Genomic DNA, 56702 nt, shown 5'->3' with positions numbered 1-56702 from the left:
TTCCTGACCAAGCCCGTGCGCCGCCAGGAACTGACCGAAACCATCCGGGCGTGGACCTCCGGGCGGGCACGAGGCGCGGAGAGCGTAGGGATATTGGAAACCGCGGGCCCGGCGCCCCCTTAGGCGGACGCCAGGCGCCGAACGGCTCACCCTTAACATGCAAATGCAAGTAAAAATCCTTCAACCATAAAACTTCAGACTTGAAGCAAAATCCAACCCCCTCTAGGCTTTTCCTTACCCGCGCGGGAAAACAACGGGTGCTGCAACCCCGGGTCCATGCGCTTTCATCTACCCAGGGAGACTGAAATGACGTTCCGCTCACTCGCCGCCGCCGCCATGATCGGCGCCGCCACTCTCACCGGTGCTGCCGCCCAGGCCGAAGAAGTCACGCTGAAGGCGGTAACCGCCTTTGCCACCGGCACCACCTTTTCCCGCGATTTCGAGGCCTTTGTCGACTGGGTGAACGAAAACGGCACGGGCCAGGTGCAAATCGACCTGCTGGGCGGCCCCGAGGCCGTGCCGCCTTTCGAGCTCGGCAATGCGGTGCAAGCTGGGATCGTCGATATCGCCAACAACACCACCGCCTATTATCCGAACCTTCTGCCCGCGGGCGAGGCGCTGCATCTGGCTCAGAACACCATCCAGGATCAGCGTGCCAACGGCTGCTATGACATCATCGATCAGATGCACCAGGAGCAGATGAACGTCAAATACCTGGCCCGGGTCGGCGACAATATGAACTACCATCTCTACCTGACCAAGCCGCTGGAGGGGCCGGACCTGTCCGGTCTGACCATCCGCACCACGCCGGTCTACCGCGCGATGTTCGAAAAGCTCGGCGCCACCCTGGTGCGCACCGCCCCGGGTGAGGTCTACACCGCGCTGGAGCGCGGCGCGATCGACGGGTATGGCTGGCCGAGCCAGGGGGTGCTTGACCTCGGCTGGCACGAGCAGACCGCCTACCGGGTCGATCCCGGCTTCTACCAGGTGGACGTGAATTTCCTCGTGAACCTCGATACCTGGTCCTCGCTCAGTGACGAGCAGCGCGCGGTGCTGGAGGAAGGCGCCGCCTGGATCGAGGCCCAGAACGCCGAAAACATCGCCCGCAACGAGGCCGAAGCCAAGGCGCAGGCCGAAGCGGGCATCGAGACCATCAAGTTCGAGGGCAAGGATGCCACCTATTGGAGCGCCGTGGCGCAGTCCGAAGGCTGGGGCGAGGTTATGAAAACCGATCCGGAGATGGCCCAGAAACTGCAGATCTGCCTGCTGATGTAAACCGGACACGGGCGGGCCGGGGCAGCCAGGCGCCGCCCCGTTCCGCCTGACCCGGGCGATTCCCATGACAATGCTATGACGACACTTTCCCGCCGCTTCAGCGCGCTGCTCACCGGTCTTGCCGTGTTCAGCGCCGCCATCCTCGCCGCAATCACCCTCGTGATCCCGCTCAACGTTGCCCTGCGCAACCTCGGCCTGCCGGTGATTTATGGCGCGCTTGACGCCATCGAATACGGATTGATGGCTGCGGCCTTTCTCGGCGCGCCCTGGGTGCTGATGCGCAACGCCCATGTGCAGGTCGACCTTGTGACCCGCGGGCTGCCGCCCGGCGCACGGCGGCTGGCCACTGCAATGGCCTGCCTTCTGGGGGCTGCCGCCTGCGCAGTGCTGTGCTGGGCCGGGCTCAAGGCGCTGGGGCAATCTTATGCGCGCGGCTCGATGGTGCGCACCGCCTTCACCATCCCCGAGTGGTGGACGCTCACCGTGCTGCCCCTGTCGATGGCGCTTTGCGCCTTGGAATTCCTGCGCAAGCTCTTCCGGCCCGAGCCGGACGACGTGCCGCTCTCTGGTCTCTGAAAGGACTGCTCATGGACTGGATCCTCACCCTGTCGCTGATGCTGGGAGGGCTGGCGGCGCTGCTGCTGGCCGGCCTGCCGGTGGCCTTTGCCTTTATCACCGTCACCATGATCGGCGCCTATGAGGTGCTGGGCGGCGAACGCGGCCTCTTGCAGCTTGCCCGCAATGCCACCCAATCGGTGGCGAATTTCCAGATGGCGCCGATCCCGCTGTTCATCCTGATGGGCGAGATCCTGTTCCAGACCGGCATCGCCCACCGCGCCATCTCGGCAATCGAGCGGGTGGTGACCCGCCTGCCCGGCCGCCTGTCGGTGGTCACGGTCTTTGGCGGCACGATCTTTGCAGCCCTTTCGGGCTCCACCATTGCCAATACCGCGATGCTGGGCTCCACCATGCTGCCGGGGATGCTGCAGCGGGGCTATCACCCGACGATGGCGATGGGGCCGATTATGGCCTCGGGCGCGATTGCCATGCTGATCCCGCCCTCGGCGCTGGCGGTGCTGGTGGGCAGCCTTGCAGGCATCTCGATCTCCGGCCTGCTGGTGGCCGGCGTGATGCCCGCGATGCTGCTGGCGGGGCTCTTCGTGCTCTATATCATCGTCCGCAGCAAGCTCGACCCGAGCACCGCGCCGCCGGATGACCTGCCGGAGATGACCCTGGCCGAGCGCTGGCGCCCGTTCCTGATCTACGTGGCGCCCCTGTCGGTGCTGTTTGCGGTGGTGATCGGCAGCCTGCTGCTGGGACTTGCCACCCCCACCGAGTCCGCAGCACTTGGATGTCTTGCCGCGCTGGGGGCCGGAGCCGCCTACCGTGCCTTGAGCTGGTCCAAGGTGGCCAAGGCGCTGATGGAGACGGTGAAGCTTTCGGTGATGATCCTGTTCATCATGGCCGCGAGCCAGACATTCGCGCAGATCCTCTCCTTCAGCGGGGCGACCAACGGGCTGATCACGGCAATCAACGCGGTCGACCCGACGCCGACGATGGTGCTGATCGGGATGATCGTGATCCTGCTGTTCCTCGGCTGTTTCGTCGATCAGGTCTCGATGCTGATGGTGACGGTGCCGGTCTTCGTGCCGCTGGCCTCGCAGCTTGGCATAAACGAGCTGATCCTCGGCGTGGTCTACCTGCTGACGATGGAAATCGGCCTGCTGACGCCGCCCTTCGGGCTCTTGCTGTTCGTGATGCGGGGTGTGGCGCCTGAGGGCGTGGGCATGAAGCAGATCTACGCCGCGGTCACGCCTTTCCTGATCCTGAAACTGGCGGTGCTGGCGCTGATCGTCTGGCAGCCTGCGGTGGGCACCCTCCTGCCCAGCCTGATCGCGGACTAACGGCCGGAATACCCCCGCGCGGGACAAGGCCGCAGGCCGCCGCATCGCCGCGCCCCCACGCGGCGGCGATGCGGCCTCGGCTGGGCGGTCCCTCGAGAAGGTCGTACGGACATTGCGGACATAAACTGCCAGACATACCCGTGCGGATCGCCCCCGCGCGCGCCGCCAATGCGCGGCTCTGTGCCAGCAGCGGCACGGTCGCCAACATTTCATAGCCAAACAAAAAACCCGCCCGGCATCCCCACCGGGCGGGCCTTCCCTTGCGCGGACCTTCGAACCTCAGGCCCAGGCCTGTTCCGGGTCCGGCAGGGGGATCGCTGACATCAGCTCGCGGGTGTAGGCGGCTTGCGGAGCGGCAAACAGTGCGGCCGTCTCCGCGTTCTCCACGATTTCACCGCGGTAAAGCACCAAAACCCGGCTGCACAGCCGGCGGATCACCGAGAGGTCGTGGCTGATAAAGGCCAGCGTCAGGCCAAGCTCGCGCACCAGCTCCTCCAGCAGGTTCAGCACCTGCGCCTGGCTCGACACGTCGAGGCCGGAAACGATCTCATCGGCAAGGATGAACTCCGGCCGCAAAGCAATGGCGCGGGCGATGCCGACGCGCTGGCGCTGGCCGCCCGAGAGCTCATGCGGGTAACGTCTGGCAAAGCTTTGCAGCAGGCCCACCATGTCCAGCGCCTCGCGCACGCGGGCGGGGATGTTGTCCCTGCCCTGCACCCGCAAAGGCCCGGCGATGATGCCGCCCACCTGACGCCGCGGGTTGAGCGAGGACATCGGGTCCTGGAAGATCATCTGGAACCGCGCGCGCAGCGGCCGCAGCGCGTCTTCGCTGGCGTGGGTGATGTCGCGGCCTTCAAAGGTGATGCTGCCGCTGTCGGGTTCGATCAGCCGCACCAGCGCACGGCCGAGCGTGGACTTGCCGGAGCCGGAGCCGCCGACGATGCCTAGCACCTCGCCCCTGGGGATCTGGAAGCTGAGGCCCTTCAGCACCTCCACCCGCGGCGCGGGGCCCAGGAGGGGCTTCTTGGACATATCCGGGAAGCTCAGGCGCAGATCGCGCATATCGTAGATCACCTCGCTCATTCGGCCGCCTCCCTTGTGCGGTCGCTGAGGGCGACCTCGGCCTCCACCGCAGCGATCACCTCCAGCGGCACCGGGGTGAGGCTGCCGTCCAGGTCGGTGTATTTCGGGGTCGCCGCCAGCAGGGCCGCGGAATAGGGGTGGCCCGGCTGGCGGAAGAATTCGCGCACGTCCGTGTCCTCCACCACCTTGCCCGCATAAAGCACGCTCATCGTCTGGCAGACCTTGGAGACCACGCCGAGGTCGTGCGTTACGAACAGAAGCGCCGTGCCGTGGCGCTCCTGCATCTGGCGGATCAGCCGCAGTATCTGCTTCTGCACGGTAACGTCCAGCGCGGTGGTCGGCTCGTCCGCGATGATGAGCTTCGGCTCCGCGGCAAAGGCGGCGGCGATCAGGATGCGCTGGCGCATGCCGCCCGAAAGCTCATGCGGATAGGCGCGCATCACCCGGGCGGGCTCGTGGATCTGCACCTCCTCCAGCAGTTCCAGCGCGCGGGCCGTGGCCGCCTTGCGGGACCAGCCGAGAGTGTCGACCAGACGGCTGGTGATCTGCGGTCCGATCCGGCGCGAGGGGTTCAGCGCGGTGAGCGGGTCCTGCGGGATCAGTGCCACCTTGGCGCCGATGCGCTGGCGCCGGACGCGGGGCGGCAGCGCCTGCAGGTCCTCCCCGTCCAGCACGATGCGCCCGCCCGTCAATTGAAGCGCGCGCGGCAGGATACCCAGCACCGACTTGCCGATCATCGACTTGCCCGCGCCGCTTTCGCCCACCAGCGCCCGGGATTCCCCTGCGGCCACGTTCAGCGACACGCCGCGCAGCACCGGTACGCCGGTGCGCAGCCGCACGTCGAGGTTTTCAATGCTCAGGTAACTCATCGCAGCACCGGGTCGAAATGGTCCTTCAGCCCCTCGCCAAGCTGGGAGAAGCTGAGAACGGTGAGAAACAGGGTGGCAAGCGGGAAGACCAGCACCCACCAGGCCTGATGCACGGAGGCGCGGCCCTCGGCGATCATGCCGCCCCAGGTCGGCGCATCGGTGGAGACCGAGAGGTTCACGAAGCTCAGGATCGCCTCGACGATCACCGCGATGCCCATCTCCAGCGTCAGGAGTGCCACGATGGCCGGCAGCACATTGGGCAGGATCTCGGCCAGCACAGTTCCGAAACGGCTGCGGCCCGCGACTTGGGCAGAGGCGACGTAGTCCATCTGCGCCTGGCCCATCGCCTCGGCCCGGACCACGCGGGCAAAGCGGGTCCAGTCGATCACCACGATGGCGATGATGATGGAGGTCATGCCGGTGCCAAGCACGGCGATCAGCAGGATTGCAAACAGCACCGGCGGGAAGGCCATCCAGATATCGACCAGCCGCGAGACGGAAAGGTCCACCCAGCCGCCGTAGTAGCCCGCGATGAGCCCCAGCGTGGCGCCGATCAGGCAGGTGAGCGTGCCCGCGATGAGCGCGATGCCCAGCGCAAGGCGCGCGCCGTGCAGGATGCGGCTCAGTACATCGCGGCCGAGGCTGTCGGTGCCGAGGAGGTAGTTCGGATCGGCGCCCGCCTCCCACACCGGCGGCAGGCGGCCCGCGAACAGGTCCTGCGCCAGCGGATCGTGCGGGCTGATCCAGGGCGCGAGCAGCGCCGCCAGGACCAGCAGGGCCAGCCAGCCGCCAGCCAGCCACAGCCGCGGCCCCGGCAGGCGGCGGATCTCTCCCCTCGCGTCACGCATGGCGCAGCCTCGGATTCAGGGCGGCATAAGTCATGTCGACCAGCAGGTTCACCGCGGTGAACAGCAGCGCAAACAGGATCACGATGCCCTGGATCAGCGGCAGGTCGCGGTTGATCACCGCGTCGATCGCCATGTTGCCCAAGCCCTCGTAGGAGAACAGCCGCTCGATGATGACCGTGCCGCCGATCAGGAAGGTGAACTGCACTCCGATCAGCGTCAGCGTCGGCAGGATCGCATTGGGCAGCGCCTCGCGAAGGATGATGCTGGTCTCGGAATAGCCCTTGGTGCGGGCAAGCGTCACGTAGTCGAGGTGCATGGTTTCCTTCAGCGATTGTTTCAGAAGCTGGGAGATGATCGCCGCCAGCGGAATGGCCAGCGCCAGCGCGGGCATGAACATATGCGCCACGATGTCTGCCCAGACGTCGAAGCGCAGGCGCAGGAGGCTTTCCCAGAGGTAGAAATTGGTGTGGAACTCGAAGCCTTGCGCGGGTGAAATCCGGCCCGAGATGTGGAACAGCGGCCAGAGCACGCCGAACAGCAGGATCAGCACCAGCCCCCAGAGGAAATCCGGCACCGACAGCGCCATGCCGCCCGCAACGTCGATGGCGCCCTCGGTCCTTGTGCCGCGCCACAGCGTTGCGGTCAGTGCCATCGCGCCGCCCAAAATCACCGCGATCACCAGTGCCATCACCGACAGCTCCAGCGTGGCGGGCAGCCGGCCGAGCACCAGCTCCGCCACCGGCTGGCGCAGCGAGATCGAGGTGCCGAAATCGCCTTGCAGCACGCCGCCGAGCCAGATCAGGAACTGCTGGAAGATGGATTTGTCGAGCCCGTAGAGCTCTTGCAGCCGCTGGATGTCCTCGGCCGTGGCGCCCGGCGGCAGCATCATGGCAACCGGGTTGCCCGGCACCACGCGGATCACCACAAAGACGATCACGGCAGCGCCGGCCAGGGTCACCAGGGAGGCGGCCAGCCGGATGAGTATTCGGCGCAGGATCTGCATTTCCGTGCCCTTGATAGTGTCGGTTCTTAAAAAAGGGCCGCGGGGGCTGGCATCGCTGCCGCCGCCCCCGCGGCCAGGACAGGCCAGGGGTCTGGCCCTATCCCGGTGTGCGCGCCCCGCGTCAGGCCCGCGTCATCAGATGCGGCAGCAGAGCGCCGGAGGCATGCGGCGTTACCTTCACCGCGTCGCTGTGCAGGATCGGCTGGACATATTGCAGCAGCGGGATCACCAGCGCGTTCTCGGCGATGTGGCGGTCGACGTCCTTCCAGCCTGCGATGCGCTTATCCTCGTCCGGCTCTCCCCAGAGCGGAATGATCTTCTGGATCAGCTCCTCCCCGTCCCAGACCGCATGCGGCGAGGGGCCGAACATGGCAAAGCCGGTGGAGGTTGCCGGATCGCCAATCGCGTTGCCCCAGTTGTAGAAGGCCGCGGGCGCCAGAGTGTCGGCCGCGCGCAGCTCGTAATGCTTGGCGATCTCGTAGACCTCGATCTCCGCCTCGATCCCGACCTTGCGCCACAGGCCGACGATGGCCTGGATGATCTCGTAATCCTTGGGCTTGAAGCCGCGGGTGGTCTGGATGGTGAACTTCACCGGGTTGTCCGGCCCGTAGCCCGAGGCGGCGAGCAGCTCCTTGGCCTTTTCGGGATCGTAAGCGACCTTGATCGAACCGTCGAAGGCCGAGTAATCCGGCGTCTGCAGCGTGTCGATGGCCACCCCATATCCCGACAGTAGCCGGTCGATGATCAGTTGCTTGTCGATTGCATGGGCCATCGCCTTGCGCACGTTGGGATCGGTCATCGCATCGACATCGTTGATGAAGATCATGCCGATGTCGGAGACCGGCGCGGCGGTGCCCTCGATGCCTGCCTTGCCCTTCAGGCGGTCAAACTCCTCGTAGGGCATCTCCAGCGTCACATGGGCGTTGCCGGATTCCACCTCGGCGACGCGGCTGGCGGCGTCGGTTACGAACTTGATGGTCACCGATTTGAACTCGGGAGCGCCGCCCCAGTAGTTGTCATTCGCCTTCAGCCGCACGAAGGCGTTGCGCTCGAACTTCTCCACCATGTAGGGGCCGGTGCCGATGGGCTTGGCCTCGAACCCCGCGGCGCCCATTTCCTCGTAGTAGTTCTTCGGCAGCACATAGCCGGTGAGGAAGCTCATCCACTTGAAGATCGTCGGCTCGTATTCCTTCACATCCGCCGTCACCCGGTTGCCGTCGATGGTGTAATTGCCGACCTTGCCCCAGATGAACTGGATCGGGTTACCGGTCTCGGGCGCGCCTGCGCGTTCCAGCGACCAGACCACATCCTCGGGCGTGAGCGGATCGCCGTTATGCCAGGTGACGCCCTCGCGCACCTCCATCCAGATTTGCGACTTGTCCTCGTTCCAGCCGTAGTCCGTGATGATGCCCTTATCGAAGGACAGGTCCGGGTTCTGGTGGATGAACATGTCGAAGACCGACTGGTAGATGCCCTGGATCGTCGGGTTCACCGCCGAGGGACCCACCGTCGGGTCCCAGCTCGGCAGGTTGACGTTGTAGGCAATCACCAGCTCCTCGATCCCGTTGGCGAGCGCAGGCAGGCCGCTGGCCGCGAGGGCGGCGCCGGCGGCGGTGGACTGCAATACCTTGCGTCTTGTCAGTTTCATCTCGTTCTCCCTGATGGTGGCGGCCGGCGCTTTTTTTTGCGGGGTCTTTTGCCCCTATGCGCCGGCCAGTTTCTGCCCGAGCAGGTATCCCGCCCCGGCTCCGGTTCCCGCCCCGGGCCAGACCGCGGCCCCGGTGTGGTAGAGATCGCGCACCGGGGTGGTGCCATCGGCAAACCCGCGCAGGGGCCGGAACATGAAATGCTGCGAGAGGTGGTGGCTGCCGCAGACCTGGTCGCCGCCGACGAGGTTGGGGTTGTCGGCTTCCAGCATCGCAGGCGTCACCACGTGGCGGCCGAGGATTTTCGCCCGCACCCCCGGCGCGTAGCGATCGAGGATATCGAGCGCGCGCTCCGCCATCGGCTTTGCCGCGCTCTCCCAGTCCTTCGCCGCGATCTGCCCGGCCGCGTCGCCCGCGATCTCCCCCGGCACCATGCGGACCTGCAGCCACAGCACATGCTTGCCCTCCGGCGCGCGGGAGGGGTCAATGGCGGTAGGCTGGCCGCAGACGATCACCGGCTCGCTGGGCAAAAGCCCCGCCTTGGCCTGCGCGTATGTCGCCGCCATCTGGTCGAGGCTGGGCGCCATGTGGACATAGGCGAAGCGCTTGAGATCCTCTCCAGCGGCCCAGTCCGGCAGGCTGTCCATCGCAAGGTGGAGCATCATGGTGCCCGGGGCGTGGGCAAAGCGGGCGAGCCCCTTGTCATAGCGCGCATCGGGCGTGCCGCCGGTCAGCCGCAGCAGCGCGGCAGGCGCGACATTGGCGATCACCGCCCTGTTCGCCCGCACCACCTCGCCGCTGGCCAGCTCCACTCCCGTGGCGCGGCCGCCCTCATGCAGGATGCGGGCCACTTCGGCGTTGCAGGTAACCGAGCCGCCGCGCGCCTCGATCATCGCCACCATGGCGCGGATCATGCCATCGGCCCCGCCCCGCCCCAGCACCATGCCAAAGGCCTGGTTCACCTGACCTTCGAGGTAGGGAAACAGCGCACCGCCCGCTACATCGGGGGCAAAATCCAGATGCATCCCCCAGGCCGCCAGCAGCGCGCGCACCTTGGGCGAGCGGAAGGTCTCCTCCAGCCAGCCGCGCGGCGAGGCGGCGAGGAAGCGGCCCAGGTCCAGCATGCCCGCCCCGCCCATGCCGCGGAAGGATTTCCAGCCCAAGGATGCAAATGCACGTTTACTGATGGGGGAGCCGAGCAGGCCAAAGAGCGTCTCCGCCTGTCTCGGGAACGCCTCGGTCAGCTCCGCCCAGGCGGCGCCGTCGGCGGCATCCTCGGCCGCGATGCGCCGGGTGGTGACGGCGGCATCATTGCTCACCCCCAGCCAAGTGCCATCGGAAAAGACCGAGGCGAAACAGTCGGACGCGGGGGCAAAGGACAGGCCGTGGCGGGCGAGTTCCTCGCCGTATGCCTTGTGAAAAGCCGAGCCCGCAAAGAGCGACAGGTTCATCGCGCCCCAGTCGTGGCGGAAGCCGGGCAAGGTGTACTCCCCGGTTTTCACCGCACCGCCAGGCACGTCCGCGCGTTCGTGGACCGCGACGCTCCAGCCCTTAACGGCCAGATGCGCCGCGCAGGCCAGGGAATTGTGGCCGCTGCCGATAATCACTGCGTCCGCGCTTGCGGGCATCGCTTCTATCCTTCAACTCAATACGGATTGATATTTGCAAATGCATATAAACCTGTCTAGTGTTTCTTTAGTGAGATCCGCAAAGCGGCGCCAGACCGCGGGCAACAGGAGAGATAAAATGACTTCAAACAACGCGTTGGCGGAATTTGGCGCCAAGATTCTTTCGGGTGAAATCGAGGTGGTGGACTGTTCGGGCACCCTGGGGCCGGACACACCGATCCTGCAGCTGCCGGAGGATTTCGCCAGGAACACCCCCAAGGTCGAGATCCACAAGATCAGCGAATACGACGAGGATGGCCCCTTCTTTGCCTGGAACTGGCTGAAGCTGGGTGAGCACTCCGGAACGCATTTCGACGCGCCGCACCATTGGATCACCGGGAAGGACTATGAAGACGGCTACACCGACACGCTGGACGTGCAGCGTCTGGTGGCGCCGGTCAACGTGATCGACTGCTCGAAGGAAAGCGCCGAGAACCCGGATTTCCTGCTCACCGCCGATCTGATAAAGGCCTGGGAGGCCGAGCACGGCGAAATCGGCAAGGGCGAATGGGTGGTGATGCGCACCGACTGGGACCAGCGCGCGGGCGACGAAGCGCTGTTCCTCAACGCCGACGCCGAAGGCCCGCACAGCCCGGGTCCGACCCCGGATGCGGTGGAATACCTCTTGTCAAAGGGCATCGTCGGCTGGGGCAGCCAGTGCATCGGCACCGATGCGGGCCAGGCCGGCCTGATGGATCCGCCCTACCCGGCGCACAACCTCCTGCACCGCGACAACTGTTTCGGGCTGGCTTCGCTGGCCAATCTGGACAAGCTGCCCGCCAAGGGCGCGATCCTGATTGCCGCACCGCTGAAGATCGCGCGCGGCACCGGCAGCCCGATCCGCGCTCTTGCCCTGGTGCCGCGGGGCTGACACGGGATGGCGGACGCCCCCCATATCATTATCGGCTCCGGCATCAACGCGCTGGTGGCCGCGGCGCTGCTGTCCCGCAAGGGGCAGCGGGTGCTGGTGCTGGAACGCTCGGAGCGGATCGGCGGCTGCATGCGCACCGACGAGATCACGGTGCCGGGCTTCCAGCATGATGTGATGGCGGCGACCTTTGTGCTGTTCCTCACTTCGCCTGCCTATGCGGAGCTGGCGGAGGATCTGGCCAGGCACGGGCTGGAGTTCTGCCACACGCCCCGCCCCACCGCCGTGCTGCGCCCGAACGGGCGCGTCACTGTGCTGGAGATGAACCGCGCGGCGAATGAGGCGCGCTTTGATGCGCTTTCCCCCGGCGATGGCGCCAGCCACGCCCGCGACGTGGGCGGGATCGAGGCGGATGCGGAATTTCTCTTCGGCCTCCTGGGCGGGCCGCTGTGGTCGCGGCAAACCGCGAAGCTGCTGGCAAAACAGGCGTGGAAACGGGGGCTGAACGGGCTGAAGGCCTGGGGCGGCCAGGCTCTGCAACCTGCGCGCGGCTGGCTGGAGGCGTCCTACAGCAGCGCCGATGTCCAGGCGCTCTGGGCACCCTGGGTGCTGCATTGCGGGCTGACGCCCGAAAGCACCTATTCCGGCCAGATGGGCCGGGTCATCGCCTTTGCCCTGGAAGCGGCCGGCGCGCCAGTGGTGAAGGGCGGCGCGGGCGCCGCGGCGGCGGCGTTCCAGCGGCTGATCCTTGCCAATGGCGGAGAGATCCGCACCGGCACCGACGTGACCCGCATCCTCACCGAAGGCGGCCGCGCCTGCGGGGTGGAGACCGCGGAGGGCGAGATGATCCGCGGTGCCTCGGTCATTGCCTCGGTCACGCCGGGGCAGCTTTATGGCCGCCTGCTGCCGGATTCCTCCGCACCGGAATCTTTACGGAATTTCCGCCACGGGCGCGGCAACTTCCAGCTTCACTACGCGCTCGACGCGGAGCCTGAGTGGCGCGCCGAGGGGCTGGAGGACGTGGCACTCATCCACCTCGCCGACGGCATCGACAGCGTGTCGAAATCCGCCAACGAGGCCGAGCGCGGCATGCTGCCGGAAACCCCGACCATCTGCGTGGGCCAGCCGCACCGGCTTGACCCGTCGCGCTGCCCGAAGGGCAAGGCCATCCTTTGGCTCCAGATCCCCGATGCACCGCGCGTGATCAAGGGCGATGCCGCGGGCGAAATCGCCACCACGCCCAAGTGGACCGAGGCCACCCGCGAGGCCTTTGCCGACCGCATCGAGGCGATCCTCGCCCGCCACATCGCCAATTTCGACCAGATAAGGCTGGCCCGGCGCGCCTATTCGCCCGCCGACCTGCAATCGCTCAACATGAACCTCGCAGGCGGCGACCCCTATGGCGGTGCCTGCACGCTCGACCAGTTCTTTGTCTGGCGCCCCTTCCCGCAATCGGTCAATAACGCCACGGGAGTGAAGGACCTGGCGCTGATCGGGGCCTCGACCCACCCCGGGCCGGGTCTTGGCGGCGGCTCCGGGTACAACCTGGCAAAGAGGATGGGCGCATGAGCAACGACACCACGGACCACGCTGCGGAGGCGCACCCGCAGGCCCCGCTGCCGCGGCTGGGCGAAATCGGGCTGGAGAACTTCCCGCCCTATCTGATGAACCGCATCATGGGCCGCTACAACGCCTCCTTGCGCACCGAGATGGCGGCGCTGGGTCTGACCACCGCGCAGATGCGGACGCTGGCGGTGCTGTCGGTGCTGGACGGGCTGCTGATCCGCGAACTGGCGGTCTATGCGGTCGTGGAGCAGTCGACGCTCAGCCGCTCGCTCGACCAGCTGGCGCGCGAGGAGCTGATCGAGCGCCGCCCGGACCCGGACGACAGCCGCGCCACCCGCGTCTTCATCACGCCGAGCGGCCGCGCCACCCATGACAAGCTGTGGCCGCATGTGGCCGCCGCCTACCAGCAGATGTTCGAAGGCATCCCGCTGGAGGAACGGCGCCAGTTCACCGCCACGCTGCAAACCATCCTGCGCAACGTGCGGGTCCACCAGATCTAAGAGAACATAAAACTACCCAAGGAGGAGCCGATGGCCGAAAGGTCGTTCAAGGCAGAAGTCGAACATCTGCGTAAGGGTGAGGGGCATACCTTTACCGGTGAGGGCATCCTGGCCATCACCAAGGCTCTTCTGGAGAATGGTGTGGGCTATGTCGGCGGCTACCAGGGCGCGCCGATCTCGCATTTGATGGATGTGCTGGCCGATGCCGAAGCGCTGCTGGGCGAGCTCGGCGTGCGCTACGAGGCCAATGCGTCCGAGGCCGCTGCCGCGGCGATGCTCGCGGCCTCCGTCCACTACCCGATCCGCGGCGCGGTAACCTTCAAGGGTTCGGTCGGCGTCAACGTGGCGTCCGACGCGCTGGCGAACCTCGCCTCCTCCGGCGTGACCGGCGGCGCGCTGGTGATCGTGGGGGAGGATTACGGCGAAGGCTCCTCGATCATGCAGGAGCGCTCTTATGCCTTTGCGATGAAGTCGCAGTTCTGGCTGCTGGACCCGCGCCCTAACCTGCCGTCGATCGTGAAGTCGGTGGGCGACGGCTTTGCCCTGTCGGAAGCGTCCAACACGCCGGTGATGCTGATGGTGCGGATCCGTTCCTGCCATGTGACCGGCACATTCGAATGCCGTGATAACCAGCGCCCGCCGCTCACCGTGCGCGACGCGCTGGCCAATCCGCAGCGCGACTTCGCCCGCGTGGTGCTGCCGCCGATGTCCTACCAGCACGAGCACGACAAGATCGAGAACCGCTGGCCCGCGGCGGAGAAATACATCCTCGACAACGGGCTGAACGAGCGTTTCGGGCCGAAGCAGGGCAAGGTCGGGCTGATCTGCCTCGGCGGCATGTACAACAGCGTGATCCGCGCCCTGCAGCGGCTGGGGCTGGCCGATCTCAGCGGCAATACCGAGGTGCCGCTTTATGTGATGAACGTGGCCTACCCGCTGGTTCACAGCGATCTCCTCGACTTCTGCGACGGCAAGGACGCGGTCTTGATGGTGGAGGAAGGCCAGCCCGAATTCATCGAGCAGCAGCTTGGCGCGATGTTGTTCAAGGCGGGCAGCTCCACCAAGCTCGAAGGCAAGGGCATCTTCCCCAAGGCGGGCGAATACACCGGCCAGGTGATGATGGACGGGCTGGACGACTTCATCCGCAAATACGCCGCCCACCTGCTGCCCGGCCAGGTGCGCGCCCCCAACGCGCCCGCGCCCGAGATCCCCGACCTGAGCCAGACCGTGCCGATCCGCCCGCCGGGGTTCTGCACCGGGTGTCCGGAGCGGCCGATCTTTGCCTCGATGAAGCTGGTCGAACAGGAACTGGGCAAGCACCAGATCTCGGCCGATATCGGCTGCCACCTGTTTGCCGCGCTGCCGCCGTTCGAGATCGGCGGCCAGACCATGGGCTACGGGCTGGGCCCGGCCTCCAACGCGGCCTTTGACGGCGGCGGAGAAAAGCGCGCGATCTCGATCCTCGGCGACGGCGGCTTCTGGCACAACGGGCTCAGCACGTCGATCGGCAACATGGTGTTCAACAAGTCGGACAGCGTGGCGATCATCGTCGACAACTACTATTCCGCCGCGACCGGCGGGCAGGACATCCCGTCAAGCCGCGCGAAAAACGCCAGCAAGTCCACCAACAACCCGATCACCAAGGCGCTTGAGGGTGCGGGCGTCAAATGGATCAGGCAGATCGACCGGTCCTATGATGTCACCAAGATGCGCGCCACCATCCGCGAGGCACTGACCACCGATTACGACGGGCCCAAGGTGATCGTCGCCTCCTCGGAATGCATGCTGAACCGGCAGCGCCGCGAGAAGCCCCAGCGCAACAAGGCGATCAAGGACGGCGCGCGGGTGGAGATCCCCCGCTTCGGCGTCGATGAGGACGTCTGCACTGGCGACCACGCCTGCATCCGGCTTTCGGGCTGCCCGTCGCTGTCGCTGAAGAAGCTGGACGACCCGCTGCGCGACGACCCGGTGGCGCATATCGACCAGACCTGTGTCGGCTGCGGCAACTGCGGTGAGGTGGCCGATGCGGCGATCCTCTGCCCTTCCTTCTACGAGGCGCGGGTTGTGCATAACCCGTCGGAGCGGGAGCGCCGCCGGGCGGGCCTGCGCAGCCGGGTGATCGCCTGGCTGCAGGCGCGCCGCAGAGCGCGGCAGCTCACCTTCGCCGGCAATGACGCGGGGGAGGCCGCCTGATGACTTTGGAACTGCCCATCAACCCGCAAGGCAGCCAGCCCGCGGCCGCCGAGGTGATCAAGCTCGCGATCCTCGCCGTTGGCGGCCAGGGCGGCGGGGTGCTGACAAGCTGGATCGAGGCGCTCGCCCGCGCTGAAGGTTACCACGCGCAGGCCACCAGCGTCGCGGGCGTGGCCCAGCGCACGGGCGCCACGATCTACTACATCGAGATGGCGCCGGGCACGGTGGAAAACCCGGTATTCTCGCTCGCCCCTGCGCCCGGCGACGTCGACATCATGATCGCGGCGGAGATGATGGAGGCCGGCCGCTCGATCCTGCGTGGTTTCGTGACCCCGGACCGCACCACGCTCATCGCCTCCACCCACCGCGCTTTGGCGGTCTCCGAGAAAATGGTGCCCGGCGACGGCATGGCCGATGCTTCTGAGGTACGCGCGGCGGCAGAAACCGCGGCCCGCAAGCTGGTGATGGCTGACATGGAGCGCGCGGCCGCCGGGGCCGGATCGGTGATTTCAGCCTCGCTTTTCGGCGCGCTTGCGGGCTCCGGCGCCCTGCCCTTTCCGCGCTCAGCCTTTGAGGATGCGATCCGCGCCGCGGGCAAGGGCGTGGAGCCGAGCCTGCGCGCCTTTGCCGCCGGGTTCGATCTCGCCCAGCAAGGCGAGGCGCGTCAGGAGGCCGCAGCCGCACCCACCGGCCCTGCGAAGCCGCATGGCCCCGCAGGAAAGCTGCGCAAATGGCGGGCGCTCGCCTCGCGTGTGGCGGAGATGCCGGAAGCGGTGCAGGAGATGGCTCTGCCCGGCCTGCAGAAGGTGGTGGAGTTTCAGGACCTGGCCTATGGCCGGGAATACCTCTCCCGCCTGGACGGGGTGTTAGCACAGGACAGCGCGGACCATGAATATGAGCTGAGCCGCGAGGCCGCCAAGTATATTGCCAACGCCATGGCCTACGATGACGTGATCCGGGTGGCCGACCTCAAAACCCGGCGCAGCCGCTTTGGCCGGATCGAGGGCGAGGTGAGCGCACAAGGCAAGCTGATGACGCTCACCGACTACCTGCATCCGCGGGCCGAGGAGATCGCAAGCCTGCTGCCCGCCGGGCTGGGCGCCAGAGTCGAGGCCAGCCCGCGGCAGATGGCACGGCTGGAGAGACTGTTCAGCAAGGGCCGCCGCATCCGCACCGACAGCCTGCGCGGCTTCCTGATGCTCTACGTCCTTGGCGGCCTCAAGTTCTGGCGCCGACGCACCCGCCGCCACGCGGTAGAGCAGGACCATTTGGACGGGTGGCTCGAGATGGCAATGGGGTATCTCCCCGCGCGCTACGGTATGGCGGTGGAGGTGATCCGCTGCCGCCGCCTGATCAAGGGCTACTCCGACACCCACGCCCGGGGCCTGAGCAAGTTTGCCCGGGTGCTGGAGGGCGCCCGCATGGTGGAGGCGCGCGCAGACGGCCCCGAATGGGTCGCCCGGCTGCGCGAAGCCGCCTTGCAGGACGAAAAAGGCGAGGCGCTGGACGGCGCGCTGAAGACCATCGCCAGCTTCACCTGACCCGGCCGCCCCTGCCGCGCACCATGGCGGGCCGCGGGGGCGGAACCGGCGCCGCGCCCGGCGCCCGCCGAGCAAACGGCTGGCCTTGTATCATATGACGGATGAAACAAAATACCCTGCTCCGTGACGGTCGCGGAACAGGCCGTCTTTTTGCTGCGCCCCCATTGATGCCGCTGCGCGAAAAGGACATGTGTGCCTTTCGAAATGACAAGGAGTTGCCAAGATGCTGAAACAGGTTGTTCTTGCGGCCGCTGCCGCTGCGGGCTTTGCCGGCATGGGTTTTGCCCAGGAGGCTGGAAGCCTGCGCGTGGGCATGTCCGGCGGTTATTTCCCCTTCACCTTCGTGCGCCAGGACCAGCTCCAGGGCTTCGAGGTCGACGTGATGGAAGCGGTCGGCGAAGAGACCGGGCTCGACATTACCTTCGAAACCATGTCCTTCTCCGGCCTGATCGGCGCGCTTGAGGCGGGCCGCATCGACACCATCGCCAACCAGATCACCATCACACCCGAACGCGAGGCGAAGTTCGCCTTCACCCAGCCCTACGTTATTGACGGTGCCCAGGTGGTGACCAAGAAGGGCAACGGCGAGATCGAAAGCGTCGATGACCTCCGCGGCAAGACCGTGGCGGTGAACCTCGGCTCCAACTTCGAGCAGCTGCTGCGCGAGCTGCCCTATGCCGATGAAATCGACATCCGCACCTACGAGTCCAATATCGAGCAGGACACCGCACTTGGCCGCGTCGATGCTTTTGTGATGGACCGCGTCTCCTCGGCGCAGGTGATCAAGGAAAGCCCGCTGCCGCTGCAGCTGGCCGGTGCGCCCTTCTCGGAGATCCGCAACGCGCTGCCGTTCCGCGACGACGAGGAAGGCCGTGCGCTGCGCGACAAGGTGGATGCGGCGCTGACCACCCTGAAGGAGAACGGCACCCTGACCGAGATCTCCCAAAAGTGGTTTGGCAGCGACATCACCAAAGCGGAGTGATCTGATAGATGCGGGCGCTCGACCTCGACTACATGCTGGGGCTTGTGCCCGTGATCCTGGGCTACCTGCCACTAACCATGTTTATGGCGGTGGCGGGGATGCTGCTTGCACTGGTGCTCGCGTCGCTTTTGGCGGTCGAGCGCGTCTTCAAGGTGCCGGGGCTGGACCCGCTGGTGGTGCTGTTCATCAGCTTCTTCCGCGGCACGCCGCTGCTGGTGCAGCTGTTCCTTTTCTACTACGGGCTGCCGCAAATGCTGTCGTTCCTGACCCAGATCAACGGCATCACTGCCGCGGTCATGGGGCTGACACTGCATTTCTCGGCCTATATGGCGGTAAGCATCCGCGCCGCCATCGTCGGCGTCGACCGCAGCCAGTGGGAGGCGGCGCAGTCGATCGGCATGACCCAGGGCCAGATGATGCGCCGCATCGTCCTGCCGCAGGCGGGCCGCATCGCCGCACCGACGCTGGTCAATTACTTCATCGACATGATCAAGGGCACCTCGCTCGCCTTTACCCTCGGCGTGACCGAGATGATGGGCGCGGCGCAGAAGGAGGCTGCGGGCAGCTTCCTCTACTTCGAGGCCTTCCTGGTTGTGGCACTGATCTACTGGGGGCTGGTGGAGCTGCTCAGCCAGGGCCAGAAGCGGCTCGAAACCCATCTGAACAGGGCATACGCACGATGATTTCCATTCGCGGACTGACCAAGCGGTTCAAGGACAATGTGGTGCTCGACAGCCTGGACCTGGAGATCGGCAAGGGCGAGCGGGTGGCGGTGATCGGGCCTTCGGGCACCGGCAAGTCGACGCTGCTGCGCTGCCTCAACTTCCTCGACCAGCCGGATGCGGGGCAGATCACCATCGGCGACGCCTCGGTCGATGCCGCCAAGGCAACCAAGGCTGAGATCCTGGCCCTGCGCCGAAGCACCGCCTTCGTGTTCCAGAACTATGCGCTTTTTGCCAACAAGACGGCGAAGGAGAACATCATGGAGGCGCTGATCACCGTGCAAAAGCGTCCCCGCGCCGAAGCGGAGGCACGGGCCCTGCAGGTGCTCGCGGAGACCGGGCTCGCGGACAAGGCAGATAGCTACCCTGCGGCATTGTCCGGCGGCCAGCAGCAGCGCGTCGGTATCGGCCGGGCCATGGCGCTGGGGGCAGAGCTTATGCTGTTCGACGAGCCGACCTCGGCGCTGGACCCGGAATGGGTGGGCGAGGTGCTGGACCTGATGCGCAGCGTCGCCGAGCAGAAGCAGACCATGCTGATCGTCACTCACGAGATGCAGTTCGCCCGCGAGATTGCCGACCGCGTGATCTTCATGGAGGGCGGCCGAATCGTCGAAAGCGGCCCGCCGCAGCAGATCTTCGACGCGCCGCAGGATCCGCGCACCCAGAAATTCCTGCGCCGGGTCATGCAGTAGCCGCGGCAGGCACCGAGCCTCGCGAAGACTCTGGCCCCTGCCACATACTGCCGGCGCGGAACAAGGCCGAAGGCCGCCGCGCATCGCCGCCGCGCCCCCACGCGGCGGCGATTTGACTGAGGCCTGGGGTGCCCTCGACAACTCGTACGGACTCGGCCGGGATAAACTGCCAATTACTGCCGTTTGGATCGCCCCCGCGCGCGCCGCCGACGCGCGGCTACTCTCTTTGGAGCGTGCGCTTGCTGCATCCTCTCCCGCCAGGCTAGACCTGTGGCATGACCGTGCCTTTCCGCCCCGCCGCTTCCCGAGGTCCGCATGCTCGACGTTCTCTCCGACCGCACCTACCGGCACCTGTTCCTGGCGCAGGTGACAGCGCTTCTGGGCACCGGGCTTGCGACCGTTGCGCTGGGGCTGCTGGCCTTTGAGCTGGCGGGCGGCAACGCGGGGCTGGTGCTGGGCACGGTCTTCACCATCAAGATGGTTGCCTATGTCTTCATCGCGCCGGTCGCCGGAGCGCTCGCCGCGCAGGTCGACCGCCGCCGCCTGCTGATCACGCTGGACGTGGTGCGCGCGGCGGCGGCGCTGGCGCTGCCTTTTGTCACCGAGGTCTGGCAGGTCTACGTGCTGATTTTCCTCTTGCAGGCGGCCTCGGCCGGGTTCACGCCGGCGTTCCAGGCCACGATTCCCGACGTGCTGCCCGAGGAAGCCCGCTACACACGCGCGCTGTCCCTGTCGCGCCTCGCCTACGATCTGGAAAATATCCTGAGCCCGGCGCTGGCGGCGCTGCTGCTCGCCCTGATGTCCTATGACAGCCTGTTCCTGGGCACCGTCGCGGGGTTCCTGGCCTCGGCGCTCTTGGTGGTGTCGGTAGCGCTGCCGAGCCCCACGCCCGCAGAGCGGCGCAGCATCTGGGGGCGGACCACGCGGGGCATCCGCATCTACCTGGCGACGCCCCGTTTGCGCGGACTTCTGGCGCTGAACCTGACGGTTTCGGCCGCCGGGGCGATGGTGCTGGTGAATTCGGTGGTGCTGGTGCGCGGCTATCTGGGGCTGGAGGAGACCGCGCTGGCCTGGGCGATGTTTGCCTTTGGCGCCGGATCGATGGCGGCAGCGCTAGCCCTGCCACGGCTGCTTGACCGCGTTGCGGACCGCCCAGTGATGCTGGCGGGTGCAGGCGCTCTGATTGCTTCCCTGCTTGGGCTCGCCGCCATGACCGCCGTGGCAGGGTTGAGCTTCCCAGCCCTGCTCGCCGCCTGGGTGCTCGCCGGGCTGGGCTTTTCTGCAGTGCTGACGCCCTCAGGCCGGCTGCTGCGGCGCTCGGCCCATGCCGGCGACCGGCCTGCGTTGTTTGCCGCGCAATTCGCGCTGTCACATGCCTGCTGGCTGATCTGCTACCCGCTGGCGGGCTGGCTGATGACCAAGGCAGGCACCCTGCCGGCGCTTTTGGGGCTGGCGGTGCTGGCGGCGGTTGGTGTCATCGCCTGCCTGAACCTCTGGCCGCAGGACGATCCGGAGGAGGTCGAGCACACCCATGCCAACCTGCCGCTTGACCATCCGCATCTGCAGGGCCGCCGCACCCACCGCCATGCGCTGATCATCGACGAGCACCACCCCCGCTGGACCACGAACTTCTGAAGCTGAGGGCTCAGGTGGTGGGCACGATCCAGTGCGGCCGGATCCCCGAGCGCGCAATAAACGGCGCCACGTCTCGGCCGCGGAACAGCCCGTGGCCGGTGATGAGAACGGTGCCGATGCCTGCTGCCGCGCCACCCAGAACATCCGTGTGCAGCGTATCCCCCACCATCGCGATCCGGTGCCGCGGCAGGTCCCCCATCAGGGCCAGTGCGGCCGAGAAAGCGTTGCCGAAGGGCTTGCCGTAGAACTGCGCCCCGGCACCGGTCTGCGCCGCGACCTCCTGCGCGGCGTATCCGGGCTCCGGTGACAACCCCGCCTCGCGCGGCGCAGCCAAATCGGGGTTGGCGACGATCAGCGGGCGCGGATTTGCCCTGAGCGCCGCCGCCAGCCGCGCGGTGTCTGCCTCCCGCCAGCGCGCGGTGGAGAGCAGCAGGAAGCCGCCGGCCTGGTTCCAAAGCGACGGGTCGTCCGCCAGCTGCGCGATGGCGCCGGGATCCGGCGCATCGGAGAAATCATCCCCTTCTGCCGCCGCTGCTGCCCAGACCAGCCCCGCGGGCAGCCGGGGCAGCGCGGCAAAGGCTATGTCCCGGCTGGAGACCACCTCAGACGCGGTGAAATCGAAGCCCAGCCGGTGATACTTGGCGAGGATCTCGGGCTTGGTGTAGCTGGCGGCATTAGTCAGGACCACCAGCCGCTTGCCCTGCCCGCGAAGCCACGCCATGCGCGCGACAGCGCCTTCGATGGCGGTCTCGCCGCGGTTCAGCACACCGAACGCGTCGAGGATATAGCCGTCGAAGTGATCGGCGGTGCCGGAGAGGTCATCCGCTGCGCGCGACGACGCCGGATACTCCGCCCTGGGGAGTTGCGGGCGCAGCGCCTCGTAACGCTCGAAGGCCCAGTCCGCGTCCAGCGGGGCGCCGCTTGATGTATTGATCATGGTTCAGCCCGCGTGCGCCGCGTCGCCTTCGGCGCTGCGCCAGTTCAGGCCCCGCTCCAGCAGGATGCGCTGGACCCGGCCCGGGTAGTCTGTGACGATGCCATCGGCGCCCGCCTCGATCATCGCCTCGATATCCGCGCGCTCGTTCACCGTCCACACCGTGACCGGCAAGCCGAGAGCGTGCGCTTCGGCAACCAGTTCCGCTGTCACGTCCGCATAGTAAGGACACCACATCTGCCCGCCCGCCTGCGCCACCGCAGCGGGAAGGGTGAGGCCGCTGGCGTGTAATTCCGCACCCGTGGGCGCGCCCTCCTCGCCGGTGTCCCCGGCGCCGGCAACCTGGCTCAGGTAAGACGTAGGCATCTCCGGCGCCTGGCGGCGGCATTCATCCAGCAGCAGCCAGTCGAAGCTGTGCAGCACCGTGCGCCCGGAAAGATCGCGGGCGCGCACCTCCGCCACTACCGCGGCAACCTGACGGATGCGGGCCGCGGGGATGTCCGCGTCCTGCGGGTTGGTCTTTAACTCCAGCAGCAGGGAGACACCTTGGTATGCGGGCTCACAGACCAGATCCAGCAGATCCGCCAGCCGCGGGATGCGCACCCCGCTGAGGAAGGCTTGATCCGGGTAGCGGCGCCCATACTCGGAGCGGCTGTCGAGGCCGCCCGCGTCATAGGTTTGCAGAATCTCCAGCGGGAGCTTGCCCACTTCCGGCTCCTCCCCTGAGATCCAGCCGCCGCCCGGCTCCCGCACCGCCGCCCGGGACAGCGCGTGGTTGTGGGTGATCACCGGGATGCCATCGGCAGAGAGGACCACGTCGAACTCCAGCGCCTCCACCCCGATGTCCATGGTGAAGCGGAAGCCTTCGAGCGTGTTTTCCGGCATCACCCCGCGGGCGCCTCGGTGGCCAACTACCCGTACCACGCCCGCGCCGCCGCGGTAGGCGGCAAGCTGGGGAAAGCCGCTCACGATGCCACCCGGCGGCCGGACTGCGGATCGAAGAGGTGAAGGTGCTCGGGCGCAGCGGAAAAGCGCAGCACGGTGCCCGCCCCCGCCCGCACGTGGCCGGGCATGCTGGCGACACATTCGCTGGTGGTGCCCGCCAGATGGCCATGCACCAGAGTGACTGAGCCAAGCTGCTCGCAGAGCTGCACGGTGATCTCCACCGCGCCAGCCTCATCCGGGACCAGATGTTCGGGGCGCAGACCGAGCGTCACATTGCCCTGTCCGGCAAACCCGCCCGCCAGGCGGCTGCCGTTTTCCAGCGTGACCATGCCGCCCTCCACCTGCGCGGGCAGGAAGTTCATCGCCGGGCTGCCGATGAAGCCTGCGACAAAGATCGTCTCAGGCCGGTCGTAAAGCTCGATCGGGGTGCCGAACTGCTCCACGTAGCCGCCATTGAGGACCATCAGCCGGTCGCCCAGCGTCATCGCCTCCACCTGGTCGTGGGTCACGTAGATCGAGGTCACGCCGAGCCGCTGCTGCAGCTTGCGGATCTCCAACCGCATCTGCACGCGCAGCTTGGCATCAAGGTTCGACAGCGGCTCGTCGAACAGGAACACCTGCGGGTCGCGCACGATGGCGCGGCCCATGGCGACGCGCTGGCGCTGGCCGCCCGACAACTGGCGCGGCTTGCGGTCGAGGTACTGGCCGATCTCCAGGATCTGCGCGGCCTCCTCGACGCGGCGGTCGACCTCGCTGCGCGGCAGCTTGCGGATCTTGAGGCCATAGGCCATGTTCTCGCGCACCGTCATGTGCGGGTAGAGCGCGTAGTTCTGGAACACCATCGCGATGTCGCGGTTGGCGGGTTCAAGACCGTTCACGACCCGGTCACCGATGTGGATCTCGCCCGAGGTCACGCTTTCCAGCCCCGCGATCATGCGCAACAGCGTGGACTTGCCGCAGCCGGAGGGGCCGACGATGACGACGAACTCGCCATCCTCGATGGCGCCGCCAACGTGGTGCAGGACTTCGGTGTCGCCGTAGGACTTCACCAGATCCTTGAGAGTAATGGTTGCCATTTCTGTTTGCCTATTTGTCTGTCTCGGTGAGGCCCTGCACGAAGAGCCGCTGCATGGCGATGACCACGAAGACCGGCGGAATCATCGCCAGGAGCGCGGTCATCATGATGATGTTCCACTGCGGCGACTGCTCGGCCGCCTCCAGCATCTGCTTGATGCTCATCACGATGGTGGTCATGTCGGTGTCGGTGGTGATCAGGAGCGGCCAAAGGTACTGGTTCCAGCCATAGATGAACAGGATCACGAACAAGGCCGCGATATTGGTGCGGCTGAGCGGGATCACGATGTCCCAGAAGAACCGCATCGGCCCGGCCCCGTCGATGCGCGCACTTTCCAGCATTTCGTCGGGGATGGTCAGGAACACCTGGCGGAACATGAAGGTCGCCGTGGCCGAGGCAATCAGCGGGATTGACAGGCCCCAGTAGCTGTTCAGCATGCCCAGATCCGCAACCACCTCGAAGGTCGGCAGGATGCGTACCTCGACCGGCAGCATCAGGGTGATGAAGATCATCCAGAAGAAACCCATGCGGAACGGAAATTTGAAGTACACGATGGCAAAGGCCGAGATCAGCGAAATCGCGATCTTGCCGATCGAGATCATCATCGCCATCGCCAGCGAGTTCAGAAGCATCCGCCACACCGGCGCTACCTCAGTGCCGGAGAGGCCCGCGCCGAACAGGGTCTGCTTGAAGTTCTCCCAGAAGTGGCTGCCGGGCAGCAGCGGGATCGGCGCCTGGGTCATGCGCACCGCGTCATGGGTGGCGGCAACGAAGGTGATCCAGATCGGCAGGGCGACGATCACGATGCCGAGGATCAGCACCAGGTGGCTGATCAGGGCGAGGATGGGGCGGTTTTCAACCATCAGTACTCGACCCTTCTTTCAACATAGCGGAATTGGACGACGGTCATTGCGATCACCATCACCATCAGGATCACCGACTGCGCGGCCGAGCCGCCGAGGTCGAGCCCGACAAAGCCGTCGTTGAAGACCTTGTAGACCAGGATCGTGGTAGAGTTGGCGGGGCCGCCCTGGGTCACCGCGTGGATGATGCCGAAGGTGTCGAAGAAGGCGTAGACCGCGTTGATGACCAGAAGGAAGAAGGTCGTGGGCGACACCAGCGGGAAAATGAAATCCTTGAACCGGCGCACCGGGCCCGCGCCGTCGATGGCGGCAGCCTCGATCACGCTGCGCGGGATCGACTGCATGGCGGCAAGGTAGAACAGGAAGTTGTAGGCGATCTGCTTCCAGGCCGAGGCAAAGATCACCAGCGCCATCGCCTGCGAGCCGTTCAGGTAGTGGTTCCAGTCCACCCCCACGAAATCCAGGATATAGGGAAAGATCCCCAGCGTCGGGTTGAACATGAACACCCACAGCGCGCCAGCCAGAACCGGTGCCACAGCATAGGGCCAGATCAGGAGGGTGCGGTAGGTGGTGACGCCGCGCACGACGCGGTCGGCAAAACCCGCCAGCACCAGGGCGGCGGACATCGACAGGAGCGCCACCGCGGCGGAGAAGAAGATCGTGCGGCCGAAGGTGGCAAGATAGAGGTCATCCTCGAACAGCAGCTCGAAGTTCTCGAACCAGACGAATTCGGTCGAGAGGCCAAACGCATCCTCGATCAGGAAGGACTGGTAGACGGCCTGGCTGGCAGGCCAGATGAAGAAGACAAGGGTGATCGCGATCTGCGGTGCCACCAGGAGGAAGGGCAGCAGCGACGCTGGAAAATGGACGCGTTTGAGCATGGGCGGTTCGGGGGGTCTCTTGAGCGCAAAACACCCCGGAGGCGGTGAGCCCCCGGGGTGCGCGGTGTGCAAGGGTTACTTGGCGGAGCGTTCGAACTTGCGCAGCAGCGCGTTGCCGCGCTCTGCCGCAGTGTTCAGCGCCTCATCCGCGGATTTGTCACCCGCCCAGAGCGCTTCAAGCTCCTCGTTGATCACGTCGCGGATCTGCACGAAGTTGCCGAAGCGGATGCCGCGCGAGTTCGGCGTCGGCTCGTTCAGGCTCAGCTGCTTGATTGCGGTGTCAGTGCCGGGGTTCGTCTCGTAGAAGCCCTGCTCCTTGCTCAGCTCGTAAGCGGCGGTGGTGATCGGAACATAGCCGGTCTCCTGGTGCCACCAGGCCTGCACCTCAGGGGAGGACAGGTAGGTCATGAACTTCGCCAGGCCCTTGTAGTCCTCAGCCTCGTGACCGGACAGCGCCCAGAGCGTCGCGCCGCCGATGATCGAGTTCTGCGGAGCGTCGGCGATCTTGGTGTCGAGCGGCAGCATGGTCTGGCCGAACTCGAAGTTTGCCTGCTCCTTGATCGAGCCGTAATAGGCCGAGGAGTTCATCCACATGCCGCATTCGCCGTTGGTGAACAGCGGCAGGCTGTCGCCGCGGCGGCCGCCGTATTTGAACAGGTTGCCCTCGCTCATCGAGGCGATGTCATCCAGCCGCGCCGCGACCTTTTCGTTGTTGAACTGCAGCTCGGTGTCGAAACCGGCAAAGCCGTTCTCTTTGCTGCCCAGCGGCAGGTCGTGCCAGGCGGAGAAGTTCTCCAGCATCACCCAGGACTGCCAGCCGAAGGACAGGCCGCAGTCCATGCCGTTATCGACCAGCGCCTGTGCCGCGGCCTTCACCTCGTCCCAGGTCTTGGGCGGCTCGACTCCCGCGGCTTCCAGCGCGTCGGCGTTGTACCACAGCACCGGGGTTGAGCTGTTGAACGGCATCGACAGAAGCTCGCCTTCGGGGGTCTGGTAGTAGGAGATCACGGCCGGCAGGTAGTCGGACTTGTCGAAGTCCTCGCCCGCGTCCTTCATCATCTGCTCGATCGGGACAATTGCGCCCTTGGCGGCCATCATGGTGGCGGTGCCGACCTCGAAGACCTGCACCAGGTGGGGCTGCTCGCCCGCGCGGAAGGCGGCGACAGCTGCGGTCATGGTTTCGGTGTAGTTGCCCTTGTAGGTGGGCACGATCTTGTATTCGTCCTGGCTGGCGTTGAAATCCGCCGCGATCTTGTCGATCCGCTCGCCGTTGGTGCCGCCCATGGCGTGCCACCACTGCAGCTCGGTCTCCGCGGCCGCCATGCCGGCGGTCACGCTCAGCGCCAGCACGCTGGCAATTGCATTCTTCGAAATAGTCACAGCTTCTCTCCCTCGGGTTTATGCCGGGGAGCATTTGGCAGACGGAGATATAATTCAAGTGAAAATTTCATGACAGCTTCATAACAAAATGCTATGCGCAATCCAAACCCAGCATATAAATTGGTCAGGCAAAGCGGGAGAACGCCTTGAAATTCACCTTGCGGCAGCTGGAAGCCTTCCGCACCGTCGCGGAATCCGGCAGCGTTACCAAAGCAGCGGAGAAACTGGGGGTGTCGCAGCCGGCGGTCAGCCGGCTGATCTCGGACTTTGCGGCCTCGATGGACCTGGAGTTGTTCCAGCGCCGCCGCGGCATACTGGAGCCAACCAGCGATTCCCGGCATTTGCTGGCGGAGGTGCGGCGCATCCTCAGCGGTCTCGACCACCTCGAAGATCTGCGCCGCGACCTGAAGGAGCGCACCGGCGGCCATATCCGGGTGGCCTGCCTCCCTGGCTTTGCCACCAGCCACCTGCCCAAGGTGCTGGCCGGTTTCCTGAAGGACCGCCCCGGGGTCACGGTGACGCTGGAGCCAGACCGGCCGGAGCGTATCCTGGAGTGGATCATCGGAGAACAATACGACTGCGGCATTACCGACGGCTTCTCCGGCCATCCAGCCACGGAGAGCCGGGACATCTTTATCCGCTCGGTCTGCATCCTTCCTGAGGGCCACGCGCTGTCGGAGAAAGCCGTTATCACGCCGGTGGACCTTGCGGGCGAGAAGATCATCCACACCCGGCGCGACAGCCGCTTCTACCACCGCCTCTCGCGGGCTTTTGCCGCCGAAAGCGCGGAGATCAACAGTCTGGTCGAGGTGCGCCAGTTCACCGCCGCCTGCACGCTGGTGCAGGAGGGGCTGGGCGCCTCAGTTGTGAGTGCGCTTGATGCCGAAGGCTTCCGCGGCAAGGGCATCGTCATCCGCCCTTTCGAGCCGCAGATCCACCACCGGCTGTCCATCCTGCACCCAAGCTCGGTCAGCGTGCCGCCGGTGGTGCGGGATTTCATGGACGTTTTTGTGGACAGCCTTGCGCCCTTCGTGGCGGAGGCGCCGGACCCGGGGTAATTCCGTGCCTCAGCCCGCCTCCCGCTCCTGCTTGCGCGCCAGCTTGGCGGCGAGGTTGAGGCCGACGCCAGGCCGCGACCAGGGGCAGACCGCAATACAGATACCGCAGCCATGGGTCTGGTTGAAGAACGGCAGGCAGCGGTCGAAATCCACGTACCACTTCTCCTCGCCGCGCACCGTCTGTTTCGCGGGGGCGATGGCTTCCGGCGGGCAGGCGTCCTCGCAAATCCGGCAGCTGGCGCAGAAACTGTCGATGCCGTGGTCCTGCTGCTGCGTCGGGGCCATGGGCGCATCGGTCAGCACCGCGGAGAGGCGGAAGCTGGCACCCAGTTCCGGGTTGATGATCGAGCCATGTTTCCCAAGCTCGCCAAAACCGCACGCAAGGGCCGCAGGGATCAGGGTGATCGCGCCAGACATCGGGCCCGTCACCGGCTCCGCTGCCCAGCCCTGCTGCCGCAGCCAGCCCGCTACCTGCTTGGCCGCCCCCGCGGCGCGGCCGTACTGACGGATGACCTCGGCTCCGGCCTCTGGTTCCGGCGCCTTGGCGATCTCGGCGTAGTCATGCTGCACCCCCAGCACAATGATCCGCGACTGCGTGACCTGCTGCCCCTCGAACACCCAATCCGCCCGCATCTCCGCCACGCCTGCCATTTCGCAGACACCGGTGGCGGTGAAGTCTTGCAGGGCCGCGGTCCACTCTTCCGGCCCGCGCTCAACCGGCTCGCAGGCGACGGGCGGGATCTTCCGCTCCAGGATTCTCTGCCGCGCCTGCCGGGCCGCGGTGAGCGCGGGATGGTCGGGCGCCACGGTATAGAACCACCGCTGCATGCGCCCGTGCGGGATCTGGTCCGGGTCGGGCGCCCAGTAGACATGCCGGGGCCGCCGCCGAGCCGCCTCCCCCAGCCCGTTAATCGCATTGCCGGACACGTCAGGCGCCAGCCGCATCTGTTCCGGATCGGGATGGAAAGGCCGGTATGGGGAAGATCTGGGCATGGTCCGCCTTGCAACTGCTGGGGGTGACAGGCGCCAGCCTAACAGCTGGCGCAGAGTGCGCAACGGGGGGCCGGACACGGCAAAGCGGGACGCAAGCCGCCCCGCCTGCTCCCTTTTCCGGTTTCCGGTATCAGCCGGCGAGCCGGTCCTGAGTGAAATCCTGCCCCCCCCAATGGTCCCCTGCTCCATCCGGCACTGCCGCGATTGCGGCCGCCTTCTGCGAGGGTTTGAAGGCAGCAACCAGCTCCGCCAGTTCGGCCGCCGCCTGCTTCAGGGTCTGGCCCTGCTCGCTGGAGCGTTCCACCATGCTGGCATTCTGCTGAGTAACGCGGTCCAGCTCGGTCACGCCCGAGTTGATCTCGCTGATCGTTGAAGCCTGCTCGCGCGAGGATGCCGCAATCTGCACCGCCAGCTCCGCCACCTGCTGAATCTTTTCGATGATGGTGCCGATCGCCTGGCCCGCTTCGTCCACGAGGCCGACACCGACTTTCACCTTGTCGGAGCTTGCATCAATCAATCCCTTGATTTCATTCGCAGACTTCGAGGACGCCAGCGCCAGATTGCGCACTTCCGATGCGACGACCGCAAAGCCGCGGCCGAACTCACCCGCCCGCGCAGCCTCCACGCCAGCGTTTAGTGCCAGCAAGTTGGTCTGGAACGAGATCCCCTCGATCACGTCGTTGATTTCAGAGATTTTCGCGGCCGATTCGTCGATCTCCCGCATTGCCTCCACAGCACGCTGCACAATTTCACCGCACCGCAAGACTTCCGAGCGGGTGTCGGAGACGGTGTGCTCCACATCCGATGTCTGTTGGGTTGCAGCCTTCACATTGGTGGTGATCTGATCCAGCGCCGCTGCGGTCTGCTCCAGCGTCGCCGCTTGGGTTTCGGTGCGGCGCGACAGGTCGTCGGTACCTTGCGCCATTTGCGCGGTCTGGTCCTCGATCCGGCCTATGGTCACCAGCACCCGGCCGATCAGGTCATCGAGCGACTCCGCGGTTTTGTTGAAGTCCGAGCGCAGGGTCACATATTCCTCGCTCATGTCGCGGTTGATCCGGTGCGACAGCAAGCCCTGGGCCAGGTTATTGAGGCCCGTGGCAAGCTCCTGCACCACCGCGGCCTGCTCCTTCGCGGCCTCACGTGTTTGTGCTTCCAGCGCGGCATTGGCGCGCATCGCCTGGATGAATTCACCTACGGCACCAGCCAGGCGGCCCAGCTCGTCGCGGCGGCGCTCCTCCGGAACCGGGCTGTCCATATCGCCGTCGCGCAGGGCGCCAATTCGGGCGATGATCTTGTCCAGCGGCCGGGTGACCGAGGCGGCGGAGAAGAAAACGATGAGGGCCACCACAAGGATGACCGCCAGGCTGATCGCGGCCGATTGCAGGTAGAGCGATTGGATCGTCGCCTGCACCCGGCCGTTGTGGAAGCCCATGACAATCTGCGCCACCTCGCCGCCCTCTTCGTGGGTGACGGGGAATTTCACATAAGCCAGCTGGTCAGTCTCAAGGCTGAACTCGGCCTCTTCCGCCGCCAGCAGGTCCGCAACCGGTGCCACCCATTCCGCACGCCGGCTGTCATCGACAAAGACCTCGGCAAAGGTGTCGCCCTCCACCAGCACTTGCGCAAAAAGCGCATCCTGCATTTCGGTCACGCCCATGAGCGCGCCTTCAGCGCCTTCGCTGTCGAAGTCCCAGACCGCGGCCGCCACCGGCGGCGCAACAAAGGTCTGCGCCAAGTTCACTTCGCTTTCAAAGGCTTCGAGCAGCGCCTTGCTGTGTTTTGACGCCCAGAAGACAGTATAGGCCGCATTCGAAAGCACGATACAGGCGATGATCGGCAGCAGCAGCCGCTTCTTGATCGTCATCGCGAACAACTGTTTGGTCAGGCGTCTCATGATCCGCTCCAGATTTCGTATGGCCATGCCCGGACCGGGCAGGCAGGGACCGCGCGGCTGCCCGGGCCGCCAGCAGGAAGCCGAGGCCCGGGTGACTTTGCGGTCAGGTCAGGCGCCCGGAACGCCGGGCGCGAGGTCAGTAAGACATGTAGTTGTCGCCCAGCGCGCCGCGGTATTTGTCGGTCCAGCGGGTGTTGATCTCGGCAATTGTGCCGTTGGCCTCCAGTTCCGAGAAGCAGCGGTCGAAATCCGCTGCCATGGCCGGATCGCGGAAGCTCATTCCATAGGGAGTCGGCGCGAAGATGGCGCGGAACTCGATCGGCTGGCTGGCGTCGACACCGGCGGAGCTGCCGGCTTCCTGCAGCTGGCGGGCAAACTCGGCAAACAGCATGCCGTCGCCCAGGATGCCGTCCACGCGTTTGCCGTAAAGCAGCTTGCTCTGGGTCTCCTGGTCAGCCATCTCACGGTAGGACTTGAAGGCGCCGGTCTGGCCCGACAGGCCCGGGATGATGTTGGAGGCGCCCTCGAAGGCCACGATCTTCATGCCCTTCAGGTCCTCCAGCGAGCCCACCTCGGCGCCTGTGTCGCGCAGGAAGGACACGCCGTTCTGGTAGGAGACATAGGGCGAGGTCTGCGCGCCTGCCATTGGCATGCCCACCGGCACCGTGGCCACGGCGTCGCCCGCACCGCCCTCGAAGGACTGCCAGTGGCGGGTGAAGGGCTGGATGGTGAATTTCGCGCTGTGGCCGCATTGCTCCAGCGTGGCGGAGATGATCTCGGCCTCGCGGCCTGATCCGTCCTTGTTCACCATGGGCGGCAGGTCGCCGACCAGAACCTCGACCTCGGCGGCGAAGGCCGGGGCAGAGTACGCCGCAACCGTGGCGCAGAGAAGCGCTGCGAAGGAAATCTTCATTCTGTATTGCTCCTGAAGTTGTTTTCCGGAGCAGGCTATTTGCGGTGTGTTAATTGTCCGTCACCAGCCCATTACGAACGTGTCCTAGAGATGCCCCTGCCCTTCCGGAGGCTGAAAATCGAGCCTCCTCGCAAGCCGGGAATACCGGTTCCAGGACACGCATCGGGGTTTGTCAATTCAACCTGAAGGAAGAATTATTGCGTTTACATGCAACAACTTAACCCGCACCTCCTGGACGCGGCATCGACGCCCAGATCTGCTCCCCACGTGGCAGTAATCAGCTGCTGCCCGGGCACCTTCCCCAATGTCCGGCATGTGCCCGGATCGGCGCATCCCCTGCTGTTTTCTTGCGCGAAACCCGACCTTAAGTGATTCTTTTTTTCCAGAATCGCAAAACTGCACCGTTTCCGTTGCACCCCGCGGTTGCGCTGAAGGACAGGCCCGGAAAGCCGCCACCCGCAGCGGCTGCGAACGCGCCGCAGCCACGCGATCAGCTCCAGCCCCTCCCGCTCGCTTAACGCGAGTGCGGCGGCGGTGACTGCGAGCGAGTGCCGCGGGCAACGACAATAACAGTGACCGGCCTGCATCGCGGCCGCCGCCGCCGCGGCTTGCAGCAGACCGGATGGCCCGCCATACTGTGGCCCTGGCCGCAGATTTCCGCGGCAGTTGCCGCAGGAGACGCCGCCGCCATGAGAACCGCCCCGGGCCGCCGGACTGGTCCCATTTCCCGCCAGCGCGGCGCCGTGGCACCGCGCGCCAGCCGCCGCTTCCGGTAGATCCGCCGCGCATGCAGGAAAATGCCCCCGCCCCGCCCGCCGCGGCAGCCGACTCTGAGGCGTTTCCTGAGAAGGCGCCCGATCCGGTTCAGGAGGGCTTTGGCCCCGCTCTGCCTTCGGCCTCCGTGCTGGTCATCGACGACGAGCCGGGCATGCGCAATTTCCTGTCCAAGGCGCTGGCCGGGTCTTGCGCCCGCGTCGATGCCACTGCCGACACGGTCGAGGCGGCGGCGCTGCTCGATGCCAACAGCTATGACATCGTGCTGCTGGACAACGTGATGCCCCGGCAGAAGGGCGTCGACTGGCTGCAGGAGCAGCGCCGCATCGGGCTGTTTTCCGATGTGATCCTGATGACCGCCTTTGCCGACCTGGAGACCGCCATTGCCGCGATCCGGGCCGGCGCGTCCGATTTTCTGCTGAAGCCCTTCCGGGTGAACCAGCTTTTGAACGCCATCTCCCAGTGTCTTGCCCGCACCCGGCTGCAGCGGCAGAACGCGGTGCTGCGGCACGAGCTGGAGGCGGGCAAGGACCTGCTGCATCACCGCAACGCGCTCCTCGGCTCCTCTCCTGCGATCCAGGCGGTGCGCCAGGTGATCGGCCGGGCGGCGGCTGCCGCCTCCCATGTGGTGATCCGCGGCGAGGCCGGATCCGGCAAGCAGATCGCCGCGCGCATGCTGCACAGCAGCTCGCCGCGCGCAGGGAACGCTTTCGTCTGGCTGCAATGCAAGGGCATGAGCGAGGCCGCCTTCCAGGCCCGCCTGTTCGGCCGCATCGAAGCTGCCGCGGAGGCGCAGAGGCCAGAGCCTGGCCAGCCGCAGGACGGCATGCTGCAAGACGCGGCGGGCGGCACGCTCTACCTCGAAGATGTCGACCTGCTGCCGCCTGCCTGCCAGAACATCCTCGTCGAGCTGCTGACCACCGGCCGCTTCCGCCCGATCGGAGCGGGGCGCAGTATCACGCTCGACGTGCGCATCATCTGCTCCTGCCTGCGCCCTCTGAAACAGGCGGTGGAGGAACGCAGCTTCCGCGCCGATCTTTTCTACCTCCTTAACGTGATCGAGATCGTGCAGCCGCCCCTGCGCGAACGCGGCGAGGACGTGCTGGAATTGACCGCCTTCTTCGCGGAGACCTTGTCGGCCCGTCTGGGGCTGACCCCGCCTGCGCTGCCGCCGGATGCACGGCGGCGGCTGCTGGCGCACAGCTGGCCCGGCAACGTGATGGAGCTGCGCAACACGGTGGAGCGCGCGCTGATCGAGGGCAGCTACAGCGAGGCGCTTGGCGCGCCAGCAGGCACGGGCGAGACCGAGAGCCTGGCCGCGGTCGAGCAGCGCCATATCCTGGCCACGCTGGAGGCCTGCGGCGGCAACCGCGCCGAGGCCGCGCGCCGCCTCGGGATCGCACGCAAAACCATCGACCGGAAGTGCCGGGCCTGGGGTCTTTGACGGCAGTGCGCTCAGTCCGGCTTCGGCTTCTGGTGCTGGCGCTGCTGCCCTTGGTGGTGCTGCTGCCGCTCTTGCTGGGCGTCACGATGCTGCGATGGATCGGCAAGTACGACGAGTTGCTGTTTGCCAAGGTGGCAAGCGACCTGCGGGTGGCGGAACAATATTTTGGCCGTATCGAAGCCACGCAGGCGGCCGAGGTTGCGGCCCTCGCGCAATCAGTGCGCTTTGCCCGCGCCAGGGCGGCGGGCGGCGGGGTGCTGGCCGATTTCCTCGCCGCAGAACAGGCGGCACTAGGGCTCGACTTCCTCGTCTATGCCGATCCGGCGGACGGCTCCTTGCCGCCTGCGCTGCGCCGGGCGGCGGCCGCCACGGCGGAAAGCGGCGCCAAAGCCGGTCTTGCGGTCTTCGAGGCCGGTGACCTTTCCCGGATGTCGCCTGCGCTGGCTGATCAGGCCGTTTTGCCACTGGTGCCTACCGAGGCCGCCCGCAGCCTCGGCCGGGAGACGGAGACCCGCGGGCTGGTACTGCTGGCCGCCCAGGCGGATGCGGGTCGGGACGAGGTGCTCGTTGGCGGGCGGCTGCTTAACCGCAACCTCGGCGTGATCGACCGGATGAACGCGCTGATTTACCCCGGAGGCGCCGCCCCCGACAGCCGCACCGGGACCACCACCCTGTTCCTCGACGATGTCCGCATCTCTACCAACGTGCGCCTGTTTGCCGGAGCGCGGGCGCTTGGCACCCGGGTTTCCGAAGCGGTCTGGCGCAAGGTCATGCAGCAGGGCCAGCCCTGGCTCGACCGCGCCTTCGTGGTGAACGACTGGTATATCTCGGGCTACGTGCCGCTGGCGGATATCACCGGCACCCGGGTCGGCATGCTTTACACCGGCTTCCTGGAGGCGCCTTTCACCGCCCAGCGCAACACCACGATCCTGTCGCTGATTGGCGCTTTCCTCGCCGTGCTGGGGCTGACGATCCCGGTCTTCCTGCGCCTTGCCCGCGGGGTCTTTGCGCCGCTGGAGAAGATGACCGCGACGATGGAACGGGCCGAGAAGGGCGCGCTCGGCGCCCGCATCGGCCCGGTCGGCACCCGCGACGAGATCGGCGCCGTGGCGCGGCACCTGGACCGGCTGCTGGACCAGGTGCAGGAGCGCGACGACGCGCTGCGCAACTACGCAGAGAACCTCAACAGCCTGGTGGAGACCCGCACCGCCGAGCTGCGGGAGGCCAACCGCAAGCTGGAGAGCACCTTCGCTCAGCTGGTGATGTCGGAGAAGCTCGCCTCAATCGGCGAGATCACCGCGGGCGTAGCGCATGAGATCAACAATCCGGTGGCGGTGATCCAGGGCAACCTGGAGATCCTGCGCATGAGCCTCAGTGCGGAGGACCAGGCGGCGCTGAAAACGGAGCTGGACCTGATCGATCAGCAGACCCACCGCATCAACATCATCGTCGGCAAGCTTCTGAACTTCACCCGGCCGGGCGAGATGTCGGATCTCGCCACCCTGGCCGACCCGCAGGCAGCGGTGTCGGACGCGCTGGTGCTGGTCGCCGCGGATCTGCGCAACCAGGGCATCGAGGTCGTCCGCCGCCACGCCCCCGCTCCGCCGATCCGCATCGTGGAGACGGAGCTGCAGCAGGTGCTGGTGAACCTGATGATCAACGCCGCCCAGGCGATGGCGGGCGGCGGCACCCTCACCATCGAAACCGGCCCCGAAGCACGCGGCGGCGTGCCCGGCAGCCGCATCCTCCTGCGCGACACCGGCCCCGGGATCCCGCCCGAAAGACTGGGCAGCATCTTCGATCCCTTCTACACCAGCAAACCGGCCGAGGGCACCGGCCTGGGTCTGTCAATCAGCCAATCGCTGATCGCCCGGGCGGATGGGGTGATCACTGCCGGGAGCGAAGAAGGCCAAGGTGCGGAATTTAAGATCTGGTGCCCGGCCGGGGACATTTCGCGGCACCCCCCCGTCTGAACACCGCAGATAGTGGACATTTTGTCCCTCCCGCCCTGCCGCGGGATGGGAAATTTGGGACATTCCGACCTTTCCGCGGTGCAGCAATTGCCATTCAAGCGATTGATATAAAACAATAATTACTATTGACCGCAAGCGGCACCCAAGTCCAAACCGAAAAAGGCATGCTGCCGGCCAAAGGCGACAAGACCAAAAGACGGCGGCGCAACCGGGGGCGAGGAGGCCCCCGCGCAATTCGGAGGAAAGCCAATGTCACACTCAGCAGCCGGGCCCCTGGGGTTCCTGCGCAAGGAAAACATCGTCGCGCCGGAGGGCTTCAACCGCTGGCGGGTGCCGCCCGCCTCGATCGCCATCCACCTGTGCATCGGATCGGTCTACGCCTGGTCGGTGTTCAATCCGCCCCTCACCCGCGAGCTCGGAGTCGCCGCCTCCGCCGCGGGCGACTGGTCGCTGTCCTCGGTGGTGTGGATCTTCTCGGTCGCGATCGTCGTGCTTGGCCTGACCGCGGCCGTGGGCGGCAAGTGGCTGGAGAAGGTCGGGCCCCGCTACGTTGGCGTGGTGGCGGCGGCGCTCTGGGGCGGCGGCTTCGTGCTGGGCTCGCTGGGCATCGCCAGCCATCAGCTGTGGCTCGTGTACCTCGGCTACGGGGTGCTCGGCGGTGCCGGGCTCGGGCTGGGCTACGTCTCGCCGGTCTCCACCCTGATCCGCTGGTTCCCGGACCGCCGCGGTATGGCCACCGGCATGGCGATCATGGGCTTCGGCGGCGGCGCCATGATCGGTGCGCCGCTGAACCAGTGGCTGCTGTCCACCTTCCAGAAAGCCCCCGACTACCTGGGCGCCGAAAGTGCCGTGACGCTCATCACCGAGGGCGGCCGCCGTTTTGCGGAAACCGCAGCGGGCAGTGTCGAGGTGGTAGTCGCCTCCGCCCAGCAGGCAGCGGCATTCGGCGGCGAGGCCGGGGTTTATGTGGTCGGCACCGGCAACACCGGCGCCGCGGCCACCTTTCTGACCCTCGGCATTGTCTACTTCTGCGTCATGGTGCTGGCGGCCTTCCAGTACCGCGTTCCGCGGGAAGGCTGGAAGCCCGAGGGCTGGGAGCCGAAACCCTCGGCCAAGCGCATGGTCACCCAGAACCACGTGCATATCGACCAGGCGATGAAGACGCCTCAGTTCTGGCTGCTGTGGGTGGTGCTGTGCTTCAACGTGACCGCAGGCATCGGCGTGATCGGTGTGGCTAAGACGATGATCAACGAAATCTTCGGCGACCTTGCCCTGGTGACCGCGGCCTTTGCAGGCACCTACGTGCTGATGATCTCGGTATTCAACATGGTGGGCCGGTTCTTCTGGGCCTCAACCTCGGACTTCATCGGCCGCAAGAACACTTACCACTGCTTTTTTGTGCTGGGCACGCTTCTTTACTGCACGATTCCGTTCTGGGCCGCGTCGGGCGGCGTCACCGCGCTGGTCGGCTTCTACATCGCCACGATGATCATCTTCACCATGTACGGCGGCGGCTTTGCCACCATCCCGGCCTATCTCGCGGATATCTTCGGCACCATGCATGTCGGCGGCATCCACGGCCGCCTGCTCACCGCCTGGTCGGCGGCCGGCGTGCTCGGCCCCTTCGCCATCACCTACCTGCGCAACCTGTCCAAGGAGGGCGCGATTGCCGATCTGGCGGCGCAGATCGACCCGGCTGACTTTGCCGCGAAGTTTGGCGCGCCCGTCGCGCAGCTCAACGAGCTGGTGGCGGCCAATACGGTGACCATCGCCAAGCTGATGGAGATCGCCCCGGCCGGCACCGTGGATCCGACCGCCACGCTTTACAACACCACCATGTATTGCATGGCGGCGCTGCTGGTGATCGCCTTCTTCGCCAACCTTCTGGTCCGCCCGGTGCGCGAGAAGCATCACGTGGAAAACACCCACGGCGCAGGCGCGGTGCCCGCTGAATAAGCCCTGCCCCGCCGCCGCACCCTATTGCGGCGGCGGGAGTATCCCCGTCCCCCTCCCTCCGCATGGGAACGATCGTGCGGCTCCCCCGTTACCTTTACAAGGCCGCCCCGGCACAAGCAGGCCGCGGCCATCGCAGGACAAAGGCGCGGACATCATGTGGAGCTGGATACAGGAGAACTCGGCCACCTTACAGTTGGTGGTCAGCCTGCTGACCGCTTTTGTCTGGATTGCCTACCTGCATGTCTTCGTGTCGAGCTACCAGCGGCAAACCCGTTCCAGCCTGCTGATCAGCGGCGAAGGCCCGCATGGGCTCAAAGGACGCTGCGTCATTTCCAACATGGGCTCGGAACCTGCCTTCCTGATGGACGTTCTGGCCGAATTCGAGACCGCTGACAAAAAGTTCACCGCCAGCGTGATTGACCGCGCCGAACTGTGGGAGTCCGAGGAGGGCACCAGCGATGGAATATCCGCGCAGGGCCCGATGCTGAGTGGCAGCTATGTGGATATTGGTTCCTTCGAGGACGTGCTGGACCGCGCTAAGCGCAAGTTCAACTCCGAGGACTTCACCCGCAATGTCAGTACACTTCGCCTGATCGCCATTGCCGCCACCAGTCAAGCCCGAGACCTGGCCGCCGCCTGCCGTTGCTTTGAGTTCGTCTTTGACGACGGCGGTGACGTTTCTCGTATACGCCCGATCGAGATCTCGGCCGAGCAGATCCGCTCCCGCCGCAAGCGCAGGAAGCTGCGCAGCCTGCTTGAAGAGATCCAGAAGGACGAGGTCATCGATCACTCAGTGAGCGATGACCTGATTGAAAGCAGGCGCGGGCTGAGGGGTTAGGGTTACCGGTCCTACGGGGCAATTGGCCGGCTCAAAGGCTAGCCTTTACCTGAAACGCCTCCGCGTGGCTGGGGAACAGTTTCTGCAGGAAATGCAGCGTTTGCGCGAGCGCTTCTTCACGGTTGTATATGTGCGGGATCAAGTGCAGCTTCTGCCAGTAGCCGTCTGTCAGGGAGTCTATCCAGCCGCCTGCCATTTCCGCCTTGCCGGGATCCTCCGGTGTAAGCTGGTGGCAGATCTCGCTGAGCATCCTGGACCTCTTCTCCTCGAACTCGCCGGTGATCTCGGCATATTGCGGGACGAAATTCTGCTCTCCGAAGAATGCAAACCAGATGGCGAGCGTGCTGGAATTGCAGATCTTCGGGCTGAAATCAGCCTCGATGATCGTGCGCAGCCGGGCCGCGGGATCCTCGGGCGCCTTTTCCAGCACCGCCTGCCAGTGGGCCTCATAAGTCTGGTACTGATCGCGAAGCGCCTCGGTCAGGAGGCCGGTCTTGGACTTGAAATAAAAGACCGCAACACCCTGCGACAGCCCGGCCTCATTTGCCACCGTCGCCAGCGTCGTCTTGGCCAGCCCGTTGGCCACAATAGATTTCAACGTCGCATCGAGAATTTGCCGCCGCCGCATGTCGGCGTTTTCCTTGCGTTCCTTGCGCGGCTTCCTGCCGCTGCCCTGCGATGCCACCATGAGAAATCCAAGCTTCAATTTTCCTCCTTGTTCCACACTTCTCTACGCCTGTCAGCCCGATTATTTTTATTTAAGCGCTCAAAAAAACTTTACCGGAAAAATCTTCTTCTCTAGGCTCCGGTTAACCACAGCCGGACCAGGAGAGATTCATGGGGCAGCACGACAGATATGACGCCATCGTGGCGGGGGCCGGGCACAACGGCCTGACCGCGGCCTGCTACCTGGCCAAAGCCGGGCTGAAGGTTCTGGTGGTGGAAAAGAACGATTGGATCGGCGGCGCCGCGGTGAGCCGGTCACTGCATGAAGGCTGGACCTACTCCAACTGCTCTTATGTCTGCTCGCTGTTGCGCCGCGAGATCGTGCGCGACCTGGAGCTGCCGAAATACGGGCTGCAGGTGATCCCTTACGAAGGCGGCGCCAGCTTTGGCAGCGGCGGCGATTACTTTGCCTATATGTCGGACCATGATGCCCTGCGCCGGGAAATTTCCCGCCACAGCACCCGCGATGCCGACGCCTATGACCGCTTCAGCCAGACGGTGATCCGCCAGTGCCGTTTCATCCGGCCGTTCCTGCTGCGCAGCGCGCCGGACCCAACCTCGCTGAAGCCGCGCGACATTGGCGAGCTGCTGTTCCTGATCAAGCAGGCGCACGGGCTGGGCAAGAAGGAGCTGGGCGAGACGCAGCGTTTCTGGTCGATGTCGATTGGCGATTTCCTGGATGAGCATTTCGAGAATGACCTGATCAAGGCGCATATCGCGGGCGCCGGGATCATCGGCACCGGACTGGGCGTCTATTCACCCGGCACCGCCTATGTGCTGCTGCATCACTACATGGGCGATGTGGACGGCGCGATCGGGGCTTGGGGTTTTGCCCGCGGCGGCATGGGCGCAATCTCCAACGCGCTGGGCGCCTGTTTCGAGGAAGCAGGCGGCACCATCGTCACCGGCTCCGGCGTCGACCGTTTTCTGGTCAGCAACGGACGGGTCACCGGGGTGGCGCTGGACAATGGCGGCGAATACCACGCCCCCATCGTGGCCTCCAACATGGATGTGAAACGCACCTTCCTGCAGCACACCGGCCAGCAGCACCTGCCCGGCGACTTCGTGAAGGCGGTCAAACGGTTCAAGATCCGCGGCTCCTCCGGCAAGCTGAACATCGCGCTGGATGCGCTGCCAGAGTTCCCCGCCGCCCCCAAGGGCGCCCCCTTCCTGCGCGGCGATCTGCATTGCGCCGAAAGCCTGACGGAACTGGAACGCGCCTATGACGACTGGAAGGAGGGGCGCTGGTCGCAAAATCCCTATTTCGACATGCTGATCCCCAGCCAGATCGACCCGACCATGGCACCGCCGGGCAAGCACATGATGACCGTCTTCGTGCAATACGCGCCCTATGACCTGGAGGTGGGCGGCGTGCGTGCTGGCACCAACTGGAACGGCCAGACCCGTGGGGCCTTTGCCGAATGCGTCTTCGACAAGCTTGAGCAGGCCTGCCCCGACATCCGCAGCAAGACTGTGCACGCCGAGGTCCGCACTCCTTGGGACATCGAGCAGGAGGTGGGCCTGACCGAAGGCAACATCTTCCAGGGCGAGCTGACCTTTGACCAGCTGCTCTTCAACCGTCCGGTGCCGGGGTATGCGCAATACGACACCCCGATTGACGGCATGTATATCGTCGGCTCCTCAGCGCATCCGGGCGGCGGCGTGATGGCCGCGCCTGGCGCCAATGCGGCCAGGGAAATCCTGCGCAACATCGGCCGGAGCGGCAACATGACCGGCTATGCGGCCTGAGGAGCGACTGATGACCACACCAACCTACGACGCAATTGTCATCGGCGCCGGCCACAACGGGCTGGCCGCGGCTGCAACCCTGGCCCGCAAGGGAAAATCGGTCTGCGTGATCGAAAAGAACGCAACTGTCGGCGGCATGGCCCGGAATACCACGCTCGCCGGCGGGATAGAGGTGCCGGAGATCGCGCATCTGCTCTACAACCTGCACCCCAAGGTGAAGAAAGAGCTGGGCCTTGGCACTGCCCGTGCGCCGCTGGAGGTGCGGGACCTGCCGGCCGTCTCGCTGTCCGAAGACGGCAATCACGCGGTGATCCGCGCCGGCAAGGCAGAACTGACAGACGGCCGGCCCCACCCCGAAGCAGGAGCCTTTGGTGAACTGATGCGCCGTCTGACCCTGTTTGCGCGTCTGTTGGGGCAGCTTTCAACCAAATCCCCGCCCTCGCTTGAGGGCGGTCTGGCCAGCTTGAACGGTGTCACGGAACTTGCCGGACTGGCCAAGCTGGGGCTGGATCTCAAGCGGATGGGCAAGAAGGACATGCGCGAGTTTCTCCGCGTGCTTCTGTCCAACGCCTATGACCTGATCCTGGACGATCTGGAAGACGGCCCGCTGGCCGGAGCGCTGGCGGCGGATGCGGTGCGCGGCGCCTATGCCGGGCCGCGCTCGCCGGGGACCGTTTTCAGCCTGATGTACCGTCTGGGACAGGGCGGCGGCGCGCAGCTGCCAATGGGCGGCATGGGCGCGGTCTCAGCAGCTTTTGAAGCCGCAGCCCGCGCCGCCGGGGCCGAAATCCGCACCGGCACCGGCGTAGTCCAGGTATTGACCGACAACGACCGCGCGGCGGGGGTGGTGCTGGAGGACGGCTCCGAGGTTTCCGCCCGTGCCGTGCTGAGCAACACCGGCCCGATGCCGGCGATGATGCTGGCGGGGGCAGAGCATTACGACGTGGAAGCGGTGCGGAGGATGCGCAACCAGCGCTGCAAGGGCACGGCGGCCAAGGTCAACCTGATCCTGAGCGGCGCGCCAGTGTTCACCGGTCTCAGCGCCGGGCTTAGCGCGGGCCGGCTGCTGATCGCCCCCAGCGCCACCTACGTGGAGCGCGCCTTCAACCCGGCAAAATACGGCGAGACGCCGGAAAACCCGGTAATCGAGGTGGTGATCCCCAGCCTGACCGACCCGGAACTGGCCAAAGACGGGCAGCATGTGCTGTCAGCCGTGGTCAGCTCCGTCCCCTACGGTCTTGCGGGGGGCTGGGATAAGACCGCCCGTGAAAAGCTCGCCGCGATCACAATCTCCACTCTGGAGAAATACGCGCCCGGCACCGGCGCGCTGGTCACGGAATGCCAGGTGCTCAGCCCCGCCTGCATCGAGGCGCGCACGGGCGCGCCGGGTGGCCATTGGCACCATGCGGAGATGGGCATCGACCAGATCCTGACGGTGCGGCCCGCCAACGGCATGGCGCATTACCGGTTCGGGCCGGAGGGCTACTACCTCTGCGGCGCGGGCGCCCATCCGGGCGGTGACGTGACCGGGCTGGCCGGCCGCAACAGCGCACTGCAACTGCTGAAAGACGGGGTTCTCTGATGACCAAACATGTGCCCATTGGCCTGATCGAAACCCCGTTCCAGCCGCGGCTGGAGGCGCTCAGTACCGCCAGGAGCTGGACCAATTGGGCGGGCTATGCCTCCCCCGCGGCGCTGGATACGGTGGAGTTCGAATATTTCGCCATCCGCAACCAGACCACCCTGTTCGACATCTCGCCGATGCACAAATACCGCATCGCCGGGCCGGACGCGCTGAAGGTGGTGAACCGCCTGGTGACCCGCAACGCCGCCAAGCTGCGCGACGGGCGGGTCGGTTATGTCCTGTGGTGCGACGAAGAAGGCATGGTGATCGACGACGGCACCCTGTTCCGCTACTCGGAAAGTGATTTCCGCCTGTGTTGCCAGGAGCCGATGTACACCTGGCTGCTCGACGCAGCCTGGGGCTTTGACGCGGCGATCACCGACGAAAGCCAGGACATCGCGGCGCTTTCGCTGCAAGGGCCGACCTCGTTTTCGCTGCTGCAGGACGCGGGGCTCGGCGCGGTGGCAGACATGAAGCCCTTCGACTGGCGCGAGATCGAGCCGGATCTCTGGGTGTCCCGCACGGGGTTCACCGGCGACTTGGGTTATGAGCTCTGGGTTCCGAACGGCAAGGCGCTGGAGCTGTGGGACAGGCTGTGGGCGGCAGGCAACCACTGGGGGCTGAAGGCGATCGGCTTTGACGCTCTCAACATCTGCCGCATCGAGGCCGGTTTCGTCGCGGCCGGCTTTGATTTCCAGCCGGTGCACGCGGCCATGCGCCTGGGCCGCGGCCGCAGCCCGCTGGAACTGGGCTTTGGCAAGATGGTGGATTTCACCAAAGGCCATTTCAACGGCCGCCGCGCATTGCTGAAACAGCAGGAAACCGGGCTGCGCTACCACCTGCGCAAGATCGATATCGGCGGTTTCAAACCCGCGGATGGCGCCCTGATCTACCACAAGAAGAAGAAAGAGGTGGGGCACGTAACCTCTGGCGCCTGGTCCCCCACCACCAAGCGCAACATCGCGCTGGCCGAGTTCAAGGCGCCCTTCGGCGGGGCCATCACCGATGACCTGTGGGCCGAAATCTATGTCAACGAGGAGGGCCAATGGGACAAGCGGCTGGTGCCCGTCACCATTGAGGACAAGCCCTTCTTCAACAACAGCCGCGCGCGGGAGACCCCGCCGCGCCCGTTCTGAACCGGATCAGGTACTCCCATGACCAAGATGAAACCGAACACCTTCGCAAATGAACCGAGCCCGGACACCCTGCACGAGTGGGACCGCATTCATCAGCTGCATCCCTGGATGGCGATGGACGACTGGCGCGGCTACGACAATATGCTGATGGAGACCGCCGACGGCATCCATCTGTGGGACGGCGCCGGCAAACGCTATATCGACGGCCCGGGGGGCATGTGGTGCACCCAGATTGGCTATGGCCGCCAGGAAATGGCCGATGCCATCGCCGCGCAGGTGATGAAGCTGCCCTATACCTCCCCCTTCACCAACACCACCGAGCCATCGGCGCTGCTGGCCAAGAAGATTGCGGACATGGCGCCCGGGGACTTGAACAACGTCTTCTTCACCACCGGCGGCTCCACCGCGGTGGATACGGCGCTGCGCACCATGCAGTACATGAACAACCGCCGGGGCACGCCCAGCAAGAAGAAGATCATCGCCCGCGAGAAGGGCTATCATGGCTCCACCTATCTTGCCCATTCGGTAACCGGCAAGGAACGCGACCAGAGCCATTTCGATTTTGAGACCCGGCTGGTGCATTTCCTGCCCGACGTGAACCCCTACCGCCGGCCCGCCGGCATGAGCGTAGAGGACTGGTGCGATGCCAAGGTCGCGGATCTGGAAACCGCAATCACCGGCATCGGTGCGGAGAACATCGGCGCTTTCATCGCGGAGCCGATCCTGTCGTCCGGCGGTGTCATCGTGCCGGCACCGGGCTATCACAAACGGACGTGGGAGCTGTGCCGCGCCAATGACATCCTTTATATCTCCGACGAGGTGGTGACCGGATTTGGCCGCCTTGGCCACTGGTTCGCCTCTGAGGAGGTCTTTGGCATTCAGCCGGACATGATCACCTGCGCCAAGGGGCTGACCTCCGGCTATCTGCCGCTTGGGGCCTGCATCATTTCCGACCGGGTGATGGAGCAGATGAGCCACCTGGGCACCCCGTCCTCCTTTACCAATGGGTACACATACTCGGGCCATCCGGTCGCCTGTGTTGCCGCCTTGAAGAGCATAGAGATCATCGAACGCGAAGGCATTCTGGAACACGTCCGCGCGGTCACCCCGCATTTCCAGGCCCGTCTGCGTGATCTGATGAGGTTCGATATCGTAGGTGATGCGCGCGGCGAGGGCCTGCTGGGCTGCATCGAGTGCCAGGCGGCGGATCTGGAGGCCGAACGCAGGCTGGGGTCGATGATTGATGCCGCCTGCGAGGAAATGGGCCTGATCGTCCGTCCGCTGATTAATATGGCGGTGTTCTCGCCACCGCTGATCATCACCCTGGACCAGATCGACGAGATGTTCGGCATCCTGGAACGTGCCATCCAGCAGGTCGAAGCACAGCTGGCAGCGTGAAGCGGCGCGGGCACGGGATTCCGTCCCCCTTCCCGAATGACGGGCGCCAAGAGGGTTCGGGCGCCCGTTCTTTTTTGGGTCTGTGGCTGTCATGGCGGCAGACCGTTCCGGCATGTGACAGCCATCACGCCTGTTCAAGACGCGCGCTTTTTACCCCTGCCACCGGTCCTCATGGATGAGTGTACCGTTCCGCGGCCATTGCCGGGAAACCGGTATCCTCTGAGGGCCGCGCGTCCGTATTGCGCCCTTAGACGGTGTGTTCGCGGCGTCCGTATTTTTTCGCAAGGTCCACGTCCTGCCCCAGATCCATTGCCGCGCGGTAGCCGCTTTGCACGGCGGCGGCGATGATATGCGGGGCTTCGGCGTCGCCGATACGGATCAGGGATTTAATTCCCGCTTCCCTCAGCCCGCCTCTCATCGCCGTAAGACCCTCGTAAAGCCCCAGCACCGGCAGGCGGCGGGTGAGCGGAATGATGGCATCGCAGGCAAGGGTGCTGCGGGTGTTTGAGAACATGCAGGACAGCACGGCCTCTCCCTTCTGCGCGGCAACCAGCATGCGGTTAGGCAAGACCGATACGCCAGCCTCGATCAGGGCAGCATTGGACTGGTAGACCTCGGTGGTCCACTGCCCCCAGTCGCAGGGGCGGCCTGCGGGCGTCACGAGAGAGACCCGGTGCCCGTCCTTGCGAAGCTGCAGCGCCAGGACCGAGCCGAGGTAGTAGTGATCGTCATCGTAGATCACCACGTGATCCGCGTTGAGCGCATCGCCGTTCAGCACGGTTTCCGCCGAAATGACCATGCCGGGCACTTCCTCCTCCAGCCCGGTATCGGAATGGCGGCCGATGGTATCCGTTGCCCAGACCGCGCCGGTGGCGGCAATCACATGGGAGACGCCAAGGTCCAGGACATCGGCAGCTTCCAGCGGGCTTTCCGGGAAAACCTCCACATTTGGCAGTTTTGCGATCTGTCCGATCCGCCAGTCCCGGACACGGGCCCATTCGCTCATCCCCGGCAAGCGGGATTCGCGGGTGACACGCCCGCCCAGGGTCCGGCTGGCCTCTGCCAGCATCACCGAATGGCCGCGTTCGCCCAGAACCCGGGCCGCCTCCAGCCCGGCAGGGCCAGCCCCAACCACCAGTACCTTCTCCGGCGCGTCGCTGCGCCCGGCTTTTTCAGGATGCCAGCTCTGACGCCATTCCTCCCCCATGGTCGGGTTCTGGGTGCAGCGCAGCGGCACCCCCAGCGAGTCATGCGCATAGCAGATGTTGCAGCCGATGCATTCGCGGATGTCTTCGCTGCGGCCTTCCTCGATCTTCCTGGGCAGGAATGGATCGGCAATCGACGGCCGCGCCGCGCCGATCAGGTCCTGCCCGCCCTGGCGGATCACCTGCGCCATGGTGTCGGGCGAAGTGTACCGCCCCACCGCCACCACCGGTTTCGAGGTCAGCGATTTTGCTTGCGCGATGCTACCGGTAAAGGAGGCCTCCTTCACAAAACGGCTGGCCCCCATCTCCACGCCGTAATCCGGCACTACCAGATCCCAAAGGTCCGGCAGCTCTGCCAGCATGGCAAAGGCGTCGTAGCTTTCGGCATTCTCCAGCCCGACGCTGAAGCGGGTGGCGACGGCGCATTTGTGGCCGACGGCATCCCTGGTTTCCTCGATCAGCTCGCGCACCAGCCGCACCCGGTTTTCCAGGCTTCCGCCGTATTCATCGCTGCGGGTGTTGTTCACCGGGTCGAGGAACTCCGACAGCAGGTAGCCGTGGGTGGCATAAACGTAGACGATATCAAACCCGGCCTCGACCGCGCGCAACGCGGCATCACGGTGCCATTTCCGGATGCTGCGGATGTCCTCGCGGTCTATTTTGCGCGCCTGTCCGGGATGCAGGACGGTAGCATCGGTCTGCGGCCGGTTGCGCAGGCCCAGGGGCGCCAGGCGGGTGCCGAAATTGGTGACCATGCCGCCGCCGATCCACAGCTCCACCCCGGCCAGCGCGCCGTGTTCGTGCACTGCGTCGGTCATCAGCCGGTTGGCGCGGATGTCGTCCTCATCCCACAGCGCGGCATAGGGGTAATAGTCGTTGTCCGAAGTCGGATGGATCGAGCAGAACTCGGTGTTCACAACGCCCCAGCCGCCTTCGGCCTTCATCCCCCGCATGGCCGCCACGGTGCGCGGACGGCGCCAGCCCATGCCCGCGCAATGCGGCACCTGATAAAACCGGTTCTTCGCCTCTACGGGTCCGATTTTCACCGGTTGGAACAGGATGTCATGGCGGGGATCGCGCATCAGTTTTACCCTACAAGAGGCCGGCCTCAGCCCACAGTTTAATTGAGCGCTCAAATAATTCTTGTGTCAAGCCGGTTTCCCTCCTAACCTTTTCCTATCACGGCCGGACCTGTGCCTGAGAGGGTAAAGCGCGGGGGAAAAGGGCCGCGGCAACAGGGAGACGTTCATGAAAATCTTGAAAACAGCCACGGCGCTTGGCATGGTCCTGTCCCTTCAGGCTGGCGCGGGCCTGGCCGCCGATGCGGAACTGACCGTATTCGACTGGGCCGGTTACGAGGATCCGGAGTTCTTCTCTGCCTACATCGCAGAGCACGGGGACGGTCCGACCTTTGCTTTCTTCGGCGATGAGGAAGAAGCCTTCCAGAAACTGCGCTCGGGGTTCCGCGCCGACGTAGTACACCCCTGTTCACAATCGGTACCGAAGTGGATCGAGGCCGGGCTGCTGGCGCCGCTCGACACCTCCAAGATCGAGCGCTGGGACGAGCTGGAGCCAAGTTTCCGCGACATTGAAGCCTATACTAAGGATGGCCAGAGCTACTTCATCCCGGCAGATTGGGGCAACACCGCAGTCACTTATCACACTGAGCACCTGAGCGATGAGGACGTCGCCAGCCTGCAGGTCTTTGCGGACCCCAAGCACCAGGGGCGGATCTCCATCGGGGACAACGTGGATGACGCCTATGCGCTGGGGTTCCTGGCAACAGGCGTCACGGACTGGACCAACGCGACGGACGCGCAATTCCAGGCGGCCTCCGAATTCCTGCGCGCGGTGCATCAGAATGTGCGCACCTACTGGTCCGACGGCGCCTCGCTGGCCCAGCTGATGCAGAGCGGCGAGGTCTATCTCGCCTGGGCCTGGAACGAGACCTATTCGACGATGACCTATGAAGGCCACCCGATTGCAATCAAGCGCGACACAGAGGAAGGTGCGTCCAGCTGGGTGTGCGGCTATGCAAAGCTGGCCGATGGGCCCGGGTCGGAGGACAAGTTCTATGATTTCATTAACGCCTGGCTGGAGCCGAAGACCGCGAATTACCTCGTGAACAGCTGGGGCTATGGTCACGGCAACGCCAAGGCGATGGCAGAGATGAACGCCGCTGATCTGGCGGCGATGGGGCTCGAAAGCAGCGAAAGCCTGCGCGCCAAGACCCTGTGGCAGGCACCGGTGCCATCGGCGCTGCGCGAAAAAATGATCGCTGAATTCGAACTGATCAAGGCCGGGTTCTGAAAACCGCCGCTGCCATCAGTGACGAAACGCCCCGCCGGTGTGGCGGGGCGTTTTCCTGTTTGCCAGTGCTTTTTATGAAGGCCGCGGGCCGCGGCGGCCCGGCCTATTGGAACAGCACGATGGAATCCGCCCCCCACCCCACCGGCACCTCGCTGCCCGGCGGCACGATGGACCGGCCTGCGGTGTTGCGCATCGAGATGGTTACATCCTCGGCGTGGCCGGGCAGGCGCACGCTGTAATAGGTCATGTCGCCATAATAGGCGGTACCCGTCACCTCGCCCCTGGCGACGTGCTCGGTCTGCTCGCTTCCGTCAAACAGGATGGTCAGCATCTCCGGACGGATGCCGATGGTTTCGAGATTCCGCAGATCCAGTCCCTCTGGCACCAGCGCCGACGGCAAGTCGATACTGCCCAGCGCCGGGATGTCGAGCGCCAGATGGCCGTTCATCCGTCCGGTGGCGCGGGCGTCGAGAAAATTCATCACCCCAATGAAAGAGGCCACGCGCCGGTCCACCGGACGCCGGTACAGCTCCTCTGGTGTGGCCAGCTGGGCGATGCGGCCATCGAACATTACCGCAATGCGGTCCGACATGGTCAGCGCCTCCTCCTGGTCGTGGGTCACCAGAATGAAGGTAATGCCGAGCCGTTGCTGCAGCTGGCGGAGCTCCACCTGCATCTGGTCGCGCAGCTTCTTGTCGAGCGCCGACAGCGGCTCATCCAGCAGCACCACCTTGGGCTTCATCACCAGTGCCCGGGCAAGCGCAACCCGCTGGCGCTGGCCGCCCGACAGCTCATGCGCCGCACGGGCGCCCAGCCCGCCCAGATCCACCATCCGGAGCGCCTGCTCCACTTCGCGGGCGATCTCCGCCTTGGGCAGCCTTCGGGTTTTCAACCCATAGCCGACGTTCTCCGCCACGCTCAGATGCGGAAAGATCGCATAGGACTGGAACACCATATTTGTGGGGCGGCGGTTGGCGGGAACACCTGCCATGTCCTGGCCTGCGATCACGATGGTGCCCTCCGTGGGCGCCTCGAACCCCGCGATCATCCGCAGCAGGGTTGTCTTGCCGCAGCCCGAGGGACCCAGCAGCGAAAAGAACTCGCCCTCGTGGATGGTTGCATCGATGCCTTTCAAAGCCTGGAAGCTTCCGAAGGACTTGGTGACGCCCGCAAGGTCGATGATGGGTTTGGGAGATGGGCTGGCCATGTCAGGCAAATCCTCCGGTGGCTGTTGCTTCGAGACCCTGATTCCGCGCGGCGCGGCGGCGGAACCACTCGGCCAGGATCAGGAGCAGGACGGACAGAACCAGCAGGATGGTCCCCAGCGCCATCACCGACGGCAGCTTGCCAGGGAAGCGTAGCTGGCTCCAGATGTAGACTGGCAGCGTGACCTCCGTTCCGGTCAAGAAGAAGGCGATGATGAACTCATCCAGCGAAATGGTGAAGGTGATCAGCAGGCTGGACACGATGCCCGGCATGACCAGGGGCAGAACCACGCGGCGGAAAGTGCCCCAGCGGCCTTCGCCCAGGTCATAGGAGGCTTCCTCCAGGCTCTGGTCCAGCCCCTGAAAGGCTGAGCTCAGAATGGCGATGGCAAACGGCGTGCAGATCAGCACGTGCCCCAGAACCACGGTGGCCAGCGACAGCGGCATGCCCAGCTGCATCAGCAGAACCAGCAGGGCCACCGCCACGATGATCTCCGGCAGGACAAGGGGCAGCATGATGAAGCTCATGATGCCGCGTTTGGCGGGAAACCGGTAGCGCGCTGCAGCCCGCGCCGCGCAGGCGCCGAGGATGGTGCTCAGCACCGCCGAAGACAGGCCGACGATCAGCGAATTCCGCACCGCGCCATGCAGCGCTTCGGTCTGCCACAGCACCTCGAACCACTGTGTCGTGAAGCCGCTCAGGGGAAAGGAGATGATAGTGGCATCGTTGAAGGCGAACATCGGCAGAAGGATCACCGGCGCATACAGGAACACCATGTAGGCAACCGCGTAGACTGCCAGCCACTTGGCCGAAAGCGTTTTCAGGGCGGGTTTCATTGCACCTTGCCTCCAAACCGTTTGCCGACGAGGAAAATCACCGCGCTGATACTGGCCACGATCAGCATCGAAGTGATCGCCAGCGCAGCCCCGAGCGGCGCATTGTTCGCTTTGCCGAATTGTATCTGGATCATATTTGCGATCATCAGCCCGTCCGTGCCGCCGACCAGCTTCGGAGTGATGAAATCGCCGATGGTCGGGATCAGCACGATCAGGGTGGAGGCAATGACGCCGGGCATTGCCAGCGGCAGGGTGATGCGGAAGAACCGCCGCACCGGCCCGTCGCCAAGGTCCTCTGCGGCCTCCAGCAGCGAGCGGTCGATTTTCTCCAGAGCCACGAAAATCGGCAGGATCGCAAAAGGCGCCCAGGCATGCGCCAGGGTCAGCACCACGGCGTTGGCATTGTACAGCAGGAAGGTCAGCGGCTCGTCGATGATGCCCAACCCGGTAAATGCGGTGTTCAGCACGCCGTTGTAGCCGAGGATCACCTTCCACAGGAACACCCGCAGCAGATAGCTGGTCCAGAACGGCACGGTGATCAGGAACAGCCACAGCGCCTTGCGCTGTTTGACGTGAAAGGACAGGTAATAGGCGATCGGAAACGCCAGCGCCACGGTCACCAGTGTGACGATCAGCGAGATCTTCAGCGAACGCAGCAGCAAGGCGCGGTAGATCGGCTTGGTCCAGGCTTCGCGGTAGTTGTTCAGGGTGAAGGTGGTATCGAGCTCCAGATAGTCCTGGGTCCAGAAGCTGAAGGCCGTCACCATCACCAGCGGTGCGGCCAGCATAAGCAGCGAATAAAGCAAAGTCGGGCTGATCAGCACGAGGCCCTGGCGCCTCTCTCCGGTTAGCATCCCTGGCTCCTCCTGCCCCGTTTGGGAGGCGCCGCCAAAACCTTGGCGGCGCTTGCAATCATGCGCCGCCCTGCTGCGCAAGAAGTACTGCGTTGCGGACCATCAGCTGCCCTGGCTCCGGCTCGTCATAATCCAAAACCGGGAACAGCTTGCGCAGCTCGTCGTGGTAACTGCGCACACCGTGCTCCAGATCCGACAGGATCACACCATCATAGCCGCTGGAAAAGGCCGCTTCCCAGCACCATTCGATCAGCTGTTCATCCTCTTTCGAGGTGATCCGGTCGATCCGTCCGCTGAGGTAGCGGGCGGCGCGCAGCTGCCGGTCCTCTGCCGGGCGCTTGTAGCAGGCGGCGCGCTGGATGGTTCGGCCGTTTTCCACCGGAAATTCGTGGTAGAAGATCACCGAGTCCGGATAGATCCCGAACACCAGGTTGGGAAAGACCCCCAGGTAGAGCCAGGCTGCCTGATGTTCCTCGTCCAGCGCTTCGGCCTTTGGCAGCAGCTTCTTGTAGTTGCGCACGCTCCACAGCCGGCCGTCACCGGGACGAAAGCCGCCAAAAGACCGCGAGGCGCCATTCCTGAACGGCTGGTCCTCGTAGTGGCCGCCGAACAGGTCATGCAGGCCGGGGTGCGCCAGCGGCACATGATAGCCCTCGTTGTCGACATCTCGGACGCATTTCCAGTTGGCGGCAATCTCAGTGATGCTGATCCCGTTTCCGTCGGGGAGCAGCTCCGCCAGGCCATAAGGGGCCAGCTCTTCTTCGAACTGCGCCATCACTTCGGACACGGCAGGCTGCGGCCCAGGCTTGAAGCGGACAAAGACAAACCCGTGCCAGATGTCCATCTCTACCGGCTTCAGGCCCCATTCCACCGGATCAAGGTCCGGCAGCGTCTCGGGCCGGGCCGCACCGCGCAGGGTGCCGTCCAGATTGAAAGCCCAGCCGTGGAACGGGCAGATAATGGCGTTTTTGCAATGGCCCTTGTTCTCTGCCACGACCCGGCTGCCGCGGTGGCGGCACAGATTGTGAAAGGCACGCACACGGCCATCTTTTCCCCGCACCACCAGCGCCCGCTCGCCGGTGAAATCCGCGGCCATGAAATCACCGGGTTCCGGCACGTCGTTCACATGGCAAACCAATTGCCAGTGCCGCCGGAACAAAAGCTCCTTTTCCTCCTCCAGAAGCTCCGGATTGGTATAGCTCCACGCGGGCAATCCGGTTCGGCCCGCCCTGGGATCAGACTGAAACAGCACGTCGTCCTTCATCTGGGTCTCCTTCCCTCTGGCAAGAACCAATAGCATTCCTTGTTTGAGCGCTCAAATAAAATATTTCACGCGGTACTGTGATCCTCCCCCCACTGATGCGGTCAGCTGTTATGTTTAAGAAAACGGAGGATTGGGATCGCAGCGAACTGACGGGCCGAGGCGAAGATGAGGTGCCTTAAAAACTACGGCGAACGGATCGCCCGCAGGAATCATGGCGGGGCAATCTATGCAGCTCCGCACAGCCGGCTCGCTGCGCTTCCCTGACGCTGGGTACGCCGCAGCCATCGGTGCATTGGGGTCGACCCGCCCCCCCCTGCACCGTAGCGTGGCGACCGCGGCCTAGGGGCATCACATCAGGCCGCTAGACCGCGGCAAGCAACACAAGACCGCCAGCCGGGTCAATTCCGCTGCGCCCGCGGCATACCGCGACCATGTCCCGGGCTGAGCGGCACGACTGGCCCTATGCCGGCGCCGGAGCATTAAGTTGCGAAAGGCCGCGCCTCCATCAGAACATCGATCCGAGATCGGACGCCACCGTCGGGTAGGCCGCCGGCATCGACTTCACCTGGGCCGCCGTCAGTCCCAGCTTGATCGCCAGAGAGAAGACGTTGATCAGTTCGCCGTAATCCGGGCCGAACATGTGCGCGCCGAGGATTTGGCCATCCTTGCCGGTGATGATCTTCGCACCGGCGTGACTTTCGCCGAGACGCTTTTGCGAGAACCAGCCCGAAGTATCGGTGAAGCTCACCTCGACCTCGCCCCTGTCGCGCGCTTCCTCCTCGAGCAGGCCGACCCGTGCAAGCTCCGGAATGGTGAAGACCACGCTCGGCACGCCGGTGTAGTCCGGTTCGGTGCGCTTTTTCTTTCAGCATGTTCGAGGCGGCGATCTTGCCTTCGAAGACCGCCACCGGGGTCAGCGGCTTGCCGGCCGAGGCGGCGGCGTCACCAGCGGCGTAGATGCGCGGGTTCGACGGTGATTGCAGCCAGGGCGTCACCTTCACGCCGCCGTTCTCGGCTTCGATGCCGGCAGCGGCGAGGTCGAGATGGCCGATGGCGGGCACCCGGCCCGCTCCGTGAACGACGAGATCGGCCTCAATGGTGTGGCTCTCCCCGGCCTTCCGGTAGACCACGCGGTGCGCCCCATCCGCATCCTCGATCTGCTCAAGCGCAGCCTCGGCCACGATCTCAATCCCGGCGGCGCGGCTGCGCTCTGTCAGCATGCCGACGAGGTCGGGGTCGAACTTCTTCAATTGCCGCGCGCCGCGGTCGAGGATCGTCACCTGTGCCCCCGCCCGGGCCGCGATATGCGCGAACTTAAAGGAGATGTAGCCGCCGCCGACAAAGACGATCCGTTGGGGCAGATCCTTGAGTTTCAAGAACCCGGTGCTGTCGATCAGCCGCTCGGCGCCGGGGGCTTCCAGCACCCGCGGCCTGGCTCCGGTGGCGATCAGCGCGTGGCGGAAGGCGATCCCGCCGTGGCCGTCGATTTCGATCCGGTCCCCGGCGGTGAAGCGGGCGCGGCCGTGCAGCGTCTGCACTCCGGCCTCCCTCAGCCCGGCCTCCATGTTCTCCGGCACCGGGCCCGTGAAGCTCTCCTTGTGCCGCATCAGCGCAGGCCAGTCGATCCGGGCCGCGCCGCTGACTCCCTTGCCGGAAAGCCGGCGCGCGGCCTCCACCGCTTCGGCGCCGGCACGCAGCATCTTCTTGGGGTCGCAGCCCCTGAGCGCGCAGGTGCCGCCATAGGGCAGCTCGTCGACAATAGCGACGGACCAGCCGGCCTTGCTGCACTTTTTCGCGGCGTTGATCCCGGCCATGCCGGCGCCGATGACGATTAAATCGAGCGTGTCAGTCATCTCTGCTCCTTGCCTCATGCTTTTCGGATTGTGACCGGTTCCCGCTTTCAGCGGTATCGGCCCCTTATGCGCTCGCTCAGCCACCAGATCGCTGCGGTGCCGCCGCCGGTCGCGAGACCGAGCCAAAGCCAGCCCTCTTCGCCCAGCGGCACTAGGCCGGTGCCGTGGCCCAGCACTGGCAGCGTCATCGCCAGCAGGAAGGGCCCGGTGTAGCGGCAGTGCACACGGCCGCAGCGCCGGGCGTTCAGCAGGCAGGCGCCGCCCATCCAAGCCAATGCTAGCAGCCAGATGACCATCTTGGAACCATCGGGCAGCGGGATCGCCAGAACCATTGCGCCGATGGGCAGCCACCACGCGAGGACGGTGCTGCGGGTTGAGCCGAGGAGATCGCGCTTAGGTCTTTCGCTCATGGCGCTACCCGGCGCAGCAGCCGAGCGCGGCCACGTCCTTCTCGAAGGTCCGGGCGGCAAGCTTCAGTCCCTCGACCGTCGTGAGGTAAAGCATGATCGTGATACCCGGCTCCTCGTAGGTGAGCCCCGCCCTCAGCGCCATCGCTGCCGTCTGAACGCTGTCTGCGCCCTCGGGGGCGGGGAACTGCGTTCCGATCCTATCTGTTGTCATCGTTTTTGCCCCGTTGCGTAGTGGTAACCGGCAAGATAGGGTCTGCAGCAGCTACAGGTTCAAGAGGATATCTGATGGCAGGCGATAATACCCCCGCGAGCGGCCTGAAGCGCTCCGACCTTGCCCGGCTCACCGGCTGCAATCTCGAGACGATCCGCTACTACGAGAGCGTTGGCCTGATGCCCGACCCGCCGCGCACTTCGTCCGGCCACCGCCGCTACGGGACGGCCCATGTCGAGCGGCTGAACTTCGTGATGCGGGCACGCGATCTCGGCTTTACCATGGAGGAAACTCGCGGCCTGCTCTCACTGGTCGGCCGCGGCAGCCACACCTGCGCCGAGGTCGAGCGGATGGGCCGGCATCATCTCGATGTCGTCCGTGCCAAGATCCGCGATCTCCAGGCAATCGAGACCATTCTCTCGGATACCGTCTCGCGGTGCTCCGGCGGCGACACACCTGACTGCCCGCTGCTTGATGTTCTCAGTGAGGGGCCTGCAGCGTCAAAGCCGGCAGTAGAGGGCACCGAATAGCTGCCGTCTAAGCGAGGTGCAGCCAAGGTCAGCCCCAACGAAAACGGCCGGTCACCGACCGAGGTGGCCGTTCAAAAGCCCGCCCCGCGGGAAGCCTCCTTTGATCGCCACTCGGCTAAACAGACAGGGCAAGAGCGTGTTTAACCCCAAGGCCCGGCTTGACCGCGTCTCCGAGCCTGGGAAGCGGCACTCTGGTGACCGGGCCGGCCGGCGGGGCTCGAGGCGCTTCCGTGCTGCGCCGCCATTGCCCGAAGCGCGGCCACCCGGTTCTCGGTCGCGGGATGCGTCGCGAAGAGATTGTCGTGCTTATGCGCGTGCAGCGGGTTGATGATGAACATATGTGCTGTCGCCGGGTTGCGCTCGGCCGCGTGGTTGTCGATCCGGGCGGCGCCCAAGGCAATCTTCTCCAGCGCCGAGGCCAGCCAAAGCGGCTGGCCGCAGATCTCGGCTCCAGCTTTGTCGGCGGCATATTCCC

General features: G+C 65.4%; 48 protein-coding genes and 1 pseudogene (2 of these 49 only partly in view). 24 read left to right on the top strand and 25 right to left on the bottom strand.

Annotated features, from left to right (window positions below; all coding sequences use genetic code 11):
• The 4 genes from ACOHWE_RS14090 to ACOHWE_RS14075 form a co-directional block, all read left to right on the top strand.
• Positions 1–123, top strand: the end of a protein-coding gene (locus ACOHWE_RS14090) for a response regulator (protein ID WP_420667256.1). Its footprint begins 2283 nt before the window's first position; only the last 123 of its 2406 coding nucleotides appear in the window; the start codon falls outside the window, past its left edge; its stop codon occupies positions 121–123.
• A gap of 183 nt (positions 124–306) precedes the next feature.
• On the top strand, positions 307–1275 hold the full coding sequence (dctP, locus tag ACOHWE_RS14085; protein ID WP_420667254.1) for a TRAP transporter substrate-binding protein DctP: 969 nt from the start codon (positions 307–309) through the stop codon (positions 1273–1275).
• A 75-nt stretch (positions 1276–1350) separates the two neighbouring features.
• A complete protein-coding gene (locus ACOHWE_RS14080) occupies positions 1351–1851 on the top strand; it encodes a TRAP transporter small permease (RefSeq protein WP_420667253.1) in 501 nt (166 codons plus the stop codon).
• An 11-nt stretch (positions 1852–1862) separates the two neighbouring features.
• Positions 1863–3179, top strand: coding sequence for a TRAP transporter large permease (locus ACOHWE_RS14075; protein ID WP_420667252.1), 1317 nt, complete (start codon positions 1863–1865; stop codon positions 3177–3179).
• A 279-nt stretch (positions 3180–3458) separates the two neighbouring features.
• On the opposite strand, the gene ACOHWE_RS14070 is transcribed toward ACOHWE_RS14075, so the two are convergent.
• The 6 genes from ACOHWE_RS14070 to ACOHWE_RS14045 all read right to left on the bottom strand — a co-directional run bounded on the left by ACOHWE_RS14070 (position 3459) and on the right by ACOHWE_RS14045 (position 10256).
• Entirely contained in the window at positions 3459–4262 is an 804-nt protein-coding gene (locus tag ACOHWE_RS14070) for an ATP-binding cassette domain-containing protein (protein ID WP_420667251.1), read from the bottom strand.
• Positions 4259–5131, bottom strand: coding sequence for an ABC transporter ATP-binding protein (locus tag ACOHWE_RS14065; protein ID WP_420667250.1), 873 nt, complete (start codon positions 5129–5131; stop codon positions 4259–4261). Before ACOHWE_RS14065 ends, ACOHWE_RS14070 begins: the two co-directional genes overlap by 4 nt.
• A complete protein-coding gene (locus ACOHWE_RS14060; protein WP_420667249.1) occupies positions 5128–5979 on the bottom strand; it encodes an ABC transporter permease in 852 nt (283 codons plus the stop codon). Before ACOHWE_RS14060 ends, ACOHWE_RS14065 begins: the two co-directional genes overlap by 4 nt.
• Positions 5972–6982 carry an ABC transporter permease gene (locus ACOHWE_RS14055; RefSeq protein ID WP_420667248.1) on the bottom strand — a complete coding sequence of 337 codons (1011 nt, stop codon included), beginning with the start codon at positions 6980–6982 and terminating at the stop codon, positions 5972–5974. The genes ACOHWE_RS14060 and ACOHWE_RS14055 overlap by 8 nt, the downstream gene beginning before the upstream one ends.
• A 121-nt stretch (positions 6983–7103) precedes the next feature.
• Entirely contained in the window at positions 7104–8630 is a 1527-nt protein-coding gene (locus ACOHWE_RS14050) for an ABC transporter substrate-binding protein (RefSeq protein WP_420667246.1), read from the bottom strand.
• Positions 8631–8684: 54 nt separating this feature from the next.
• On the bottom strand, positions 8685–10256 hold the full coding sequence (locus tag ACOHWE_RS14045) for a phytoene desaturase family protein (RefSeq protein ID WP_420667245.1): 1572 nt from the start codon (positions 10254–10256) through the stop codon (positions 8685–8687).
• Positions 10257–10374: 118 nt separating this feature from the next.
• Between ACOHWE_RS14045 and ACOHWE_RS14040 the strand changes: the two genes are divergently transcribed.
• The 9 genes from ACOHWE_RS14040 (at position 10375) to ACOHWE_RS14000 (ending at position 20994) form a co-directional block, all read left to right on the top strand.
• Positions 10375–11166, top strand: coding sequence for a cyclase family protein (locus ACOHWE_RS14040; protein WP_420667243.1), 792 nt, complete (start codon positions 10375–10377; stop codon positions 11164–11166).
• Positions 11167–11172: 6 nt separating this feature from the next.
• Positions 11173–12732 carry a phytoene desaturase family protein gene (locus ACOHWE_RS14035; RefSeq protein WP_420667241.1) on the top strand — a complete coding sequence of 520 codons (1560 nt, stop codon included), beginning with the start codon at positions 11173–11175 and terminating at the stop codon, positions 12730–12732.
• Positions 12729–13229: a MarR family winged helix-turn-helix transcriptional regulator gene (locus ACOHWE_RS14030; protein WP_420667240.1), complete on the top strand. Its 501-nt coding sequence runs from the start codon at positions 12729–12731 to the stop codon at positions 13227–13229. Before ACOHWE_RS14035 ends, ACOHWE_RS14030 begins: the two co-directional genes overlap by 4 nt.
• A 30-nt stretch (positions 13230–13259) precedes the next feature.
• A complete protein-coding gene (locus ACOHWE_RS14025) occupies positions 13260–15422 on the top strand; it encodes a thiamine pyrophosphate-dependent enzyme (RefSeq protein WP_420667239.1) in 2163 nt (720 codons plus the stop codon).
• Positions 15422–16963, top strand: a complete 1542-nt coding sequence (locus ACOHWE_RS14020; RefSeq protein WP_420667238.1) for an indolepyruvate oxidoreductase subunit beta family protein — start codon at positions 15422–15424, stop codon at positions 16961–16963. Before ACOHWE_RS14025 ends, ACOHWE_RS14020 begins: the two co-directional genes overlap by 1 nt.
• Before the next feature lie 223 nt (positions 16964–17186).
• Positions 17187–17945, top strand: coding sequence for an amino acid ABC transporter substrate-binding protein (locus ACOHWE_RS14015; protein ID WP_420667236.1), 759 nt, complete (start codon positions 17187–17189; stop codon positions 17943–17945).
• 8 nt (positions 17946–17953) lie between these two features.
• The gene (locus ACOHWE_RS14010) at positions 17954–18628 is read left to right on the top strand and encodes an amino acid ABC transporter permease (RefSeq protein WP_420667235.1); all 675 of its coding nucleotides are present in this window, start codon (positions 17954–17956) and stop codon (positions 18626–18628) included.
• Positions 18625–19359 (top strand): amino acid ABC transporter ATP-binding protein, encoded by a 735-nt coding sequence (locus ACOHWE_RS14005; protein WP_420667234.1) that lies wholly within the window; start codon positions 18625–18627, stop codon positions 19357–19359. The genes ACOHWE_RS14010 and ACOHWE_RS14005 overlap by 4 nt, the downstream gene beginning before the upstream one ends.
• A gap of 315 nt (positions 19360–19674) precedes the next feature.
• A complete protein-coding gene (locus tag ACOHWE_RS14000) occupies positions 19675–20994 on the top strand; it encodes an MFS transporter (RefSeq protein WP_420667233.1) in 1320 nt (439 codons plus the stop codon).
• A 10-nt stretch (positions 20995–21004) separates the two neighbouring features.
• Here ACOHWE_RS14000 and ACOHWE_RS13995 read toward each other — a convergent pair whose 3' ends face one another.
• From ACOHWE_RS13995 to ugpB, 6 genes are all read right to left on the bottom strand, one after another.
• Positions 21005–21931 (bottom strand): HAD-IIA family hydrolase, encoded by a 927-nt coding sequence (locus tag ACOHWE_RS13995; protein ID WP_420667232.1) that lies wholly within the window; start codon positions 21929–21931, stop codon positions 21005–21007.
• A gap of 3 nt (positions 21932–21934) precedes the next feature.
• Positions 21935–22897: a glycerophosphodiester phosphodiesterase family protein gene (locus tag ACOHWE_RS13990; protein ID WP_420667231.1), complete on the bottom strand. Its 963-nt coding sequence runs from the start codon at positions 22895–22897 to the stop codon at positions 21935–21937.
• On the bottom strand, positions 22894–23949 hold the full coding sequence (locus tag ACOHWE_RS13985; protein WP_420667229.1) for a sn-glycerol-3-phosphate import ATP-binding protein UgpC: 1056 nt from the start codon (positions 23947–23949) through the stop codon (positions 22894–22896). The genes ACOHWE_RS13990 and ACOHWE_RS13985 overlap by 4 nt, the downstream gene beginning before the upstream one ends.
• A gap of 10 nt (positions 23950–23959) precedes the next feature.
• On the bottom strand, positions 23960–24811 hold the full coding sequence (gene ugpE, locus ACOHWE_RS13980; protein ID WP_420667228.1) for a sn-glycerol-3-phosphate ABC transporter permease UgpE: 852 nt from the start codon (positions 24809–24811) through the stop codon (positions 23960–23962).
• A complete protein-coding gene (ugpA, locus tag ACOHWE_RS13975; protein ID WP_420667227.1) occupies positions 24811–25692 on the bottom strand; it encodes a sn-glycerol-3-phosphate ABC transporter permease UgpA in 882 nt (293 codons plus the stop codon). Before ugpA ends, ugpE begins: the two co-directional genes overlap by 1 nt.
• Before the next feature lie 75 nt (positions 25693–25767).
• Positions 25768–27072: a sn-glycerol-3-phosphate ABC transporter substrate-binding protein UgpB gene (gene ugpB / locus ACOHWE_RS13970; protein ID WP_420667226.1), complete on the bottom strand. Its 1305-nt coding sequence runs from the start codon at positions 27070–27072 to the stop codon at positions 25768–25770.
• 146 nt (positions 27073–27218) lie between these two features.
• On the opposite strand from ugpB, the gene ACOHWE_RS13965 reads away from it, so the two are divergent.
• Positions 27219–28130: a LysR substrate-binding domain-containing protein gene (locus tag ACOHWE_RS13965; protein WP_420667225.1), complete on the top strand. Its 912-nt coding sequence runs from the start codon at positions 27219–27221 to the stop codon at positions 28128–28130.
• Between the two features lie 9 nt (positions 28131–28139).
• Here ACOHWE_RS13965 and ACOHWE_RS13960 read toward each other — a convergent pair whose 3' ends face one another.
• The 3 genes from ACOHWE_RS13960 to ACOHWE_RS13950 form a co-directional block, all read right to left on the bottom strand.
• Entirely contained in the window at positions 28140–29123 is a 984-nt protein-coding gene (locus ACOHWE_RS13960) for a 4Fe-4S dicluster domain-containing protein (RefSeq protein ID WP_420667224.1), read from the bottom strand.
• 130 nt (positions 29124–29253) lie between these two features.
• Positions 29254–31017, bottom strand: coding sequence for a methyl-accepting chemotaxis protein (locus ACOHWE_RS13955; protein ID WP_420667222.1), 1764 nt, complete (start codon positions 31015–31017; stop codon positions 29254–29256).
• Between the two features lie 136 nt (positions 31018–31153).
• Positions 31154–31930 carry a substrate-binding periplasmic protein gene (locus tag ACOHWE_RS13950; RefSeq protein WP_420667221.1) on the bottom strand — a complete coding sequence of 259 codons (777 nt, stop codon included), beginning with the start codon at positions 31928–31930 and terminating at the stop codon, positions 31154–31156.
• A 787-nt stretch (positions 31931–32717) separates the two neighbouring features.
• Between ACOHWE_RS13950 and ACOHWE_RS13945 the strand changes: the two genes are divergently transcribed.
• From ACOHWE_RS13945 to ACOHWE_RS13930, 4 genes are all read left to right on the top strand, one after another.
• On the top strand, positions 32718–34148 hold the full coding sequence (locus tag ACOHWE_RS13945; protein ID WP_420667220.1) for a sigma-54-dependent transcriptional regulator: 1431 nt from the start codon (positions 32718–32720) through the stop codon (positions 34146–34148).
• 5 nt (positions 34149–34153) lie between these two features.
• The gene (locus ACOHWE_RS13940) at positions 34154–36121 is read left to right on the top strand and encodes a sensor histidine kinase (RefSeq protein WP_420667377.1); all 1968 of its coding nucleotides are present in this window, start codon (positions 34154–34156) and stop codon (positions 36119–36121) included.
• A 249-nt stretch (positions 36122–36370) separates the two neighbouring features.
• On the top strand, positions 36371–38077 hold the full coding sequence (locus tag ACOHWE_RS13935) for an OFA family MFS transporter (protein ID WP_420667219.1): 1707 nt from the start codon (positions 36371–36373) through the stop codon (positions 38075–38077).
• Between the two features lie 154 nt (positions 38078–38231).
• A complete protein-coding gene (locus tag ACOHWE_RS13930; protein WP_420667218.1) occupies positions 38232–38915 on the top strand; it encodes a hypothetical protein in 684 nt (227 codons plus the stop codon).
• Between the two features lie 31 nt (positions 38916–38946).
• Here the strand turns inward: ACOHWE_RS13930 and ACOHWE_RS13925 are convergent, their stop codons facing one another.
• Complete coding sequence (locus ACOHWE_RS13925) at positions 38947–39603, bottom strand: TetR family transcriptional regulator C-terminal domain-containing protein (protein ID WP_420667217.1); 657 nt, start codon at positions 39601–39603, stop codon at positions 38947–38949.
• Between the two features lie 149 nt (positions 39604–39752).
• Here ACOHWE_RS13925 and ACOHWE_RS13920 point away from each other — a divergent pair, with 149 nt between their 5' ends.
• Genes ACOHWE_RS13920 through ACOHWE_RS13905 form a run of 4 tightly spaced genes read left to right on the top strand, consistent with a single transcriptional unit; the run spans position 39753 to position 45548 of the window.
• Positions 39753–41390, top strand: coding sequence for a phytoene desaturase family protein (locus ACOHWE_RS13920; RefSeq protein WP_420667215.1), 1638 nt, complete (start codon positions 39753–39755; stop codon positions 41388–41390).
• Positions 41391–41400: 10 nt separating this feature from the next.
• Positions 41401–42972, top strand: coding sequence for a phytoene desaturase family protein (locus tag ACOHWE_RS13915; RefSeq protein ID WP_420667213.1), 1572 nt, complete (start codon positions 41401–41403; stop codon positions 42970–42972).
• Positions 42972–44150 carry an aminomethyl transferase family protein gene (locus ACOHWE_RS13910; protein WP_420667212.1) on the top strand — a complete coding sequence of 393 codons (1179 nt, stop codon included), beginning with the start codon at positions 42972–42974 and terminating at the stop codon, positions 44148–44150. The genes ACOHWE_RS13915 and ACOHWE_RS13910 overlap by 1 nt, the downstream gene beginning before the upstream one ends.
• A gap of 18 nt (positions 44151–44168) precedes the next feature.
• Entirely contained in the window at positions 44169–45548 is a 1380-nt protein-coding gene (locus ACOHWE_RS13905) for an aminotransferase (RefSeq protein WP_420667211.1), read from the top strand.
• A 247-nt stretch (positions 45549–45795) separates the two neighbouring features.
• Here ACOHWE_RS13905 and ACOHWE_RS13900 read toward each other — a convergent pair whose 3' ends face one another.
• Entirely contained in the window at positions 45796–47835 is a 2040-nt protein-coding gene (locus ACOHWE_RS13900; protein ID WP_420667210.1) for an oxidoreductase, read from the bottom strand.
• Positions 47836–48001: 166 nt separating this feature from the next.
• Here ACOHWE_RS13900 and ACOHWE_RS13895 point away from each other — a divergent pair, with 166 nt between their 5' ends.
• Positions 48002–49063, top strand: coding sequence for an extracellular solute-binding protein (locus tag ACOHWE_RS13895; protein ID WP_420667208.1), 1062 nt, complete (start codon positions 48002–48004; stop codon positions 49061–49063).
• A 103-nt stretch (positions 49064–49166) separates the two neighbouring features.
• Here the strand turns inward: ACOHWE_RS13895 and ACOHWE_RS13890 are convergent, their stop codons facing one another.
• The 7 genes and pseudogenes from ACOHWE_RS13890 to ACOHWE_RS13855 all read right to left on the bottom strand — a co-directional run.
• Positions 49167–50270 (bottom strand): ABC transporter ATP-binding protein, encoded by a 1104-nt coding sequence (locus ACOHWE_RS13890; protein WP_420667206.1) that lies wholly within the window; start codon positions 50268–50270, stop codon positions 49167–49169.
• A 1-nt stretch (position 50271) separates the two neighbouring features.
• Positions 50272–51105 carry an ABC transporter permease gene (locus ACOHWE_RS13885; protein WP_420667204.1) on the bottom strand — a complete coding sequence of 278 codons (834 nt, stop codon included), beginning with the start codon at positions 51103–51105 and terminating at the stop codon, positions 50272–50274.
• A complete protein-coding gene (locus ACOHWE_RS13880) occupies positions 51102–51959 on the bottom strand; it encodes an ABC transporter permease (RefSeq protein WP_420667202.1) in 858 nt (285 codons plus the stop codon). The genes ACOHWE_RS13885 and ACOHWE_RS13880 overlap by 4 nt, the downstream gene beginning before the upstream one ends.
• Before the next feature lie 58 nt (positions 51960–52017).
• The gene (locus ACOHWE_RS13875) at positions 52018–53223 is read right to left on the bottom strand and encodes an aromatic ring-hydroxylating oxygenase subunit alpha (RefSeq protein WP_420667200.1); all 1206 of its coding nucleotides are present in this window, start codon (positions 53221–53223) and stop codon (positions 52018–52020) included.
• A 479-nt stretch (positions 53224–53702) separates the two neighbouring features.
• Positions 53703–55076, bottom strand: a complete 1374-nt coding sequence (locus tag ACOHWE_RS20145; RefSeq protein ID WP_475682158.1) for an FAD-dependent oxidoreductase — start codon at positions 55074–55076, stop codon at positions 53703–53705.
• Between the two features lie 47 nt (positions 55077–55123).
• Positions 55124–55486 (bottom strand): hypothetical protein, encoded by a 363-nt coding sequence (locus tag ACOHWE_RS13860; protein WP_420667198.1) that lies wholly within the window; start codon positions 55484–55486, stop codon positions 55124–55126.
• Positions 55487–55490: 4 nt separating this feature from the next.
• Positions 55491–55682, bottom strand: a pseudogene (locus tag ACOHWE_RS13855) (mercury(II) reductase); the annotation flags it as partial.
• 89 nt (positions 55683–55771) lie between these two features.
• On the opposite strand from ACOHWE_RS13855, the gene ACOHWE_RS13850 reads away from it, so the two are divergent.
• Positions 55772–56227, top strand: a complete 456-nt coding sequence (locus ACOHWE_RS13850) for a MerR family transcriptional regulator (RefSeq protein ID WP_420667197.1) — start codon at positions 55772–55774, stop codon at positions 56225–56227.
• A 140-nt stretch (positions 56228–56367) separates the two neighbouring features.
• Here the strand turns inward: ACOHWE_RS13850 and htpX are convergent, their stop codons facing one another.
• Positions 56368–56702, bottom strand: the end of a protein-coding gene (gene htpX, locus ACOHWE_RS13845; protein WP_420667196.1) for a zinc metalloprotease HtpX. The gene runs 589 nt beyond the window's last position; only the last 335 of its 924 coding nucleotides appear in the window; its start codon lies beyond the right edge, outside the window; the stop codon is at positions 56368–56370.

This window comes from Cribrihabitans neustonicus, from assembly GCF_048820895.1.
Taxonomy (GTDB): Bacteria; Pseudomonadota; Alphaproteobacteria; order Rhodobacterales; family Rhodobacteraceae; genus Cribrihabitans_A; species Cribrihabitans_A neustonicus.
Note: the sequence above shows the minus strand (reverse complement) of the source record. Positions and strands in the feature narration are given on the sequence as shown.

Bases quoted from the DNA above. Each gene is read 5' to 3' on its own strand.
- ACOHWE_RS14070 (WP_420667251.1), bottom strand. From the start codon at position 4,262: ATGAGCGAGGTGATCTACGATATGCGCGATCTGCGCCTGAGCTTCCCG.
- ACOHWE_RS13935 (WP_420667219.1), top strand. From the start codon at position 36,371: ATGTCACACTCAGCAGCCGGGCCCCTGGGGTTCCTGCGCAAGGAAAAC.
- ACOHWE_RS13880 (WP_420667202.1), bottom strand. From the start codon at position 51,959: ATGCTAACCGGAGAGAGGCGCCAGGGCCTCGTGCTGATCAGCCCGACT.
- ACOHWE_RS13905 (WP_420667211.1), top strand. From the start codon at position 44,169: ATGACCAAGATGAAACCGAACACCTTCGCAAATGAACCGAGCCCGGAC.
- ugpE (WP_420667228.1), bottom strand. From the start codon at position 24,811: ATGGTTGAAAACCGCCCCATCCTCGCCCTGATCAGCCACCTGGTGCTG.
- ACOHWE_RS13925 (WP_420667217.1), bottom strand. From the start codon at position 39,603: ATGGTGGCATCGCAGGGCAGCGGCAGGAAGCCGCGCAAGGAACGCAAG.
- ACOHWE_RS13875 (WP_420667200.1), bottom strand. From the start codon at position 53,223: ATGAAGGACGACGTGCTGTTTCAGTCTGATCCCAGGGCGGGCCGAACC.
- ACOHWE_RS14060 (WP_420667249.1), bottom strand. From the start codon at position 5,979: ATGCGTGACGCGAGGGGAGAGATCCGCCGCCTGCCGGGGCCGCGGCTG.
- ACOHWE_RS14030 (WP_420667240.1), top strand. From the start codon at position 12,729: ATGAGCAACGACACCACGGACCACGCTGCGGAGGCGCACCCGCAGGCC.
- ACOHWE_RS14080 (WP_420667253.1), top strand. From the start codon at position 1,351: ATGACGACACTTTCCCGCCGCTTCAGCGCGCTGCTCACCGGTCTTGCC.
- ACOHWE_RS13915 (WP_420667213.1), top strand. From the start codon at position 41,401: ATGACCACACCAACCTACGACGCAATTGTCATCGGCGCCGGCCACAAC.
- ACOHWE_RS14040 (WP_420667243.1), top strand. From the start codon at position 10,375: ATGACTTCAAACAACGCGTTGGCGGAATTTGGCGCCAAGATTCTTTCG.
- ACOHWE_RS14025 (WP_420667239.1), top strand. From the start codon at position 13,260: ATGGCCGAAAGGTCGTTCAAGGCAGAAGTCGAACATCTGCGTAAGGGT.
- ACOHWE_RS13900 (WP_420667210.1), bottom strand. From the start codon at position 47,835: ATGCGCGATCCCCGCCATGACATCCTGTTCCAACCGGTGAAAATCGGA.
- ACOHWE_RS14065 (WP_420667250.1), bottom strand. From the start codon at position 5,131: ATGAGTTACCTGAGCATTGAAAACCTCGACGTGCGGCTGCGCACCGGC.
- ACOHWE_RS14015 (WP_420667236.1), top strand. From the start codon at position 17,187: ATGCTGAAACAGGTTGTTCTTGCGGCCGCTGCCGCTGCGGGCTTTGCC.
- ACOHWE_RS14055 (WP_420667248.1), bottom strand. From the start codon at position 6,982: ATGCAGATCCTGCGCCGAATACTCATCCGGCTGGCCGCCTCCCTGGTG.
- dctP (WP_420667254.1), top strand. From the start codon at position 307: ATGACGTTCCGCTCACTCGCCGCCGCCGCCATGATCGGCGCCGCCACT.
- ACOHWE_RS13945 (WP_420667220.1), top strand. From the start codon at position 32,718: ATGCAGGAAAATGCCCCCGCCCCGCCCGCCGCGGCAGCCGACTCTGAG.
- ACOHWE_RS14050 (WP_420667246.1), bottom strand. From the start codon at position 8,630: ATGAAACTGACAAGACGCAAGGTATTGCAGTCCACCGCCGCCGGCGCC.
- ACOHWE_RS13860 (WP_420667198.1), bottom strand. From the start codon at position 55,486: ATGAGCGAAAGACCTAAGCGCGATCTCCTCGGCTCAACCCGCAGCACC.
- ACOHWE_RS13985 (WP_420667229.1), bottom strand. From the start codon at position 23,949: ATGGCAACCATTACTCTCAAGGATCTGGTGAAGTCCTACGGCGACACC.
- ACOHWE_RS14035 (WP_420667241.1), top strand. From the start codon at position 11,173: ATGGCGGACGCCCCCCATATCATTATCGGCTCCGGCATCAACGCGCTG.
- ACOHWE_RS14020 (WP_420667238.1), top strand. From the start codon at position 15,422: ATGACTTTGGAACTGCCCATCAACCCGCAAGGCAGCCAGCCCGCGGCC.
- ACOHWE_RS14045 (WP_420667245.1), bottom strand. From the start codon at position 10,256: ATGCCCGCAAGCGCGGACGCAGTGATTATCGGCAGCGGCCACAATTCC.
- ACOHWE_RS14000 (WP_420667233.1), top strand. From the start codon at position 19,675: ATGCTCGACGTTCTCTCCGACCGCACCTACCGGCACCTGTTCCTGGCG.
- ACOHWE_RS13885 (WP_420667204.1), bottom strand. From the start codon at position 51,105: ATGAAACCCGCCCTGAAAACGCTTTCGGCCAAGTGGCTGGCAGTCTAC.
- ACOHWE_RS13850 (WP_420667197.1), top strand. From the start codon at position 55,772: ATGGCAGGCGATAATACCCCCGCGAGCGGCCTGAAGCGCTCCGACCTT.
- ACOHWE_RS13955 (WP_420667222.1), bottom strand. From the start codon at position 31,017: ATGAGACGCCTGACCAAACAGTTGTTCGCGATGACGATCAAGAAGCGG.
- ugpA (WP_420667227.1), bottom strand. From the start codon at position 25,692: ATGCTCAAACGCGTCCATTTTCCAGCGTCGCTGCTGCCCTTCCTCCTG.
- ACOHWE_RS13995 (WP_420667232.1), bottom strand. From the start codon at position 21,931: ATGATCAATACATCAAGCGGCGCCCCGCTGGACGCGGACTGGGCCTTC.
- ACOHWE_RS13895 (WP_420667208.1), top strand. From the start codon at position 48,002: ATGAAAATCTTGAAAACAGCCACGGCGCTTGGCATGGTCCTGTCCCTT.
- ACOHWE_RS13920 (WP_420667215.1), top strand. From the start codon at position 39,753: ATGGGGCAGCACGACAGATATGACGCCATCGTGGCGGGGGCCGGGCAC.
- ACOHWE_RS13890 (WP_420667206.1), bottom strand. From the start codon at position 50,270: ATGGCCAGCCCATCTCCCAAACCCATCATCGACCTTGCGGGCGTCACC.
- ACOHWE_RS13950 (WP_420667221.1), bottom strand. From the start codon at position 31,930: ATGAAGATTTCCTTCGCAGCGCTTCTCTGCGCCACGGTTGCGGCGTAC.
- ACOHWE_RS14005 (WP_420667234.1), top strand. From the start codon at position 18,625: ATGATTTCCATTCGCGGACTGACCAAGCGGTTCAAGGACAATGTGGTG.
- ACOHWE_RS13910 (WP_420667212.1), top strand. From the start codon at position 42,972: ATGACCAAACATGTGCCCATTGGCCTGATCGAAACCCCGTTCCAGCCG.
- ACOHWE_RS20145 (WP_475682158.1), bottom strand. From the start codon at position 55,076: ATGACTGACACGCTCGATTTAATCGTCATCGGCGCCGGCATGGCCGGG.
- ACOHWE_RS14010 (WP_420667235.1), top strand. From the start codon at position 17,954: ATGCGGGCGCTCGACCTCGACTACATGCTGGGGCTTGTGCCCGTGATC.
- ACOHWE_RS13930 (WP_420667218.1), top strand. From the start codon at position 38,232: ATGTGGAGCTGGATACAGGAGAACTCGGCCACCTTACAGTTGGTGGTC.
- ACOHWE_RS13960 (WP_420667224.1), bottom strand. From the start codon at position 29,123: ATGCCCAGATCTTCCCCATACCGGCCTTTCCATCCCGATCCGGAACAG.
- ACOHWE_RS14075 (WP_420667252.1), top strand. From the start codon at position 1,863: ATGGACTGGATCCTCACCCTGTCGCTGATGCTGGGAGGGCTGGCGGCG.